We start from the raw sequence: 56,108 nt of genomic DNA, 5'->3' as shown, positions 1-56,108 counted from the left end.
ACGTGGGCTGGCGGACGGTGGTGAGGGGGATGGCGGCGGACTCGGCGGAGGTGATGTCGTCGTAGCCGACGATCATGACGTCCTCAGGCACCCGGACGCCGGCGCGCAGCAGGACGTGGAGGACGCCGACGGCGAGCAGGTCGTTGGCGCAGAAGATGGCGCGGGGCCGGCGCTTGCCCTGCACCAGTTTCTCGCCGGCGGCGCGGCCGGAGGCGGTGTTCATGGCGGGCACGACGAACTCGCGGAGGCCGGTCGCGGCGGGGATGCCGGCTGCGCGCAGGGCGGCCTTGACGCCGGCGCGGCGGTCGGCGCACTGGCGGATGGCGGCGGGACCGGTGACGAAGGTGATCTCGTCATGGCCGAGGCCCAACAGGTGTTCGGCGGCGAGGCGGCCGCCGGCGACGTTGTCGACGGCGACGGAGCACTGGTCCACGCCCTGTGCTGGCCGGTCGACCAGCACCACCGAGGTGCCGACGTCGCGGAGTTGGCGCAGGCGCGTCGAATCGTCGTGCACGGGCGTGATGAGGACGCCGGCGACCTGCTGCTCCTGGAGCACGCGAAGGTAGTTGGACTCCTTGTCGTCGGACTCGTCGGAGTTGCCGAGGATCACCACGTACCCGTTGACCTGCGCGACATCCTCGGCCCCACGGGCGATGTCGGTGTAGAACGGATTGGTCACGTCCATCACGACCAGGCCGAGCACCTTGCTGCGGCCGGCGCGCAGTGTGCCGGCGGCGCTGTTGCGCACGAAACCCAACTCGCCGATGGCCTGCTCGACCCGCTGCCGGGTGGTGGCGGCGACCACCTCGGGGCGGTTCAGCACGTGTGAGACGGTGCCGACCGACACCCCGGCCAGCCGGGCGACGTCCTTGATGCCCACGCGTCGCATGGCTGTCCACCTTCTCGCTTGAAACGTGTCAGAGCCGGCGCTCGTCACCATCGTACGCGGGCCAGAGAATTCCCAGGTAGATGGGTATCTATCTGGACGAAGACGGGGTGCTGGGCCATCCGGTGCACCCGTCTTGACGAGTCTTCGGCGTCGCTGTTTGAATCATTTCAATCGGACGGGCAGGCAGTGGGGGCTGTGATGCTGACATCCACCGACTCCACCTCGGCCCGCGCGCCCTTCGCCGCCGCGTGCGCGACCTGTGCGACAAGGTCGGCGCCGGCACCCCGATCGAGGCGGTGGCCTGGGCGGCCCGCCGCGAACTCATCTGACGGGAGCGTTCCATGACCGACGCACGCAGAAGCCGGCGCTGGCTGTTCCGGGCCGCGGGAGTGGGCGCCGCCGCGCTCGCCGCACCGACGGTGGCCGGCGCGACGCCGCGACCGGCGACTCCGGCCGTCACCCCGATGCAGCTGGGCAACGCGTGCAACTCGACGCCGCTGCTCGACGACCCGCGCTTCCCGATCGGCGTGTTCTGGCCGCCACCGCCGGACCAGTCCACCGCCGCCAACTACGCCGACATGGCGGGGGCCGGTTTCACCTTCCTCATCACCGGCAACTACCAGCTCGACTGGCAGAGCATCGACTACGCGCTGGGCCTGGCCGACCAGTACGGCATGAAGGCGCTGGTGGCGACCGATCCCGGCGTCAAGGCGGTCGGCGAGATGTTCACCATCGACGACAGCCGCTCGGACCCGCTGACGATCAGCACCGCCGGCGCGCGGACGCTGGTGCAGACGGCGACCGCGCGCTACTCGCGGCACCAGTCCTTCGCCGGCTTCAGCCTGTACGACGAACCGGACCTCGGCGGCTCCCGCAACGTCACACTGGGCCGCGCGACCCGGGTCGTGCACGAGATGGCGCCGAGCGCGATGGCGTACATCAACCTCTCCTACGCGGTGGGCCTCGACTACCCCAAGGTGCTGAAGGACTTCATCAGCCAGGTCGCGCCGCCGCTGCTGTCCTTCGACTACTACCCGCTGCGCACCACCGGCGAGGCTGAGGACTATTTCCTGTGCTGGTCGCAGATCCGCCAGGCCGGCCTGGACAGCGGCCTGCCGACCTGGACCTACGTCCAGACCCTGCCCAGCGGCATATTCCCGCAGCCCACGGCGGCCGACCTGGCCTGGCAGGTCAACGTCAGCCTCGCCTACGGCTGCAAGGGAATCCAGTACTTCACCTACTGGACGCCGGATCCGGCGCGCGGCGAGGGCTTCGGCCCGGCGCTGATCGACCTGAACGGCGCCAAGACCGATCGCTACGCGGCCAGCCAGGCGCTAAACCACACCTGGCTCGCGCCGGTCGGCAAGGAGCTGCTGCCGCTGGTGTCGGAATCGGTGGTGCACGCCAACGAGAACCCGCAGACGAACGGCACAAACCCCTTCACCCCGGACGGTTACCTCACCTCGGTGGCGGGAACCGTTGTGCTGGGCCGGTTCCGCAGCGCCGACTCGTCGGTCAAGGATCGGTGGGTGTTCGTGGCCAACCGGTCCAACACGGCGTCGGTCGACGTCATGCTGACCACCGATACCGCTGCTGTTCACGGGGTCGGCAGGTTCGACCCGTCCACGGGCGGCTACACGCCGCAGTCCGACGCCCCGTGCATAGCCGTTTCGTTGGACGCGGGGGCGGCCGCGCTGTACAAGCTGAGCGCGTCATGACCGGGAGGGGCATCGTGACTCGTCGCAAAGTCCTTGCGCCACTGGGGATTGTGGTCGCGGTGATCGCGGTGGTCCTCGGCGTGACGTTCGGGGTGCGCCACGACAGCCGGGCGGTGGCGCTCGCCGGCGCAACCGACGCGCAGTTGGTGGTGCGCGCCTCCAGCAACGACCTGATGCACACGATCCGGTCCAACGCCAACAGGACCTGGACCGAGGCGGGTGATCTGCTCAGCCAGACCGGCCGTCCGGCGGGCACGATCACGCACATCGCCAGCACGGTCATCAACGGCGAGCTGAACATCGTCGCCAGCGACTCCTACGGCGTGTATCTGGCGATTCGGCACACCGACGGCAATTGGGAGGGTCTGCAACGGATCGCCACCTGCGCCAACGTCACCTCGCTCGCGGCCGCCACGGTCAGTTCGGACCTCCAGATCGTGGTGGCGACCGACAACGGGGCCGGCCTGTACCACGCCGTGCGGCACAGCGACGGCACCTGGACCTCGTTCGGCGACGTCAAGGCCGTGGCGGGCGGGCTGACGGGGACGATCGGCCAGGTCGGGGCGGCCGGCGTGAACGGGCAGCTCCAGGTGGTCGCGCTGGCCGGCGGCAAGGTGATGAACGCGGTGCGGGACGCCGGCGGCAACTGGACGCCCTTCGCCGACGTGCTCGCCTCGAACGATCCGAACCACGTCGTGGGCACGCCGTCCGGGGTCGCGGTGGGCGCGGCGGGCAACGCGCTGCAACTGCTCGTGCAGGGCGGCAACGGAACCACGTTGTGGCACATGGTCCGCGACTCGGCCGGTAACTGGGGCGGCCCTGGCGATGCGATGAAGGCCATGGGCCACAAGGGAACCCTTGTATCGGTGGCGGTCGCCGGCGTCAACGGCGATCTCCAGGTGGCGATTGTGGACAACGGCGGCGCAGTGTGGCACACGATCCGGCACAGCGCCGACGGAACCTGGGATCAGGCGGGGCAGTTGACGCCGTCGATCGTGCCGGGCATGCCGTCGGACGTGGTGGAGGCGGCGATCGCCGGCAGCTAGCAGCCGCAAAGGACGCCCCCGGTGCGCCCTGCGTAGGGCCCGGGCCGTCCACGGCGGACGGCCCGGGTTCGCGTCAGCGGGTCGGCGTCGGCGTCAGGCCGTTGGAGTCGGCGCCGTTTCCGTTGACGGCGTTGGGATTCACCACCGGCTGGGTCGTCAACGCCGGCGTCGGCGCGCCGCTCGCGGCGGTACAGCTGATCGGGTTCTTCGCCGCCGACCGCACCGCGATGACGTCCAGCGTCGGCGGCGTGCCGGCGCCGGTCCGGCGGCCGAACACCAGCGTGGTGTCGGCGCCGATCTCGCCGGGCTTGATCGAGATCTTGTTGGGCGCGCCGGGCACCGGCCGCAGCGCGTCGGGCGGCAGCGGCGCCCGACCGGCCGGGTCGACCACGCAGTCCGCGGTGTCCTGCTGCATCTCGACCACCTTGGCCCGCACGCCGAACTCGCTCAGGTCGGCGTTGAGCCCCCACGATCCGCTGAAGTCGTTGATCGTGACGGTCAGCGTGCCGTCGGCGGCCCGTTCGACGGCGAACGCGGGTGGCGGACCACCGCCGCCGACGAACGGCTGGAGGCCGATGATGGTGGCGATCGCCGCCGCGGCCGCGGCAATCCCGGCCACCGCGAGCGGCCGGCCGACCCGGCGCGGGCGAGGCGTGGCGGTGATGCGCTCGAGCAGCATCAACCCGCCGGGGCTGCGGCTGGCGTCCTCGTAGGCGTCCGACGGCACGGGGTTGGCGTCGCGCAGCGACTGCAAGGCGTCGTTCATGTCGTTTGTCCCTTCACTATGTGCATCCGTGGGGTGGTCATCGACGCGGCGAGGCGTTGCCGTGCGCGATGCAGGCGGACCTTGAACGCAGACAAGGAGCAGCCGAGCACCTCGGCCGCGACCTGCGCGGACAGGCCGTCCCATTCGGTGAGGAGCAACACTTCCTGGTCGCCGGGGGAGAGTGCGGCGAGCGCCCGCAGCACGTCGGTGCGGGCGGCGACGCCGTCGGCGTGATCGGCGGTGACCGGCGGCGGGCCGGTCGCGCCGATCCGTTCGTCGAGTTGGTCGCGGCGCGCCTGCCCCCGCCGGTGATTGGCCAGCACGCGCCGCGCCGTCGCGTACAACCACGGCAGCGGGTTGTCCACCGGGACGGCGTCCGGCCGGCGCCAGGCGATCAGGAAGGTCTCGGCCACGACGTCGAGCGCCGCGTCGTGGTCGATCCTCCGCGCGCCGTAGCGCAGCAACGCGGCGTAGTGCGTGTGGTACAGCGCCTCGAACGCCTCGACATCCATACCTGGCTAGTGTCCGGCACCGGCCGTTCGGTTACAGCGCCACTTCCGGCGCTAGCTTTCCGGGATGTCGAGGCGGGCCAGCCGTTCCGGGTCCGCCAGGATGTTGATCTCCACGATCCGGCCGCCGCGCACCGTCGGACAGAACACCGAGCGAGGGCGCCCGTTGGGCATCGGGATGACGCCGGCCGCGCCGTTGATGACGACGTGCCGCGTCGATTCGGCGCCTCGCGAGAACAACATCGCCTGCTGCGCCACCGCCGCCGCGCCGCGGATGACTCCCGACGGACCCGAGGGCCCGAAGTCGACGCGCAACACGATGTCCGGGTCGAGCAGCGCGACCAGCGCGTCGAAATCGCCGCCCCGGGCCGCCGCCATGAAGGCGTCGATCACCTCGCGCTGCGCCGGCAGGTCGGCGTCCGGCTTCGGCGCGCCCCGCACCCGTCGGCGGGCGCGGCTGGCCAGCTGGGTGGCGGTGGCCGTGGAGCGCTTGACGATCGGGGCGATCTCCTCGAAGGAGACGCCGAACATGTCGTGCAGCACGAACGCCAGCCGCTCCGCCGGAGTCAGCGTCTCCAGCACCACCAGCAGCGCCAGCCCCACCGAGTCGGCGAGCACCGTCTCCTCCGCCGGGTCCGCCGCGACGATCGGGTCCGGCACGTGCACGTCGAGCGGCTCCTCGCGGCGCACCCTGCGGGCCCGCAGCATGTCCAGGCAGACCCGGCTGACCACCGTCGTCAGCCAGCCGCCCAGGTTGGCCACCTCGCTCGTGTCGGCGCGGGCCAGCCGCAGCCACGCCTCCTGCACCGCGTCCTCGGCCTCGGTCAGCGACCCCAGCATGCGATAGGCCACCGCGCCCAGGTGGTCGCGGTGCGCCTCGAACCGCTCGGCCAGAAACTCGTGCTCGTCCACTGTCGGCTCCCTCTCCGTCATTGCTATGACGGATCGGCGGCTTCAGACATGACAGCCCTACGTCTCCAGCCCGGCCCGGCGTATGACGTCGGAGGTAATTGCCGGTGGTGGGAGCCTGGTGGTTGTGACGGATTTGGCCGGGCGGGTGGCGATCGTGACCGGGGCGACGAGCGGTATCGGGACCGCCATCGCCGTGGAGTTCGCGCGGCGGGGAGCTCGCCTGGTGCTGACGGGGCGCCGTTCGATGGCGTCGGACCACGTGTACGTACGAGCCGACATCACCGCTTCGGATACGCCGGCACTGCTCGTGGCGGCGGCAGTGGACCACTACGGCCGCCTGGACTGCGTCGTCAACAACGCCGGCACTCCCGGGCATGCGGTCCGGATCGCCGACCTCGACCTGGCCGCCTTCGACCGTGCGATCGCCGTGCACGTCCGGGCTCCGCTCGCGCTGATCCAGCAGGCCGCCCCGCACCTGTCGCCGCGCGCCGGCAGCGTGATCAACATCGCCAGCGTCTCCGGCCTGCGCGCCGGTTTCTCCGGCCCGGACTACTCCATCGCCAAGGCCGCCATGCAGCACCTGACCCGCTGCGCCGCCGTCGACCTCGGCCAGTCCGGCGTTCGCGTCAACACCATCTCCCCGGGCCCCATCGCCACCGCCATGCACCCGGCCGACTCCGACGGCCTGCCGGCGTTCGCCCGTTTCCTACCCCGACACCAGCCCGATCCCCGCATCGGACGCCCCGAGGACGTCGCCGAGGTGGCCGCCTTCCTCGCCAGCGACGCCGCCCGCCACGTCAACGGCCAGGACATCGCCGTCGACGCCGCCCTCACCGCCGGCCGCCCCTGGTCCGTGGCCGCCGCCGAACGCGCCGCCATGTCGCCCTAGACGATCTCCTCCAACAGCCGCGCGAGCTCCTTGGGCCTGGTCACCATGGGCCAGTGACCGGAATCGATGTCGACGAGCTCGAGGTGCTTGGCCCGCGCCAGCTCCGGCACCTGCCCGCCGTCGATCCACTCCCGTGCCTGCGCCACGGAGAACTCGGGGCACACGACCGTGACCGGCACGTCGAAGCGGCGGTCGTCCCGGTACCGGACCACGCCCCGAGCCACGCCCTCCGGCACGGGAATGGCGGCGGCGGCCATCCGGCGGCGCGTGTCCGGGTCGAGGTCGGCGGCGTCGGGCCCCTCGAACACATGCCACCCGGGGAACGGCATGGCCCCGTCGACCACCTCGAAGAAGTCGGCGTACGGCTGGTCGCCACTGCCGGGGAAGCCGCCGATCAGGACCACCTTGGCCACCAGCTCGGGCCGCGCGTCGGCAGCCAGCCACGCCAGGGTGCAGGCGGCGGAATGGCCTACCACGACACATCTTCCGGCACGGTCCACGGCGGACAGCACGGCCTGAATCTGATCGTCCAAAGTGGCCGCAGAAGCGCCATCGCCCTGGCCCGGCAGCGTCAAGGGGACGGCGCGGGGGCCCCACGAAGCGGCAACGTCCCCCCAGACGGAGGCGTCGAGCCACAGGCCGGCGGCAAGCAGGATGTCCATGCCGGCGACCCTAGGACCAATTCCGGACGTTCTACTACCGGTATGCTCGGACCATGGAGCTGAGCCCTACCGCCCGGGCGCTGCGGACCCTGGAGATCCTCCAGAACCGCCCCGGCACGACGGCGGACGAGCTGGCGCGGCGGCTGGGGGTCACGGAGCGCGCGGCCCGCCGCTACGTGGGGATCCTGCGCGAGGCGGGTATCCCGGTGGAATCGATGCGCGGCCCGCACGGCGGCTACCGGCTGGGCCGCGGCACGCGGCTGCCGCCGATCGTGTTCAGCCAGGCGGAGGCGCTGATCCTGGTGATGGCGGTGCTGGACGCGCCGCCGGGCGACGAGCTGCTCGCGGGTGCGCTGGGCAAGGTCATCCGCGCGTTGCCGGAGGGCATCGGACGGCATGCGGCGGCGTTGCGGGAGCATGCGGCGGCGGCGTCGGATCCGCGGTCGGCACGGCCGGATCCGGGCACGGTGAGCACGTTGGTCGCGGCGGTGGCGGCCAGAAACGTCGCGCTGCTCACGTATCGAGGCGAGAACGGTACCGAGTGGACGTCCGAAGTGGACCCGTGGGCGGTGGTGGTCCGGCATGGCCGCTGGTACCTGCTGTGCCGTTCGCACCGCGCGGACGCGATCCGCACGTACCGGATCGACCGAATCCGCGCGGTCGAGCAGACGCACCAGCAGTGCGAGCCGCCGGAGGGGCTCGATCCGGTCGCGGTGCTGGAGGAAAACCTGGGCAAGGGCTGGGAATTTGCCACCCGGGTGGTGTTCGAGGCGCCGGTGGGCAAGGTGGCGCCGTGGATCCGGCCGCCGATGGGACGGCTGGAGCCGCTGGGTGACGGGTGCGTGCTGGTGGGCAGCACCCGCAACCCGGCGATGTACGCGGGGGAGTGGCTGGCCAACGTGCCGTTCGACTTCCGCGTCGAGAGCGGACCGGAACTGCGGGACGCCGTCGCGGAGGTAGCGGCGAGGCTCACGGCGGCGGTCAGCTGAACCTCACCCCACCCGGGGATCGCCCCACGGCAGCCACGGCTGCGGATCCTGGCTGGGATGCGTGCGGCGCAGGAATGCCGCCAGGAACTCCTCCCGCCGCGAGGCCGCCTCGGCGTCCGGCAGGCTCAGGGCGGTGGCGATGCGCGCCCAGTCCCAGCCGTTGCGCCGGGCCTGCGCGATGAACGCCTTCTCGGACCACAGCAGCGCGGCCCGGTGCCGGCTGAGCGTCATGTACCAACGCTCCAGCACCGGCTCCGGGCATGTGCTGGCGGCCCGCTCGGACGCGATGTGCAGGCCGAACAGCTGGTCCCCGCTCAGCGCAAGCTCGCTGATCTCCGAGCCGCGCAGCCACTCGTCGATGATCGGGTCACGATCGCTCATGACGTCGATGGTCCTCGCCGAGCGCCCCGCCCACGTCCGGGGAAAACCCTGATCCCTCAGTGGAACAACGAGTCGATCCGGACGCTGTGGGAGTTGCCGTCGGTCGTGGTGACCGTGACGGTGCCGGTGAAGTCGCTCGTCCCCGGCCACCAGACGGTCCACCGGCCGCCGTCCACGAGGGCGTCGGCGGTGCGGCTACCGTCGTGCACGCTGATCGACTTGACGTCGGCGCCGGCGAAGCCCTCCACGTAGCTGAACGCGCTGTCGCCGTCGCCGTGCGACCCGGCGGTGTCCAGCGTGATGTCCTTCGGCGCGATCTTGCCGATCGGGTCGACCGCCATGGTGAAGCCCTCGCCGTCGGTGCCGACCATGCACAGCGTGATGTCCTTGCCCCGGGTGAGGACCATCGACGTCACCTCGCCGCGCAGGTCGGCGTTCGACACGGTGAACGGACCGGTGGCATTGGGGTTGCCGGTCGCGTTCTTCTCGCAGAACTGCTGCGCGGTGGAATCCGTCGAGGAGGCGGCCAGCCGCACCGGATTGCCGGTCCAGCTGGAGATCGCCGTCGACGACAGCGGACCGCCGCCCCCCTTGATCATGTGGTACGCCACCGGCGCGACCACCACGGCCGCAGCCGCGCCGACGGCCAGCGCCCCGGCGAGGGCGATCCGGCGCACCGGCCGGCGGCGAACAACCCTCGCGTCGGCCAGCACCGACGAGAGCAGCTGCTCCTGACGGGCCTGCTCGTCGACGGTCAGGGCGCGCGGCGGCGCCGGGTCGAGCACGCCGAGCAGGGGAGAGATGTCGCGGTTCATGATGCTCCGTTCACATTCGCGGGGACGAGGGCGGTCGACAGCTCGACACCGGGGCCGGCACGCTTGGCCAGGCGGCGTTTCGCCCGCGACAGCCGCATGCTGTACGCGGCGCGGGAACACCCCAGCACCGTGGCCGCTTCCTTGTCGGTCAGCCCCTCCCAGACGTGCAGCGCCAGGATCTCCTGGTCCGAAGTGGACAGTCCCCGCCACGCGGCGAGCAGGTCCAGCCGGGCCTCCGCGGACAGCATCGGCTGGTACGCGTCGTCTCGGCCCTGCTCGGCCACGCGCAGCGCCACGGCCCGCTGCCGGTGCGCGCTGCGGCTGGCGTTGAGCATCAGGTTGCGGGCCGTGCGGAACAGCCAGGGCCTGGGGTCGTCCGGCAGGTCGCGTCGGCGGCGCCAGGCGGTCAGGAACGTCTCCCCGACCACGTCGTCGGCCTGTCCCGGGTGGGCCCGCCGCCGCACGAAGGCGAGCACGTCCGCGTAGTGCGCCCGGTACATGGCCGAGAACTCGGCGTCGGTCTCGAGTGCCATCGTTCTCCTTTGTGGGTTTCTCACCCACACATGTCCGGGCGCCCGCGCGATGCAACACCCCTATCCAAGCAAGGCTCGGACCTCCGCCGCCTCGGGCACCCCGAGCCGCTCCAGCAGCGCCAACGCCTGCGTCAGGCAGCGCACGCCGGCCGTGCGGTCACCGGCGGCCAGGTGCGCCTCGCCGAGCAGCCGGAGTGTGCTGCCCAGCTCCTGTCGGACGCCGTTGGCCTCGAAGACCGACGCCGCCTCGGTCAGCGCGTCCAGGGCGGCGGCGGTGTCCTTCTGCGCCAACAGGATCGCGCCCAGGCCGGTGCGCGACTTGGCCTCGAGGCCGGTGTCGTGGACCGTGCGGGCGAGATCGACGGACGCTTCGGCGGCCGCTCGGGCGGCGTCGAGGTCGTTGGCCGCGCGATACGTGTCGGCCAGGTCGTCCAGGGCGCTCACCTCCAGGCGGAGGTCGCCGATCTCCCGTGCGACCGCGATGGCGCCGCGGGCGGACTCGACCGCGTGGTCGGTCCGCCCCAGCTTGCGGTGGATCGCCGCCAGATTGGCCAGCACGTAGCCCTCGGCCCGCGGCCGGAAGCCCTGCGCCTCGATCCGCGCCTGCTCGTACAGCTCGGTCGCCTCGGCCAGCTCGCCGAGGCGGTGGTGGGTGCCGCCGAGGTTGATCAACGCGGTCGTCACGACGGTGCGGTCGGCGACGGCCCGCCCCAGTTCCAGCGCCTCCCGGTACAGCTCGATGGCCCGGCGCAGGTCGTGGTACCCGGCGCAGTCGGCCAGCGCGGTCGCGAGGTACGCCTCCGCCGCGACGTCGCCCAGCTGGTGGGCCGAGCGCCGGGCCAGCTCCAGGCTCCGCTCCCACTGCTCGTCGTACGAGTGCTCGACGAACATCCACTGCAGTGCCCGCGCCAGCGACACGCCCATCGCACTGGTGTCGGGGGTGGACAGCGCCTGCCGCACGATCGGCACGAGGTTGTCCCGTTCGGCATTTCCCCAGGCCACGGCGTCGGCCATGTCCGCCAAGGCCGCGCCGGTGCGTTCCGTGCGGGCATGGGCCTGCTGAGCCATGGTCACGTACCACTGCACGACCCGGTGGAACGCGTCGGCACGGACCTGGGCGTCGACGTCGGCTACCCGTTCCGCCGCGTACGCCCGCAGCAGGTCGTGCATCCGGTAGCGGTCCCCGGGCTCGATCAGGTGCACGCGAGCGAGGCGTTCCAGGGCCGCCGCCGCGTCCGAGCGGTCGGTGTCGAGCAGGGCCGCGGCGACGTCGTCGTCGAAGGTGGGGCCGTCCAGCAGGCCGAGCAGCCGGAACAGCAGCGCCGACCGGTCGTCGGCCTGTTCGAGGCTGAGCCCGAACGTGGCGGCGACCGACAGGTCGTCCAGCGCCAGTTCGGCGAGGTCGAGCCGGTCGGCCAGGCGGGTCGCCACGCCGGCGAGCCCGTCGCGCTCGGCCGCCTGCGCACCGGCGACGCGCAGGGCCAGCGGCAGGCCGCCACAGAGCCGGGCCAGCGCACCGGCGCTGGTCGCCTCGGCGGAGCCGGTCGCGACGCCGGCGGCCCGGCACAGCAGGTGGACCGCGTCGCCGTCGCCCAGCGGCTCCAGCGGGAACAGTCTCGTGCCGGCCAGGATGGTCATCCGGTGCCGGCTGGTGATCAGCACCGCGCAGCTCGACGAACCGGGCAGCAGCGGGCGGACCTGCGCCGGGTCGCGGGCGTTGTCCAGCACGACCAGCACCCGCCGGTCGGCCAGCAGGCTCCGGTACCGCGCGGCCCGTTCGGCTTCGGTGTCGGGCAGGTCGGTCCGGTCGACGCCGAACCCGCGCAGCATCTCGCCAAGCGCCTCGCCGGGCAGCGCCGGCACCGCGCTCGCCCCGCGCAGATCGACGTACAGCTGCCCGTCCGGGAACGTCGATCGCACCTGGTGGGCCACGTGCAGGGCCAGTGCGGTCTTGCCGATCCCGCCGGTGCCGGTGATCGCGCAGACCACCGGCGCCGGGCCTTGCGCCCCGAGCGCGGCGCGCAGTCGCTCGATGTCCGGTCGACGTCCCGTGAAATCGGCCGTGTCGGCCGGAAGCTGGGCCGGCACGGGCGCGGCGACCGTCGGCCGGCCGAGGATCTGCTGGCGTGCGGCGAGAAGCGCCTCGTCCGGTTCCACGCCCAGCTCGTCGGCCAGGTGCTGGCGCACCGCCTCGAAGTGCCGCACCGCGGCCGCCGTCTGGCCGGTTCCGGCCAGTGCCAACAGGAACTTGGCCTGCACATCGGTGTGCAGCGGCTCTGCGACCGCCGCGACCCGCAGGTGGGGGAGCGCGTCGGCGGCATCGGCGACGTCCGCGTACGCCAGCACGGCGGCGGTGCGCTCGATCCGGATCGCCGTGAGCTCCGGCAGGTTGTGCAGGTCCGCGAGATCGGCCAGGGGTTCGCCGGTGAACAACCGCAACGCCGGTTCCAGCGCGGCCGTCGCGACGAGCCGTCGGAACCGCAGCAGGTCGTGTTCGTCCACGTGCACCGCCAGCTGGTAGCGGGATCCGTCCGACACCACCAGTTCCCGCTTCACGCGGCGACCCGCCTCGGCCAGCGCCCGGCGCAGCCGGCTCACCGCGCCCGGCACCAGCCGCCGCGCCGCCTCGGCCGGCTGGTCCGCCCACAGCGCGTCGGCGATGGCATCGCGGTGCACGAAGGCGTTGGGGGACAAGGCAAGCAGCCCCAGCACCGCCCGCTGCCGCGGCGGGCCGACGTCGACCGGCACGCCGTTGAACGTCACTCGGAACGGCCCGAGCACCTGGAACCGCCAGGGTGTCGCCGGCGTCCGCGACTCCCGTTCCGCCAGCTGGCGGGCCAGGTCCTGGTCGGACAGCCCGACCACCGCGAACAGTTTGCGCAGCGCCTCCGGCCGCGGCCGCGCCGTGCGGCCCTGCTCGATGTCACGCACCGCGCCGACGCTCAGTCCCGCTCGCTCGGCCAGCTGCTTCTGCGTGATGCCCGCCGTTCTTCGCCGCGCCGAGATCAGGTCGCCGACGGTCGTGTCCATGTGCCCCCACCCCCAGAGAAGTCCCGTCCGCCCGTATTGAACCCGTACCGGGGGCGTGACCACAGCCCTGACCACGGAAGTTGCCGCTCCGTGACGGCGAACGCCCGCACACCGGGGCCGGGCAGGATGGGATCCGCAGTGGGGAAAGAGGGGAAAGACCGGCTGGGCCCGCGGCCCAGCCGGCCTTCTCACGTCCCGAAACCCCGCAGGAAGGTGCTGGTCAGCACGTCGGCGGCCTGCGCGGCGGACAGCTGCGGCAGGGAGTGCGCGGCCAGCTGCATGAGGTTGGCCAGCACGACGGCGTTCCAGCCCTCGGGCAGTCCGGCGCGCAGGAAGCCCTCGTCGGTGGCGCGCCGCAGCAGCGCGTCGACCTCGTCCATGAACTGCTTGCGGCGGGCCTGGATGGACGGCTCCGCGCGCATCCGCGTGAGCTCGACCGGCCAGGTGCGGTTGACCTCGATGATGCCCTCCACGTAGCGGTGCAGGGCGGCGGCGACGGGAGCGTCGCGCAGGCGCGCGGCCTCGATGACCCGCTCCACGGCGTCGAGGCGGGCCTCGTAGACGGCGGCGAGCAGCTCGTCGCGGGAGGCGAAGCGGCGGTAGACGGTGCGGCGGTCGACGCCGGCCTCGGTGGCGATGGCGGCGACGGTGGTGCCCGGGTCGGCGGCGAGCATGCGCGCGCCGGTGGTGAGGACGAGTTCCAGGTTTCGTGCCGCGTCTGCCCGCATACGGTCAAACGTACACCCAGGTGTGACGGTTCGAACAACTACTGTCTCATCAATGTGACAGTTAAGTGCTACAGTGGTGAGGCAGAAGGGAGCCGACATGATCACCTACGACAAGCTCTTCATCGGCGGGACCTGGGCCGAACCGAGCAACCCCGAATTGCTGGACGTCGCCTCGCCGCACGACCGGTCCGTGATCGGACGGGCCGCGCAGGCGCGGCCGGCGGACATCGACCGCGCGGTGGCGATCGCCCGCGACGCCTTCGACCACGGCCCGTGGCCGCGGACCGCGCCGGCCGAGCGGATCGCGGTCATCCGCCGCTACAACGCGCTGCGCGAGGCCCGCGCGGACGAGATCGCCGCGCTGATCACCGCCGAGAACGGCTCGGCGCTGTGGTTCACCCGCGCCGGCCAGTCGGGTCTGACCCGGCAGGCCGACGCCTTCCTCCGGGCGGCCGAGGAGTTCGGCTGGGAGGAGACGCTCCAGCCGGCCGGCCCGGTCCGCTCGATGGTGCGCCGCGAGCCGCTCGGCGTGGTCGCGGCGATCATCCCGTGGAACTCGCCGTTCTCCGCGGCCAACGCCAAGATCATCCCGGCGCTGCTGGCCGGCGATGCCGTGGTGCTGAAGGTGTCGCCGGAGAACTCGCTGAGCATGAACCTGCTGGCCGGGCTGATGGCCGAGGCCGGGCTGCCGGCGGGCGCGCTGAGCGTGCTGCCGGCCGACCGCGAGACCAGCGAGCACCTGGTCCGGCACCCGGACGTGGACAAGATCGCCTTCACCGGCTCCACCCGCGCCGGGCGCCGCATCGCGTCGCTGGCCGGCGAGCAGCTCAAGCGGGTCAGCCTGGAGCTGGGCGGCAAGTCCGCGGCGATCGTCCTGCCCGACGCCGACCTCGACGCCGTGGCGCAGGGCGTGAAGTTCGGGTCCCTGCTCAACAACGGCGAGTCCTGCATCGCGCAGACCCGGATCCTCGCGCCCCGCGGCCGTTACGACGAGATCGTCGCGGCGCTGGCCGAGATGGTGGCGTCGCTGCCGGTCGGCGACCCGAGCGACGACAAGACGTTCATCGGGCCGATGGTCCGCCCCGACCAGCAGCAGCGCGTCCGCGACTACATCGAGCTTGGCATCGCCGAGGGCGCGCGGGTGGTCACCGGCGGCCCGCAGGTGCCCGTCGGCCTGGAGCAGGGCAACTACGTCACCCCCACGCTGTTCGCCGACGTCGACAACTCCATGCGCATCGCCCGGGAGGAGATCTTCGGCCCGGTGCTCGTGGTCGTCCCCTACGACGACGAGGACGACGCCGTCCGCATCGCCAACGACTCGGACTACGGCCTGTCCGGTGGCGTCTGGTCGGCCGACCCGGAGCACGCGCTGGCGGTCGCCCGCCGGCTGCGCACCGGCACCGTGACGATCAACGGCGCGCCCATCGGATTCGACGGCCCGTTCGGCGGTTTCAAGGCCAGCGGCATCGGCCGCGAGTACGGCGCCGTCGGCCTGTCCGCCTACATCGAGTACAAGACCGTGACCGTGTCATGAAATCCTTGGGCTCGAGGAAACGGTTACTGGCCTTGAGCGCCTTGGCCTTGGCGGTGCTGCTGGCCTCGCTCGACCAGACCATCGTCTCCACCGCGTTACCCCGGATCGCCGCCGACCTCGACGGTTTCGACGACATCGCCTGGGTCAGCGCCGCCTACCTGCTCGCGTCCACCGCCGCGACCCCGTTGTGGGGCAAGCTCGGCGACATGCTCGGGCGCAAGCGCCTGTACCTGATCTCCACGGGCGCCTTCCTCGTCGCCTCCGCGCTGTGCGGCCTGGCCCGCAACCTGCCGGAGCTGGTCGGATCCCGTGTGCTGCAAGGGATCGCCGGCGGCGGCATGATCGTGCTGACCTTCGCGCTGGTCGGCGACATCGCCGAACCCGCGCAGCGCGGCCGGTACCAGGGCATGATCGGCTCCGTCTACGGCGTCGCCAGCATCGTCGGCCCGCTGCTCGGCGGCCTGTTCACCGACGTGCTGTCCTGGCGCTGGGCGTTCCTGATCAACGCCCCGATCGGCCTGGTGGCGCTGGCAATCGCTTTCCGGGCGCTGCCGGCAGGCCGCCGCGGCGAGACTGCCGGCGTCGACTACCTCGGGGCGACACTGTTGGCCGGCCTCGCCACGGCGCTGGTGCTCATCGCGTCGTTCGGGCAGCGGTGGGGCTGGGCGTCGCCGCCGATCCTCGGGCTGATCGTGGTGGCGCTGTTGCTGGCGGCTCTCGTTGTCCCCGTTGAACAACGGGCGGCGGCGCCGATCCTGCCGCTGTCGATGCTGACGTCCCGCACCGTCGTGCTGGCCTCGTTGATCGGCTTCATCGCCAACGTGGCGATGTTCAGCGTGCTCGTCTACCTGCCCACGTACCTCCAGATCGTCGACGGCGTGACGGCGACGTTGTCCGGCGTGTACATGCTGCCGCTGGTCGTCGGACTCGTCGCCAGCCAGTCCATCGCCGGCCGCTGGGCCGCGCGGCGGCAGCGTTTCGTGCTCGTCACGGGCATGGCGCTGAACGTGGTCGGCCTGGCGCTGCTGAGCACCCTTGCGCCGAACACCTCGGCCGTCGCGCTCGCCGGCTACTTCCTCGTGACCGGCGTGGGCATCGGCATGGTGCCGATGGTCGTGCTGACCGCCGTGCAGAACTCGGTGCGCCCCAACGATCTCGGCGCCGCCAGCGCCGTCGTGACCTTTGCCCGGTCCATCGGGGCGGCGCTCGGCGTGGCCGTCTTCGGCAGCGTGTTCACGAGCGACTTCGCCCGCCGGCTGCGCGTGCCCGGCGTCGACCCCACCCGCCCGGACGGCATCGCCACGCTGCCCGCCGACGTCCGCGAGGCCGTGCTGGACGTGTTCGCCCGCGCCATCGGCGAGACCTTCCTCTGGCTCACCCCTTTGGTGGTGGTGGGCGCGACGCTCGCCCTGTTGCTGCGGACTCGGCCCGTTCACGTGTGATGGTCATGCCCACCAGAAGTCGGCATTGTCACGCGGTGGGCGAAAACAGTACTAGTGGCGGGTTGTTGGGCCTGGCCCGCCCGGGGACGCTGGCGAGGGCTCCGACGGGCGGGGCCACGAAAGGAAAAGCCCATGACTCGCAGGGCGATCTCTGCCGCCCTCACGCTGGCGGCAAGCCTTTTCGGAGCAGCGCTGGTCGCCCCGGCGGCCCACGCCGCGGCCTGCGGCGACCAGGTGATCGGCAACGCCGACTTCGAATCCGGCACCGCGCCGTGGACCGGCTCGACGGCCGCGGTCGTCGCCGGCACGTCGGCCGAGCCGGCGCACGGCGGCAGCCGGCTGGCGCTGCTGGACGGCACCGGCCGCACCCACACCGACACCCTGTCGCAGTCGGTGACCCTGCCCGCCGGGTGCTCGTCGGCCACGCTGACGTTCTGGTCCCACATCGACACCCAGGAGACCACCACCAGCACCAAGTACGACACGCTGGCGGTGCAGATCGGCTCCGACACCGTCGCGAGCTACTCCAACCTGGACAAGAACACCGGCTACGTCCAGCGCAGCGTCGACGTGTCGCGCTACCTCGGCCAGACCGTGACGCTGACCGTGACCGGCAAGGAGGACTCCAGCCTCGCCACCAACTTCGCGCTGGACGACTTCGCGCTGACCACCGGCACCGGCAACCCGCCGCCGCCCCCGGACTCCACCCGCACGCCGATCAGCCCGGCGTACACGGTGAACCTGACGTCCAACAGCACCGGCGACACCTGGACCGGCCACCAGAGCGTCACCTTCACCAACGGCTCGGCGACCGCGCTGCCCGAGGTGTACCTGCGGCTGTGGGACAACTGGCACGGCTCCTGCCCGAGCACGCCGATCACCGTCACGAACGTCACCGGCGGCACCGCGTCGGCGCTGAGTGTGGACTGCACCGCCATGAAGGTGACGCTGCCGTCGCCGCTGGCGCAGAACCAGTCCGCCACCATCGGCTTCGACCTGAGCATCGCGGTGCCCGACGGCGCCGACCGGTTCGGCCGCGACGGGGCGTACAGCATGATCGGCAACGCGCTGCCGGTGCTGGCGATCCGGGACGGCTCCGGCTGGCACCTGGATCCCTACACCAACAACGGCGAGTCGTTCTACACGGTGGCCGGCGACTTCGACGTCACGCTGGTGCACCCGACCAGCCTGCTGACGCCGGCGACCGGCACGTCCACCGAGACCACCAGCGGCAGCACCACCACGACCCGCGCGACGGCGTCGAAGGTGCGCGACTTCGCCTGGGCCGCCGGGCCGTTCGCGAAGGTCAGCACGACCTCCCCCAAGGGCGTGCGGGTCAACGTCTACTCGGTCAGCGGCATCTCCTCCAGCAGCGCCAACTCCATGCTGAGCCTGGCCTCGGACGCCGTCGACGTGCACGCCGGGCGGTTCGGCGCGTACCCGTACGGTGAGCTGGATGCCGTGCTGGACAACAACTTCTGGTTCGGCGGCATGGAGTACCCGGGCTTCGTGCTCGACCTGGTGTCCAATGTCGCGCTGCCGCACGAGATCGCGCACCAGTGGTGGTACGGCATCGTCGGCGACGACGAGTACAACTCGCCGTGGCTGGACGAGAGTTTCGCCGACTACGCAACGGATCTGTACCGCGGCGTGACCGGCGCGGGCTGCGGCATCACCTGGGCGTCGGCCGACGAGAAGCTCACCAACTCGATGGCGTACTGGGACGCGCACTCCTCGCGGTACTCGACGGTCGTCTACGGCTACGGCAAGTGCACCCTGCACGACCTGCAGCGGCTGATCGGCGACACCGCGATGGCGAACCTGCTCAAGACCTACGCGCAGTCGCACTGGTACGGCGTGTCCACCACGGCCGAGTTCAAGGCGGCGGCGCAGGCCGCGGCCGGCTCGACCGACCTCACGTCGTTCTGGGCCTCCCACCGCGTGGTCGGCTGACCCTCTCCAACGCAGGGAAGGACGCCTTACCCTCGTTCAATGCGGGTAAGGCGTCCTTCCCTGCACCAGCTCCAGGTCTTTGACCTGGGGCTTTTCCCTGCGCGGTGTTCTATGTAGTATGTCATATTACCTAGAATGGAGGCCGGTGTGAGCCCGCGGCGGAGCGACAGTCGGGAGCGGATGGTGCGCAGCACCACCGAGCTGCTCCGTGCGTACGGGGTGGGCGCGACCAGCCTGGACCGCGTGCTCGCGCACAGCGGCGCCCCGCGCGGCTCGCTCTACCACCACTTCCCCGGCGGCCGGACCCAGCTGCTGGAGGAGGCCGTCGCGCTGGCCGGCGACGTCCTCGACCGCATGCTGGCCAAGGCGGCCGCCGGCGACCCCGTCGACGCGCTGTTCGGCCTGTGGCGGGACCAGCTGCTGGCCAGCGAGTTCCGCGCCGGCTGCCCGGTCGCCGCCGTGGTCGTGGACGCCGACGACGACACCCCGCAGCTGGCCCGGGCCGCCGCGGAGATCTTCCGCCGCTGGCAGGACGTCATGGCGGAGCTGCTGGTCGGGCGCGGTCTTCCCGAGGCGCGAGCCCGGCGGCTCGCCTCGTTCACCGTCAGCGCGGTCGAGGGCGCGCTGATCCTCTGCCGCGCCGAGCGGAGCACCGCGCCCCTCGACGACGCGGCCGCCGAGGTCCGCGAGCTGGTCGAGCACGCCCTGAGACAAGGAACGTAAATGTCCATTGCAGACGTCACCGGCCTGGAGACCCTGCGGCGGGTGCAGGCCGACCCGCCCGCCGACTTCCCGCCCATCCGGCAGCTCATCGGCATGACCTTCGACGTCGTCGAGCCCGGCCGGTTCGTCGCCTCGCTCACCACGCGGCCCGAGTACGCAAACCCGATGGGCACCGTGCACGGCGGCATCATCGCCACCTTGCTCGACACCGTCATGAGCTGTGCCGTGCACACCACACTGGCCGCCGGCGTCGGCTACACCACACTGGAACTCAAGGTGAACTACGTCCGGCCGGCGCAGACCGACGGGGAAACCCTTACCGGGGAAGGCGTTGTCATCCACACCGGGCGGCGCACCGCCACCGCCGAGGGGCGGGTCACCGACGCCTCGGGTCGCCTGATCGCGCACGCCACCACCACGTGCATGCTGTTCGAAGCCGCCGTGTAACGCGACTGCCGCGGTGGCCCAACCTCAAGGTGTGAAAGAACCGACCACGACACGCGCCTGGCCGGCGCCGCGCGGGCTGCTCGCCGAGTTCGAGGCCGTCTACCAGGCCGAGGTCGGCCGGATCGCGGCGTTCTTCGCGCGCCGCAGCGCCGATCCGTACACGGTCGCCGACCTGACGTCGGAGACCTTCGTGGAGGCGATGACGTCCTACCCGTCGTTCGACCCGGCGAAGGGCTCGGCGCGCGGCTGGCTGTTCGCCATCGCCCGCCGGGTGTTCGCGCGGCACTGCGAGCAGGCCACGCAGCGCCGGGCGACAGCACTGCGGGTCGCGGGGCGGCGGGAGTTGGGGGCGGACCAGATCGCCGAGCTGGTGGCCCGGATCGACGCCGAGCGGGACGGCCGCGAGCTGATCGACCGACTTGCCGAGCTGTCGGAGGTCGATCGGACGGCGGTCGAGCTGGTGGACCTCGCCGGGCTGACCCCGAAGGAGGCCGCGGCGGCGCTGGCGGTGTCGGCCGGCGCACTGCGCGTCCGGTTGTTCCGGGCGCGGACCCGACTGCGCAGGGAGGAGCGGCAAGATGGGTGAGTTCGAGAACCAGCTGTGGAGTGATCTGCTCGAGGCGCACGGGGAGCAGCTCGCGGCCGCGCACCGGCCGCCCCGCAGCCGGGTGCGTCCGGTCGCGTTGGCGGCCGGCGGCATCGGCGTGGCCGGCGCGGCCCTGGCCGTCACGCTGACGGTGACAACGGGCACGCCGGCATACGCGGTGACCCAGAACGCCGACGGCACGGTCACCGTGGCCATTCACGACATCAGCGGCGTCACGGGGGCGAACGCGCAGCTGGCCAAGCTCGGCGTGCGGGCGCACGCGGTGACGTACGACGCGCACTGCAAGGAGGAGCCGCACCCCGATCCCCGGCACCCCGAGCCGTACGGGTGGCTGATCGAGGAGGTCCCGCAGGATTCGACCGCCATCGACACGGTCACCATCAAGCCGCAGGCGATTCCGGCCGGCGACACCCTGATGCTGGCGACCCGCGTCCATCCCGACGGCAAGGTCGACGTCCAGCTGGGGGTGGTGCGCGACCCGGCGCCGTCCTGCCTGGGCTGGGGGTCGGATCCCGTGATCGAATCCAGCCCCGCGCCGACCCGGTGATCACGTGCGTGGCTCACTTCCCTTTGGGGAGCAGATGAGCCGCTCACGGGCGAGAGTCCGGCAAGCTGGCGGGCATGCGTGTGCTGGTGCTGGGCGGGACCAGGTTCGTGGGGCGGGCGGCGGTGGCGGACGCGGTCCGGCGCGGCTGGCAGGTGACGGTGTTCAACCGGGACCTGACGGGTCCGGCGCCGGACGGTGTGGAGGCGGTGCGCGGCGACCGCACGGCCGGCATCGCCGAGTTGACCGGCCACTGGGACGCGGTGATCGACACCTGGAGCGGCGCGCCCGAGGCCGTGGCCGACGCGGCGCGGCAGTTGGAAAGCCGTGTCGGCCACTACCTGTACGTGTCGAGCGGCGCGGTGTACCGGCAACCGTTGAGGACCGGGATGACGGAGCAGGCGCCGGTGGTCGAGGCCGGGGACGGCGACTACAGCGCGGCGAAGGTCGGCAGCGAGCTCGTGGTCACGCGGCACTTCGGCGACGACCGGGCGCTGCTGGCCCGCGCGGGGCTGATTCTCGGCCCGCACGAGCACGTCGGCCGCCTGCCCTGGTGGTTGGCGAGGGCGGCTCGGGGCGGCGAGATGCCGGCGCCGGGGCCGAGGGATCTGGCGACGCAGTGGGTGGACGCCCGCGACCTGGCGGCATGGCTGCTGGACGCGGCAGAGAAACGCGTGGCCGGGACGTTCAACGCGGCGAGCCCGCCGGGGCACACGACGATGGCGGCACTGCTGGAGACGTGCGTCCGAGTGACCGGCGACCGCGCGGAGCTGCGGTGGATCGACCCGGAGGCGATCACCGCCGCCGGGATCAGGCCGTGGAGCCAGCTGCCGATCTGGGTGCCGCCGAACCATCCGAACCGGCCGGTGCAGGAGCGCGACACGAGTCGCGCTCACGCCGCCGGCCTGCGCTGTCGGCCGATGGCGCAAACGGTTGCCGACACGTGGCGCTGGATGTGCGCCGAGGGCCGGACCCGAATCGCCGACTGGTTCGGTCCGAAGGTGGGGCTGAGCCCGGCCGCGGAGGCCGAGCTGCTCAGGCGGCCGGCGGGCCCTGCTCGATCCGACGGAGCACGGGCGTGAGCCGGTGGAAGTCGTCGCCGCTCATCGGGAACCGCTCGTCCCACCAGGTCGCGCCGAGCTCGGCCAGCGGCGCCACCTGCTCGTGCGAGGTGGTCTGCCCGCCGAGGACGATCTCGAACGGTCCGTCGCCGCGGTGGCGTCGGAGGTAGGAGATCAGGTCGCGGGCCTGGTCGACGGGCGGGATCTGGCCGTGGCGGGCGGTTTCGAACAGCGGCACCGCGCCGTCCCAGCGTGCGGCGCGCCGCATCGGCGGCCGGGCCGGCCAGAAGCCGCCGATCCAGATCGGCGGACGGGGCTGCTGCACGGTGGCGGGCAGCAGGGTGACGTCGTCGACCCGGTAGTGGATCCCGTTGTGGGAGACGGATTCGCCGGTCCAGTAGCGGGCCAGCAGCGCCAGCCCCTCGTCCAGCCGCGCGGCCAGCAGCACCGGATCGGTGGGCTCGCCGAAGCTGCCGAACTCGTCCCCGATCGGGCCGCCGAGGCCGGCGCCGAAGACCACCCGCCCGCCGCTGAGGCCGTCCAGGGTCGCGACCTGGCGGGCGAGCTGCTCCGGCCGCCGGCGGGCCACCGGGGTGACCAGCGTGCCGAGCCGGATCCGGGTGGTGGCAAGCGCGGCCGCGGTCAGCAGCAGCCACGGGTCGCCGAACGGCTGGCCGGCCCGCATCCGCTTGTCGTGCACGACGTGGTCCCACACGAACAGGCCGTCCCAGCCCGCCTCCTCGGCCGCCACGGCCACCCGGGCCACGTTCCTGGCGTCGGCGAAGTCGCCGAAGTTGGGGATGTTGATCGAGTAGCGCACCCTGGCATGCTCGTGGCGCGTGGCCGGCGCCGCAACCGGATATCAGCCACTCATGTTCAGTCGGCGACAAGTAGGTTCGCCGTCGGTCGCTGGGGGTCGGCGCCGCGCTCCCGCTGACGGCGCACGAGCCACCGCCCGCGGGCGACGCCGGCGCCGCCGTGCTCGGGATGCACCAGGTAGGCCGGTGCGGTGTTCTCGAACACCGCGATGCCCAGACCGGTGCGGTCCCAGCCGGTGTAGTTCGTCCACCAGCACGTCCCGTCGTCGGCGACGAGCGTGTGCGGGTTGTTGCCGTCCTCGCCGCGGACGAGTTCGACGCCGGTGCGGGTCACCGGCCGCCAGTGCCGCTCGCGCCGCAGCTCGGTCATGCCGAGCATGCCCAGCGGCACGACGATCAGGTCGCCCTGGGCCTGCAATCCGTCCACCACCGGCACGGCGACCTCACGAGAGAGGTGGTCGAGCACGTCGAGGCCGGACAGGTCGAGGAGTTCCGCGAGTTTCATGGTGATCACCTTGGGGGAGTCGGGGTTCAGGTGCGGCGTTGCAGCCGCGCGTACTGGGCGCCGGTCAGGCCGTAGGACCAGCCGGCGGCCTCGACCGGGTCGGTGAACCACGGCGGCACCCGCAGCCCGTACCAGCGGCGCGTGCCGTCGCGTTCGACGGAACCGTTGACCGCCAACAGAAGCCGTACCTTCAACGGCGACTTGTCGTCGTACAGGCGCAGTTCGCGGCCGGGATTGCCGGGATCCGGTGCGCGGCCCAGCAACCGCAGGCCCGCCCGCTCGATGTAGTTGGGCCAGCCCAGGTGTTCGATCGCGCAGCGGCGCACCTCGATGTTGCGCTCGGCGGTGATCCGTTCGACGGTCGGGTCCGCCACCACCCACTCCGGCACGCGCGCGCCGTGCCAGCAGTGCACCGCCCAGCCGTCCGGGAACAGGATGGCGGGCCCGTCCTCGTGGTGCAGCCGCCGCTGGCTGTCCAGCCTGATCGCCAGCGGCCGCTCGGCCATCACACAGCGGCCCTCACGTGGCCACCACCAGCCGCAGGACCGGACCGTGGCCGCCCACAACTCCAGCTGCTCGGCGTCCCCCGGATCGAGCTCGATGCCCAGAACCTGCTGGCACGCCTGGTAGAACGCCACCCACTCGGCCTCCTGCTGGCCGTACCAGTAGAGGCCGTAGTGCTTGTTCACCTCGGCCCGTATCCGGTCGGCCACCGCCACCCGCAACGACTCGCGCAGCGGCTGCCGCACCTCGCTGTCCACAACGGATAGATTGTGCGGCTTGAGGTGCTCGTCGAGCCGTTGGCGCAGCGCGGACAGGAGATTGGCCAGCCGGCTGACCAGCGGCAGATCGCCGTACGAGCGCAGCACGGTGGCGGACGGTTCGAGCACGGTGCCGACGGCCCCGGGCGAGCCGATCCAGACGAACTCGGGCGGCGGCTGCCCCAATAGGGAATACAGCCTGGTCACGGCCTCTTCCGCTGCCGGACGGTCGGCGGAGGAGGTGCTCAGCCCGTGGTCGAGCCACTCCGTGCGCGATCGCGCGAGCTGGGGCCGGAACTCGGAAACCTCGACGCGGCGGAACTCACGCCGCGGTCGGCGCGTCATCGCGCCAGGGCGGACACGCCCTTTCTCTCGGTCATGCCCAGATCATGGCAGCGCGACCGCCGGTCGCGCAACCACGATCTTTTCCACGGGAAGTGGGGCCGGCCGGCATCGCGGCTGACATGCGGGACGGCCCCACCCTCCACTGTGGTCAGATGCCGGGCGTCGTCGGCACCTTGGACAGGCCCTTGCCGCCGGTGCTCTTGTTCGAGGCGCCGACGATGTTCGGCGACTTCGAGGACGTGCACTGGCTCTGGTCGGTCACGTTGATGCCGTAGCCGTCGGCGCTGGTCACGGTCAGCGTGTTCTTGCTGAACGTGTTGCCGCACCCCGTCTTCTGCCAGACGTTGTGCACCTGGAAGGTGTCCAGGAAGGCGTTTTTCGCGGTGTTGCCGGTGATCGTGTACTTGTCGCCCTTGACGTCGATCACCGAGTCGCCGGAGTTCTCGTTCTTCTCCCCGGTCCCGTCGAAGGTGTTGCCCGAGATCAGGCCGTCGTGCGTGCCCTCCTTGATGTCGACACCCTCGGCGGCCACGTTCGGCCCGATCTTGTTGTTCAGCACCTGGACGAAGTTGCCGCCGTCGGGCGACTTGCCGCCGTTCGCGCCGTAACAGGCCCAGTTGCTGTTGGCGGAGCCCAGGTACACCCCCTCGCCGAAGCCCGGCTGCTCCAGGCCGGTGTTGTAGACGGTGGAGTTCTTGATCACGCCGTAGGCGCTGCTCTTGCGGAAGTGCAAGCCCTCGTACCCGATGTCGTGCACGGTGACGCCGTCGATCGTGACGTGCTGGGCGCCGTCCATGACGATGCCCTTCTTGGAACTGGTGACGGTGAAGCCCTTGAGATTCCAGTAACTCGCGCCCTGGAGCCACATGCCGTAGCCGACCTGCCCGGTCGGGCAGTCGGTGTCGCCCGGGTTGAACAGCGGGTCGTGCAGCACCGCCTTCGCGCTGCCCACCAACGTGATCGGCGCGGCCGCGGTGCCGGGCGTGGCGGCGATGAACTGGTGTTCATGCGAAGCTCCGTTCGAGGTACTGGGCGAAGGTCGTCGTGCCCTGGGTGTACGGCTCGTGCGGCAGCAGCGCGCCGCCGGCCATGCCGCGGCCGACCCGGCCCGGCAGCCGCACCGGGACGACGACCTTGCGCAGACCCTTGGCCCGCACCAACTGCCGGGCCATGTCCGGCATCCGCATCGTCTCCGGGCCGGCGATCGGCGGCAGATACTTGGCCGGTTCCTGCCCGACCTGCGCGACCAGCGCGCGGGCGACCTCCGCCGCGGCGACCGGTTGCGACAGCGAGCTCGGCACGATCACGAACGGCCCGCGGGTGTCGTCGATGAGGGTCTCGGGGAACTGGTGGAACTGGGTGGCGCGCAGGATGCTCCACGGCAGCGGGCCGTTGCGCACGACCTCCTCCTGGGTGCGCTTGCCGGCGTAGTAGCCGAGGTCCACGTCGTCGATGCCGACGATGGACAGCGTGATCACCTGCCGCACGCCGGCCTCGGCGCCCGCGGTGACCAGGTTGTGCGCCGTCGCGGCGAAGAAGCCGATCGCCTGCCGGCGCCGCAGGGTGACGATGTTCGTGACGTCGACGATCTCCGCGCAGCCGGCCAGCCGTCCGGGCAGGCCGTCCCCGCTGACCAGATCGACGCCGGTCGACCGGGCCAGCACCACCGGTTCGTGCCCGGCGGCGTCCAGCTCGGCCACCACCAGCTTGCCCACTAGGCCGGTCCCGCCGGCCACCGCCACTCGCATCGGTCTCTCCTCACGCTCGGTTCGCCCCCTCGACCACGCGGCGCGCCGAAACGTGACGGCGTCACGGCGGGTCGGGGTCCGGCGGCGGCTCCGGCTCGTCGTCCCGGCCCAGGTAGATGCGCACGACCTGGGCCGCGAACCGGTGAATTCGCGCCGCCACGGAAACGGGGTCCCGCGGCGCGCGGGACTCGTCCGCCGAATTGCTGTCGGGCTCGATCACTGGTGTCCTTCCGCCGGGAGCACCCGCTACGACCGGGCAGCGGCGCCGGACGTGACAGCGCGGCGTGTCACGAAACGGGCGGCCGCGCGGTCGAGGGGGCGAACCGACGAAGGAGGAAGGATGGTCGTGGGCGGCGCCGAAGCCCTGGCCCAGTTCGACGAGGTGCGGCCGAGCCTGTTCGGCATCGCGTACCGGATGCTCGGCAGCGTCGCCGACGCCGAGGACGTGCTGCAGGAGGCGTGGCTGCGCTGGGCCCGCACCGACCTCGACGACGTGCGCAATCCGGCGGCCTTCCTCACCACGGTCACCACCCGGCTGGCGATCACCGCCGTCACCTCGGCCCGCGCCCGCCGCGAGGTCTACGTCGGCCCGTGGCTGCCCGAACCCGTGTCCACCGCGGACGACCCCACCCTCGGCGCGGAGCGGGCCGAGGCCCTCGACCTGGCGGTTCTGCTGCTCCTGGAACGCCTGCCGGCCCGCGAGCGCGCCGCCTACGTGCTGCGGGAGGCGTTCGACTACTCGTTCCGGGACATCGCCGAGGTGCTGGAGACCACCGAGGCCAACGCCCGGCAGCTGGCGCGGCGGGCCCGGGTGCACCTGGCCGACGAGCGGCACGCCCCCGTCGCGCCGGCCGAGCGCAGCCGGCTGCTCGGCGCGTTTCTGGCCGCCGCCACCAGCGGCGACCTCGCCGCGCTGGAGAAGCTGCTGACCGAGGACGCCGTGTCGTACTCCGATGGTGGCGGCGTGGTGTCAGCCGCGCGGATGCCGGTCGTGGGCCGGGAACGGGTCGCCCGGTTCATCGCCGGCATGGCGACGAAGTTCGGCACCGGCCTTCAGGCGTCGATCGTCGACGCCAACGGCGGTCAGGCCGTGCTCATGACCCGGGACGGCGAGCCGGTCGCCTTGATCGGCATCGACGCCGCCGCGGACGGGGTTCGGCGGTCCCTGATGGTGGTGAACCCCGCCAAGCTCGCCGGGCTGGTGGCGTGACGTCGCGGGCGCCGCCGCCGGCGGCGCCCGCACCCGTCAGAGCTTGATGACCCGCACCCAGGTCCGGAAGAAGCGGCGGTCGTCCGTGGTCGGCGCCGGCACCGGGCCGGTGAGCGCGTCACGGCTCGCCTGCCGCTTGAGCTTGCCCTCGGCCAGCGGCGCCGTGCCGGCTCCGGGGATGGAGACGTTGCTGTAGCCCTCCCAGTTCTCGTCCAGCAGCTCGTCGATGAGGTCGGCGCGCAGGCGCGCGTCCGTGAGGGCGAGCCGGTTGATCACGGCGTTCGGCGTCTCGGCGAGTTCCATCAGGTTGAACCACATGACCTGGTCCACCTGAATCACCTTGAGGTACTGGGAGAACGGCTTGGGCGACTTGTGCAGGGCCCGGACCATCCCCTTGATGGTCGACGGCGCCGAACGGAACGCCTTGCGCGCGGCCTTGGCATCCTGCACGTGTTTCTCGCTGTAGGTCTTGCCCAGGAAGGTGAGGAGCTGGTTGCTGGTGACCGTCCGGCCGCCCAGCTGCGGGCTCATGTGGTGGATCGCCTCGTCCACGAACGCCACGAACTGCTTCGGCTTGACCGTCGCGATACTGATCTCGGTGGGTCGGCCCAGCTGGCCACGGACCCACCGCAGGTCGTCCATGAACTTCTCCGGCAGCGTCAGCACGATCTGCGCCTCGTGCTCGTCGACCACCGCCGGGTTCAGGATGTACTCCGGCCCCGGGATGTCCACTTCCGTGTCGTAGTTCAGGTTGACGAACAGCGTCTGCCCGTAGGTGTCCTTGTGCAGAATGTCCTTCACCACGGTCTGGCGCCTGCGGTAGTAGTGGATCTCGACGACGACCTTCCAGCCCTTCCCGACGAACCCGCTGCGGCGCAGGTAGTCCAGCTGGCGGGCCGCGTTCATCGTGAGCAGGCTGAAGCGGACCAGTTGGCCCTGGATGCCGATCGCCTCGACCAGCTCGAACCCGTTCAGGTTGCCGGGCAGCGAATGGGCGAGGGTCCCGTCCGCCTCGAAGTTCGACGGCAGGTCCACCAGCTTGATCTGGTCGAAGTCCTGCTGGCTGGCCGGGATGACGGGAAGCTCGAACGCGCCGACGAACATCACGTGCTTGTCGTGGGAGGTGTCCTTCTTGATGCCCCCTTCCAGCGCCTCCACCATCGCCTTCTGGAGAGCCAGGTCCGGGCAGTCCCCGACGAACGGCCGGGCCATCTCCCTGAGAAGTCTGGCCGATTCCCCGGTTTCCATAGCTGTCATGGGTTTCACCGCATTCTGTGGGCGCACCAGTGTGCGGTCAAGCGTAGTAGCGGGAGGCGGCCGTGGAGGTTGATCTCAAAGGGGGGATCTGATCCCTGATCGGAGCAGGGGTAGGGATGGCAGCGGTCACTTGGCGTTGGGAGCATGTCTATTGTGGAGGGTGACCGGCTCCGTCACTCGGGCAGTCCAGTCGTGCGGCGTTGAGGGTTCGCCGTTCTCGGTCACCCTTTCCTCTGTCTCACTTCCGCCGGGGTGGAATTTCGTTGCTGCACGGGATTTCAGGCCATGGCGCGTCGAGGATGCCGGCCCCGCTCGCCATGACGCTAGAATGCTAGCATCCTAGACGTGGATGGCGGCGGGCCGAGGGCCGCGGCCAGGCCGAAGACGAGACGGGGGCGGCGATGCGTGGCGATCGGGAAGCGGGCGGGTCGGTGACAACCGGCAGGCGGCGCACGTTGGGGATGCTGGTGGTGATGATCGGGGTGCTCATCGCGGCGGTGGACGGCACGATCGTGGTGCTGGCGCTGCCGGCGATCGAGCACGACCTGGGCGTCTCGCTGTCGGCGGTGACCTGGGTGGTGATCGGCTACCTGCTGGTCGTCACGGTGCTGGCAACGCAGCTGGGACGGCTGGGGGACATGTTCGGCCGGGTGCGGATGTACCGGGCCGGGTTCGCGGTGTTCGTGCTGGGGTCGGTGCTGTGCGCGGTGGCGTGGAACGCGGTGGCGATCATCGGATTCCGGGTCCTGCAAGGGATCGGCGCCGCCCTGATCGCGGCCAACAGCGGCGCGATCATCTCCGAGCTGTACCCGCCGGCCGAGCGGGGCCGCGCGTACGGCTTCAACGCGCTCGGCTACTCGGTGGGCTCGGTGCTGGGCGTCCTGCTCGGTGGCGTGATCGTCACCTACGTGTCCTGGCGCTGGATCTTCTGGATCAACCTGCCGATCGGCGTGATCGCGCTGGTCCTGGCGGCGAGGGTCCTGCACGACGCCGGCCCGCGCACCCGCCGGCGGCTCGACCTGCCGGGCGCGATCACGCTGGGCCTTGGCCTGTTCGGGGTGGCCTGGGCGATGACCGAACTGGCCTCGGAACCGTTGAGCGCCAAGGTGATCGGCTACCTGATCGGCGGCCTGGCGCTGCTGGCGGTCTTCGTGCTCATCGAGAAACGGCAGCAGGAGCCGACCCTGGACCTGTTCCTGTTCCGCATCCCCACGGTGACGCCGTCGCTGCTGGCCGCGCTCCTCCAGGGCCTGGGCAGCTTCGCGGTGCTGTTCCTGGTGATCATGTACCTGCAGGGTCCGCGTGGCCTGAGCCCGATCGACGCGTCCCTGCTGATGCTGCCCGGCTACGTGATCGGCGCGGCGGTGGGCCCCTACGCGGGGCGGCTGGCCGACCGGCTGGGTCCGGTGATCCCGGCAACCGTCGGACTGGCGATTTCCGTTGTGGCGCTGGTGATTTTCGCGCAGATGACGACGACCAGCGGCCTCTGGCTGGCCGCGCTCGGCAACGCGGTGATCATGATCGGCGGCAGCCTGTTCTACCCGGCCAACAGCTCGGCGGTGATGAAGGCCGTTCCGCCGCAACGGCTGGGCATCGCCTCCGGTCTGCTGAGGACGTTCGCCAGCATCGGCATGGTGTTCTCCTTCACCACGGCCATTCTCGTCGCCGCGAACGCCATCCCGCGCGGCACGGCGTTCGCGATCTTCGTCGGAACCACGAGCCTGCACGGGGAACTCGCCACCGTCTTCACCGACGGCCTCGGCACGGCCTTCTACACGCTGACCGGTGTCATGGTGCTGGCCGCGGTCCTGTCGGCGATGCGCGGAAAGGCCGCGTCGATCGCCGACCCGGCCGGCCGCTGACCACGTCAGAACCTGCCGGCGGCCACGTCGGCCAGCGTGACGCGGGAGATCTCGTAGTTGGTGCCGCCGCCGGTGTCCTTCTTGCCGATGTAGCCGTGGAACCGGACCGGCACGCCCGTGTCGGCGGTGACGACCAGGATCTGGGTGAAGGCGGGCATGGACCTGATGCCGGCCTCGACGGCCGGCTCGTTGTCCGTGAGGGTGAGGGTGGGCTTGCCGTTGGTCACGGTCGGTTCGACGGTGACGTGCGGCAGCGTGGAGATCAGCCGCATCACGCCCTCGCGCACGGCCGGGTTGCCGGCGCCGACCTTGAGCGCGTTCACGCTGTTGGTCCAGATCCAGTCGTCGACCTCGTATTTCGGGTTCGCCGGATGGGTGTCGCGACCGAAGGCGTCGTAGGCCATCCGCTCGCGGGCGCGGTCCAGGTCTGCCTTGGCGGCGTATTCCGCCGCCGCGACGTCCTGGACGAACGCGGGCTCCCGCACGCTGTTGTGGCCGGCGACCAGCGTCGGCAGGCGATCCCGGTCCAGGCTGACGTAGCCCGTGCCGTCGTCGCCCCACAGTTCCCAGCCGACGGACCGTTTGCCCGAGTCCTCGGCCTCGTCGGACTTGATCAGGGTCGCGTCGCCGGGGACCTTCGGGGCCGTCGCGATCTTGTCGGCGAGCAGCAGCAGCGGTGGCTCGGCCACGTCGGGCCGGCCTCGGGGGCCCACGGAGGTGCCGATCGCGACTGCCGCCACCGTGACGGCGACACCGGCACCGGCGAACCGGATGGTCGCTCGGCGCCGCAGGCGGCGGCCGCGGCGCTCGATGGCCACCAGGTCCGGCTCGAAGGGCTGCTCGGCGACGATGTCGTGCAGCGCGGTGCTCAGGAGTTGTTCCTGCGACGTCATAGCGGCAGTTCCTCTCGGTTCAGAACGGTTCGCAGTGCGGCCAGCGCCCGCGACGCCTGGCTCTTCACGGTGCCCTCGCTGCATTTCAGGACGGCGGCGGTCTCCCGCTCGCTCAGGCCCTCCAGGTAGCGCAGGACGACGGTCGCCCGCTGGCGCACCGGCAGCGACAGCAAGGCGTGCAGCAGCTCGTCGCGCTCGACGAGGCGGGTCGCGGGATCCGGCGCCGACGCCTCCGCCGCGACGATGTCCGTCGGCGGCGCCGCCCGGCGCTGCCAGTGGCGATTGGCCTCGTTGACGAGGATTCGCTTCACGTAGGCGTCCGGGTTGTCGGCCCGCCGCACCTTCCGCCAGTGGCGGAAGGCCTTGGCCAGGGCCTCCTGGACCAGGTCGTCGGCCAGGTGCCAGTCGCCGCACAGCAGATACGCGGTGCGGTGCAGCGGTGCGGCCCGGCTCCGGACGAAATCCCGGTACGCCTCGTCCGTGCGGGTTTCGGTCGTCACACAGAACCAGACACGGCTTCGCCGTGAAAAGTTGTCATCGACGGGCGAACACGAACGCCTGCGGCACCGCCGCGTCCGGCTCGCACAGCCACTGGGCCTCGATCGCGAACCCGGCGTCCCGCAGCCAGGACGCCACCGTGTCCGGCCGGCGGCGGTGCACGTGGACCTTCATCGGGTGGCCGCCGTAGCCGGCGGTCTTCAACCGCGACTCGTCGCCGACGTGGAATCCGAGCTGGAGCGGCCCTCCCGGGCACAGCACCCGGTGGAAGTGCGCGAACACGGTCGGCACCTCGTCGTCGGGGATGTGGATCAGCGACCACCAGGCGATCAGGCCGCCCACCGAGGCGTCGGGCAGGCGCAGGTCGGTCATCGAGCCGACCTCGAACCGCAGGCCGGGGTGGTCGCGCCGGGCCATGTCGATCATGCCGGGGGAGAGGTCGATGCCGAACGCGTCGACGCCGAGCCGGTTCAGGTGCGCGGTGACGTGCCCGGGGCCGCAGCCGACGTCGGCCACCGGCCCGGACTGCACCTGCTCGGCGAACACCGCCAGCGCGGCGCGCAGGTGCGGATCGCCGGCGATGGCGTCGCGCATCTTGTCGGCGTAGCTGACGGCGACGGTGTCGTACGAGGTGCGGGTGTCGGCCAACCAGTCGTCCACGACTGGATCATCACAGGTTCGGTGGCAGCCCGCCGAGGGTTTCCTGAAGCCGCGTGGCGGTTTGCCTGACCGCCGCCACGAGGTCGACGGCGTCCGGAGGGCCATCCGCCAGCATCCTCCGACCCGTCGGCGACACAGCGTCCTACGTGTCCGGTGTGCCGGCGCGGGATGCCTTGAGCGCCAACCAGAGGTCGACCCGATCGGGGGTGGAGTCGAGCCGTTTCCGGGTCAGCTGCTCGACGCGGCCGAGCCGGTGCCGCAGGGTGTTCACGTGGATGTGCAGCAGCTCCGCGGTGTCCTGCCAGCGGCCGCCGGTCTCCAGGAAGGTGGTCAGCGTCAGCTCGAGGTCGGCGTGGTGCTCGGCGTCGTACGCCGCGAGCGGCGCCAGCAGCGACTCGCGGAACGTGTCGAGCACGTCCTGGTCCTGGAGCGCGAGCAGCAGGTTGTGATCGCCGCTCAGGTCGTGCGAGACGACCACGCCGCCGCCGCGCCGGCGGCCCAGCTCGCACGCGTGGCGGGCCTGGACCAGGCTGCGCCGCAGATCCGACACGCGGGCGACCACCGGTCCGGTGCCCGTGGCGATCGCGCCGAGGCGGGCGGCGAGGTCGCGCGCCAGGTCGCGGATCGCAGCGTCGTCCAGCTGCTGTGCGGTCAGGACGAACATCAACTCGTTGCCGCGCAGGGCGACGACGCCGGACCGGTCGAGCTCAGTCAGCCACCGCTCGGCGGCGCGCAGGGCCGCCTCGCGGTCGGCCACCGAGCTGACCATCGCCACCAGCGGACCGAGCGGATCCAGGTCGTAGTACGGCATGCGGGCCGCGGCGGTGTCGAACTGGCGGCCGAGAATGAGCGAGATGACCTCGCCGGCCAGCCGGCGCTCGCTCTCGCGAACCGCCCGCTCCTTGGCCAGGATGAGGCCGACGACCGGGCTGGCGGCGTCGAGCCGGGGCCGCACCTCCACGTCCACCGTGGCGGCCCGCACCGCGATCACCGCGTCGTGCCGGATCCCGATCGGGAAGGCGGTCCAGCCCGGCACGCCCTCCCGTACGTCACCCGAGGGCACCTGGGCGCCCGCCCGCGCCAGCTCGCGGCCGTCCCCGTCACAGATCCAGACGTCGAGGCCGGTGGAGCGGCAGACCAGACGTGCGACCTGGGCCAGGGCGCTGCGCGGCTCGTCCAGCTCGGCCGCGGCCAGCAGGTCCGCGCTGAGCTTGAGGGCGTCGTGCAGGCTGCGTTCGCGCTTGTCCGCCAGCCGATCGACGAACCACTGGGTGATGGCGATGAACGGGGTGCTGATCGGCACCAGGAACAGCGGGACGCCGCGCTCCCGACAGGCCCTGACCACCGCCGTCGGCACCAGTTCGTCGCCTTCGAGCAGGCCGTAGCCGATGCCGGCCACGTCCCGGCGGCGCAGGGCCGCGACGAACGCCGCCGCCGAGTGCCGCCGGCCGCGCCAGATGCCGGCGGTCAGCACCAGCTCGCCGCCGACGAGGTACGGCGAGGCGTCGGCGAGTTCCGTGACGTGGACCCACCGGATCTCCCGGTCGAGGTCGCCGCCCACCAGCAGATCGAGCCGCAGCGCCGGTTCCGCCAGCAGATCGCGGAGCGTCGTCACTGGAGGATCCTACGACGCTTCGGCACGAATTCGCCATGTTCGCCCAATGCGTCGCGGGCCCGGCATGAGTCACGCTTCCCACCTCGAAACGCCAGCAGGAGGCACCCGTGACCGAGTCGTCCGCCATCGAGAAGCGCTCCATCGACTGGGTGCCCGACACCGAACGGCACGGCAAGCTGTGGACGCAGGGCCCGTTCTGGTTCATGGGCAACTTCCAGCCGTTCACCGTCGGCATCGGCCTGCTCGGCCCGACGGCGTTCGGCCTGACCGTGGGGCAGACCGCGCTCGCCGGCGTGCTCGGCATCCTGCTCGGCACCGGGTTCATGGCCTTCCACGCCTCGCAGGGGCCGAACTTCGGGCTGCCGCAGATGATCCAGTCCCGCGCCCAGTTCGGGTACCGCGGCGTGATCCTCGCGCTGGTCGCGACCGCCTTCACCTTCGTCATGTTCAACGTCGTCGACGTCGTCATCCTCAAGCGGGGGCTGAGCGGGATCTTCGGCTGGGACCCCGCCGTCGTCGCGATCGGCTGCACCGTGCTGGCCGCGGTGATCGCCATCTACGGCCACGACTGGCTGCACCGGGCGTTCCAGATCCTGTTCTGGGCGTCGCTGCCGCTGTGGCTGGTGCTCACCGTCGCCATCGCGACCGGCAACGGAGGCGGAGGGGGCGGCGATGCCGGGGCCTTCACCTGGGCCGGCTTCCTCGGCATGTTCGCCGTTGGCGCTTCCTACAACCTCACGTACGCGCCGTACGTTTCGGACTACTCGCGCTACCTGCCCCGCGACACCAAGCCCGCCTCCATCGTGGTCTCCGTCTTCGTCGGCGCCTCCGCCTCGCCGATCTGGCTCATCCCGGTCGGCGCGTGGCTGGGCGCGAAGCTGGGCGTCAGCGACGCCCTGGCCGGCATCTACGCCTCCGGCAACCACGTCGTGGCCGGCTTGGGCGGCGTGCTCACGGTGCTTTCGGTGCTGGTCCTCGTTGTCACCATGGGGTTGAACGCGTACAGCGGCATGCTCACCGTGGTCACCGCCGCCGACTCGCTGCGCCCCGTCAACCCCACCCGCCGGCTGCGCGTCGTCGTGATCCTCGTCCTCGCCGTCGTGTGGTGGATCCTCGGCAGCGTCCTCGAGAACGCCAGCGCCGCCCTCAGCGACAGCCTGCTGGTCATGCTCTACCTGCTCGCGCCGTGGACCGCCATCAACCTCACGGACTACTTCTTCGTCCGAAGAGGACACTACGCGATCACCGATCTGTTCACCCCCAAGGGAATCTACGGCGCGTGGAACGGCAAGGGCATCCTCTGCCTGCTGCTCGGCGTGCTGGTGGAGATCCCGTTCGTCGTCGTCGGCACCGACTACGTCGGCTTCCTCGCCGAGGACTACCTGCACGGCGTCGACATCTCGTGGATCATCTCGATGGCCGTCGCCGGGGGCCTGTACTTCCTGCTCACCCGCGGCCTGGACCCGGGCAGCGAGGCCGACGCCATCCAGGAGAGCGAGCGGCTCCTCACCGACACCGGCGTGGCCCGCTGACTGGACAGGTCGCCTCGGACGGTCCATAGTTGGACCGTCTAATTTTGGAACGTAGAGGGGACCTCCGGTGAACTACGTCCGCGGCTTCGCGCCCTGGCTGTGTTACGCGCTGCTCAGCGCCTTCGACTGGCGCCTCGGGCTGAGCGCCGCCGCCGTGGCCTCCCTGCTGCTGCTCGTCGCGCAGCTGCGGGACCGCAACGTCGACCTGCTCGGCGCCGCCACCACCGTGTTCTTCATCGTCATGGCGGTCATCGCCATCGTCGACCCGACGTCCGGACTGGGCCGGTGGATCACCGTCCTGGCCAACGGCACCCTCGCCGTCACCGCCCTCGCGTCGCTGGCCGTGCGCCGGCCGTTCACCCTGTCGATCTCCCGCAAGCAGGTCCCCCGGGAGCTGTGGCACGCGCCGCGCTTCATCCACGTCAACGTCGTGCTGACCAGCATCTGGGCCGCCGCCTTCGTCGGCGGCGCGGTCGCCGCGGCCCTGATCATCGCCCTCGACAACGCCGCCACCGTGCCGCTGATCGCCGTGCAGGTCCTCGCGTTCGTGATCCCGCTCGTGGCGTCCGGCCGCTACGCGGCCCGCGCCCAGGCCAAGGCGAGCCGCGTCCTCGCCGAGCGCGCCGTGGCGGAGCCCCAGGTCTGACCGGTCGACACCTTCGGTATCAACCGAACCTGAACTCGCGGTGGCGCCGACCGACGCGTTGTCGGCGCAACCCGCGTCACATCCGGTCGATCGCCGCCAGCGCCCGCCCGAGTGTCCATTTGGGACAGACGCCCGCGCAGCCCATCCGAGCGGAGCCAGTCGCGAACCGGCCGCGCCGGGTTGTCCGGATACCACCACAGCGACGGCTCGTGCCCTTCGCCGATGTCCTGAGCCCAGTGCTCCACCAGGGCCGCGATGCCCGCATCCGCCTCGGCCCCCGTCAACAAGTCGAGATGTCTCAGCCATGGCGTCAGATCCTGCTCGATGTGACCCGCCGCGCAGATCAACTTCTCGACGTCGTCCGGCCTCCGTCTGCCCGTGACCGCTCGTTCGAGAATCCGGCCCACGGCCTCCCACAGCGCGATCCGCTCCTCCTCTGGCCGTCGATCGGTCCCAGTCCCAACGCCGCGCAGCGCATTGAGCCCGTCGATCCAGACGGCGTTGCGCTCCGCGATCCGTTGCAGGCCGATCGGACTTTGGGCCACGTGTAGGTAGGTGGTGCCGAGGGATTCCGCGACCGTCGGCGCCGTCACCAGCAGCTGATTGCCCCCGACGACCACATCGCAGTCCGCCGCCGCGTTTCGCAGCGTCGCGAACTGGTTGGCCACGATCGCCGGCACGATTCTTTCCGGGTCTCGCAGCGCTTTCTCCCACCCCACCGGGCCGATCCTCGCGAACTCCAGCCCGTGGAACTCCACCAGGCCATGGAACTCCGGCGATGCGCACAACCGGACCCGCCGCCCCATGCGCTTCAGCCGGACGCCGAGCACCAGCAGCGGCTCGACCTTGCCGCGACCTCCGATCGTGGACAGCGGAACTCGCATCCCGGCACTGCTCGCCCTCGCGCGAACCCTCGCACGATGCGGGCGGCCATGACCGGTCTCACGCCCTCTACCCGGCGCACACCAGGGGTTTCCCTCACGGGCCGCCGGCCCTCAGCCCTTTCCGGCAGCGATGCGCCGAACCACCTCCGGCAGCAGCTGATGCTCAACCGCCAGCACCCTCGCCGCCAGGCCCTCCGCCGTGTCCCCGGCCATTACCGGCACTTCGCGCCGTGCGATCACCTCGCCGGCGTCGTATTCCGCCGTGACGTGGTGCACCGACGCCCCCGTTACCTCATCGCCCGTCGCGAGCACCGCCTCGTGGACCGCCATCCCGTACATTCCCGGGCCGCCGTGCCTGGGCAGCAGCGACGGGTGGATGTTGATGATCCGGTTCTCGTACGCCGCCAGCGTGCGTGGGCCGAGCTTCTTCATGTAGCCCGCCGTCACCACCAGGTCGACGCCTCGCGTCACCAGCTCGTCCAGCAGCGCTGCGTCCAACTCCTCCGGCGTCCCATGCGTGCGCACCGACATGTGCCGGCTCGGAATCCCTTGCTCGCGCGCGTACTCCAGCGCCCGCGCGCCGCTGTTGTTGCTCACCACCAGGCAGATCCCGAACCCGGCATCGTCCCTCAGCGACGCCTCGTGCAGCGCCCGAGAGTTCGACCCCGTGTGGGACACCAGAACCGCCACTTTCAGCTGCGCCACAACCAATCTCCACACCTTCGGGCGATCCTCGACGGCCGGCGCCGCCGCCACGCCATCGCCGTCAGATCTTGGCACAACGCAACAAGCCGCCGGTGGAGATCACCGACGGCCTGTTTGACCAGTACATACAACTGGTGGGCGATACTGGGAATGAACCAGTGACCCCTACCGTGTCAACTATGGACGGTACATTTCGCTGACCAGCGGAAATGCGCTTTCGCAGGTTGGCGCAGGTCCGTTCAGAGTCGTTGAATGCAGTTCAGAGCCGTTGAACGCGTCTGTCTGCTCCCCATTTGCTCCCCAACGCTCCCATCGCCCCACCGATGACACCCGGACCGGTCGGCCACTCGTTCTTCAACAGGTGTCGACGGCCGGCCAAGAACGCTCGGTCGGTGGCATGAGTGGACCTCAGGCCGAGACCCCGACCGACGGCCGGCGGCGTTTCACCCGACACCTCCGAACATTCGTAGTCAGAGCTGAAGCGACTGGGTGCCGAGGACGGCGGCGAGGGCCAGGCGGTCGGCGTCCTCGGTGCCGGGCTCGGCGGTGTAGACGCTGATGCGCAGGTCGTCGAGGGCGACGAGCAGTGTGTCGCAGTCGAGGGTGATCGGGCCGACCGCCGGGTGGTCGATGGTCTTGCGCCGGGACGGGTCGGCCAGAGACGGCGGGGCCTCGGCGTCCCAGAGCTCGGCAAATCGCGGGCTGCCGGCGGCCAGGTCGGCGACCAGCCGCCGCAGCGCGCGGTCGGCGGGGTAGCGCGACGCGGTAAGGCGCAGGTCGGCAACGAGCCGGGCTTCGTGTTCGGCCTGTTCCTGCGGAGTGTGCACGACCCGCGAGGGCAGCCGGGTGACGTTGCGCCAGACGGCGTTGCGTTCCAGCCCCCGCCAGGTGGTCGTGTCGCCCATGAGCGCGTGGTAGGGCGCGTTGGCCAGCACGAGCGTCCAGGTGGCGTCGTAGACGACCACCGGCGTGTGCGAGAGCCGGTCGAGCAGCCGCTGCACGCTTGGGGTGACCCGCGAGGGCACGACGTCCGGGCCGGGCGCGGCGTGCCCGGCCAACCGGTAGAGCAGGTCGCGTTCGGTGTTGGCCAGGCGCAGTGCGCGGGCCAGCGACTCCACGACCTGCGTCGACGGTGCCGTCGCGCGGCCCTGCTCGAGGCGGGTCAGGTAGTCGGCCGAGATGCCGGCGAGCGCGGCCAGTTCTTCGCGGCGCAACCCGCTGGCCCGGCGCCGCCGGCCCGCCGGGACGCCGACGGCCTCGGGCGCCACCCGGTCGCGCCAGCGGCGCACCGTCCGGCCGAACTCCCACGCCTCCACGTGGTCCATTCTGGACGAGCCTGCACCAGTTGTCCTGGTACCGGCAGTCCTACGAAAACCGGACGGCTGCCTGTGCCACGGACGCACTCGCAGGCTGGAGCCATGACCGAGCCCGGAACCGTCCTCATCACCGGCCCCACGCGCAACCTGGGCCGCCACGCCGTGCTGGCCATGGCCGGCCGCCCGGACGGGCAACGACCCGACCTGCTGCTCGTCGGCCGCGCCGGGCGTGACCTGACCGCGGTCGCCGACGAGGCTCGTGCCCTCGGGGCGCGTGTCCACGAGATCGGCTGCGACCTGGCGAGCCTGGCCGACGTCCGCGAGGCCGCAGCCACCGCCCGCGGCCTACTCGCTGACGGCGCCGTCCGTCCGCTGCGAGCGCTGGTCGCCAACGCCGGCACCATGTCGGCCGACACCCGGCGGGCCTCGGCCGACGGCTACGAGCTGACCTTCGCCGTTAACCACCTAGCCCACGCGCAACTCATCGGCGACCTGCTCACCTCGTTCACGGCCCCGGCACGGGTCGTGCTGGTCGGCTCGAACACTTACCACGCCAACTTCTGGCGCAAGCTGCTGCACGTGGCCGAGGCCGAGTGGGCCGACCCCGTCGAGCTCGCTCGCCCGGCCGGTGGCGACCAAACCCCGGACATGACGGCCGCCGGCGTCGCTTACTCAAACGCCAAGCTCGCGATCCTCTACTACGCTCACGAACTGCAGCGTCAGGCCGGCCCGGGGATCAACGTGTCCGTGTTCGAGCCGGGCTGGATGCCCGGCACCGCGCTGGGCCGCGGCGCCCCCGCGGCGTTCCAGGCGATGAGCCGCGCCCTGGGCAGGATTCCCGGCGTCTCGACGCCGCAGCGCTCGGGGCCGTTGCTGGCCGCGATGGCCTTCGACGACCAGTGGGCGCACCTGCGTGACGGCGCGTTCGTGGTGAAGACCAAAGTGACCGAGGTGCAGCCAGTCGCACACGACCGCGACCGGGAGCGGCGGCTGTGGGAGGCGACCGCCGAGCTTTTGCACCGTGCACACGCGCCGCGTACCCCGGACACAGCGACATGACGGGACACCCGGCACACGACCAGCGGCTACTTGTTGAATGGCGGTACGACCGATGCCCGGCCAGGCTAGGTCGAGGTGCTCGGCGGGTGGCTCCCTTAGCGGCTGCCCACCCTGCTGTTCGGTGTGGCTCTCTCATGGCGTGTCCCCGTCGAGCACCGTGGCGGGGTGTGGCTCAAGAGGGGTCTGCCCAGCTCGAAGTAGCGCTGCCCACCTCGCCCGATACAACCCCTGCACGGCGAGGAGAGTGAACGTGGGACCAGTGATCATCGGTATGGACCCCCACAAACGATTGGCCACCATCGAGATCATCGACCCGCACGAGACTGCTGTGCCTCCACGCCAGAACGATCGGGACGAGTGTCGCGAGGTAGACGAGGGCTGGGACAGCGACCCAGCCCGATATGTGTTGCGCTGCCTTGGCCAACATGAGTGGCCCGGCGGACGACATCATCACCCGGATCAGCGACACCATCAGCCTCAACGCCCGGCTGGGACCCAGTGCGCAGTGGCGCCAGTTCACCGTGGCCTGTCGGTGCCAGGCCGGCGCGCTGTGGGGCGGAGGCGGTTACGGGCGGGCCGGGCCGGCGCAGGTCCCGTCGGGGGTGCACACCGCGCCCTCCTCTAGGTCGTCGACCACGCGCTTCTGCCAGGCGGCGTTCAGCGCGTTACGGAAGGCGCTGAGGGGCTGCGCCCCGGACAGGGCCTCGTGACCGTCGAAGACGAAGAACGGTACGCCCTGGGCACCGCTGGCGGCGGCGGCGCGCTCGTCCTGACGGACGGCGTCCAGGTAGGCGTCCGGGTTGGCCAGGACACCGCGAGCCTGCTCAGGGTCCAGGCCGGCGCTGCCGGCCAGGTCGGCGAGCGCCTGCTGGGTGAAGATGGTTTCGGCCTTGGCGAAGTTGGCCTCGAACAGCACGCTCATCAGCTGCTGCTGGCGGCCCTGGGCCTTGGCCCAGTGCAGGAGCCGATGGGCGTCCAGCGTGCTGCCGACCTGGCGGTCGGTGCGGTAGTCCAGCCCCTCACGGCGGGCGCGGCTGGCGACCTGCTCGTCCATGGCCGGGCCCTGCTCGCCGAAACGGCGTTGCAAGAACACCTGGACCGGCTCGACGTGGGTGCCGTCGTGGCCCGGGTCTAGCTCGAAGGAGCGGTGGACGACCTCGACCTGGTCGCGGTGGGGGAACTCGGCCAGGGCCTTGGTGAAGCGGGCCTCGGCTATGTAGCACCAGGGGCAGACTACGTCGCTCCAGATCTCGATACGCATGGGTGTGTGTCTCCGTTCCGGCGGATGTGTCTTCGGCAGGGGGGTTGCCAGCGTCAGGCTTTGGTGGACGGCTTGTACAGCGGTGTCATCACCGCCGAGCAGGCCAGGGTCCAGGCGGCCGGCTGGCCGCACAGGCCCGACAGCCCGTGAGGGAAGCCCGCCCACGGGCCGTCGGGTCCGTGTCCTGGTTCGGGTGGCTCAGCTCATCGCGGCGCGGACGGTGGCGGAGTCGACGATCTGCTCCATCCGCACGATGCGTCCACTGCGGACGATGAAAGAGTGCGCGACGCGGGCCTGCATCGCCTTGCCGGTGGCCTTGTTGCGAGCGCTGTAACGGGCCAGGACCACGACGCGTTCGCCGTCGGCAACATAGCTGTCGTCGTGAGTGGTCCAGTCATCCCACTGTTCGGCGAGCTTGGCGAAGACGCCGTCGATCGTGCCGTCGGGGGTGCGGTAGGTACCGGCCAGCGGGAAGCCCGCGGACTCGGTCCACTCCAGGTCCTCCGCCACCACCGACCGCCACAGGTCCATGTCGCCGGTCGCCGAGGCCAGGTACTGCAGCCGCACGGTCTCCGCAGGGGTGCGGCCGGGTTCGGCCGTGGTCATCAGAACATGCCGTTGTCGTTGGCGGACTTCTTCGGGACCTCCTGGATGACGTCCCAGTGCTCGACGACCTTGCCGTTCTCCAGGCGGAAGAAGTCCGCCAACGCGCGGCCGGGGTTGTCCGGGTTGCCCGGCTCCAGGTCCAGGTGAGAGTGAGTGGCGACCAAGTTGCCCTCAGCGATGACGCGTTTGATGTTCAGCTGCACGTTCGGGTACTCGCCGCGCAGCCAGCGCACGAAACCGATGAAGGCCTCGGGGCCGTCCTGGGCGTCTGGGTTGTGCTGGGTGTAGGTCGGGCCGAAGTGGTCGGCGATCGCCTTCTCCGGGTCGCCGTCGAAGGCGGTCTGGTAGTAGTCGACGACGACCTGCTTGTTGCGCTCGAGGTCGGACATGAGGTGCTCCACTCCGTAGGGTCTGAACGCGGCGGGAAGACCCTCGCCGCAAACTTGGCATCGTTCCAAGTTTATCGTAACGCTCGCTTCTGGAAGGCCTGGCTACTGTGTCCGCTATGTCACCTCAGCAGGTGAACTGGACCGCGCGACGTCACGCCGCGGCAGACGACGCCTGGCCGGCCGGCCGGCGGGAGCAACGCAAGCGCGCCACGCGCGAGCTGTTGATCGACACCGCGACGCGGATGTCCCTGGAGCATGGCTTCGACGAGATCACGGTCGCCGAGATCGCCCGCGCGTGCGGTGTGGCGACGGCGACCGTGTACAACTATTTCCCGTCGAAGGAGTCGATGATCTTCGACGTGCCCGAGACGCTGCTGGACAAGCTCCGGGCGGAGTTGACCAACCCGACCAGTACGGCAGTCGAGGCCATGCTGGCGATCCTGGACGGTGTGCTCGACGACCTGGTCACCTGGCTCGCGGAGCAAGACGAACAAACCCGGGCGGCCGACACGGCGCTCCGAATCGAGGCCATGGTCCGAGACACCCCGGCCCTTCAGGTGCACTCGCTCCGGCTACTCAGCCGCATGACGGACGCGGCCAGGGAAGCCCTCGCCTCAAGGACTGGCAAGCCCTCGCACGATCCCGAACTCCGCATCGCCGCCGCCGCATTGGCGGGGCTCTGGCCTGTCCAGGCCGACGCCTCCTGTAGGCACCTGGAACACACCACCTCGCCGGAGGACTTGCGGAAAGCGGTTGCCGCGGACGTGCGACGCGCGGCGCGTGTCCTGGAACACGGACTGGCGACCTCGATCTGACGGGTCCGGGATGGCACGTTGAAGGCGGGAGCCCGACCAATTCATTGGTGGGGTGCCGGCGCGGTCGATTCACGTTTCACGAGTGACACGGTGATCGTCACGGGCTCGCTGGGGCGTGCGCCATTTTCGATGGAGTCGATGAGCATGCGCACGGCGGTGGCGGCCTTGGCGGTGATGTCCTGGGACACGGTCGTCAGCCGCGGCACCGCGTACTCGCACAGGTCGAGGTCGTCGAACCCGACCACGGACACGTCGTCGGGCACGCGGACGCCGGATTCGGCCAGGCCACGCATGATGCCGATGGCCAGGACGTCGGCGGTGGCGAACACGGCGGTCGCCTCGGGATGCCGGTCGAGCAGACCGAGCCCCAACTCTCGGCCGTCGGCGTGGGTGGTGTTGACGGTCTCGATGAACTGGCCGTCCCAGGTGGCGCCGACGTCGGCATGCGCCTGACGGTAGCCCTCGAAACGCTCGTGCACGACGCCGACGCCGGTGAACGCCGGCCCGGCGAACACGATCCGGCGGTGGCCGAGGTCGAGCAGGTGCCGGGTGGCCAGCCGGGCGCCGGTGAAGTCGTCGGAGCGTGGACCGATGGTCAGGGGATTGGTCGAGTAGCTGTCGATGGCCAGCACGTGCACACTGCCGACGGTCTTGGCGGTGAGCCCGTCGACCTGCTCGTCGAGGAAACCGAGCAGGATCGCCCCGTCCAGGCTCCACGACTGTAACGCCTCAGTGACCTCGCGCTGGTTGGCGATCCCGCGCAGCAGTAGGTGGTAGCCGAGCCGGCGCAGTTCGCGCTCGATCTGGCCGACCATGGCCACGTTGTGCGGGCTGATCATGAGGCTGTCCTCGTCGGCGGCGGGCACGAGCAGTCCGATCAGCCGGGACGAGCGGGCGGACAGGCTGCGTGCCGAGGCGCTGGGCACGTAGCCGAGCTCGGCGGCGATGCGCTGGACCCGCTCGATGGTCTCCGGGGACACCCGTGCGCGGTTGCCGTTGATCACGTTCGACACGGTCATGATGCTCACGCCCGCCCGCTCGGCGACGTCGCGCAACGTAACCCGCACGCCAGACCCCCTTCGTCGATGCCCCAGATTATGCAGCCCGGTGACCGTTGACAGCAGCGGGCACCGAGATTACCTTCATCCGAAGTATAGCGCTAAACCTTAATGGCGGCGCGCCTCGCGCTTCTGTGTTTCCCCTGCCCGGAATCCGACGACGGGAGCCCCGTGAGCAGCAGTGTCTCCATCGCGACCGACCCGCGGTCCGCCCGGTCGACGGACCAGTGGTGGCGGACCGCGGTGATCTACCAGGTCTATCCGCGCAGCTTCGCCGACGGCAACGGCGACGGCACCGGTGACCTCGCCGGTGTCCGCTCCCGGCTGCCCTACCTCAAGGCCCTGGGCGTGGACGCCATCTGGTTCACGCCGTGGTACATCTCGCCGCTGGCCGACGGTGGCTACGACGTCGCCGACTACCGCGCGATCGACCCCGCCTTCGGCACGCTCGCCGAGGCGGAGGCGCTCATCGCCGAGGCGGCCGACCTCGGCATCCGCACCATTGTGGACATCGTGCCCAACCACGTGTCCGACCAGCACGAGTGGTTCCGGGCCGCGCTCGCCGCCGCGCCGGGATCGCCCGAGCGCCAACGGTTCTGGTTCCGTCCGGGCCGCGGCGAGCGCGGCGAGCTGCCGCCGACTGACTGGGTGTCTCCGTTCTCCGGCGGAACCTGGACCCGCACGACAGACCCGGACGGCAGGCCCGGGGAGTGGTACCTGCATCTGTTCGCGCCACAGCAGCCCGACCTGAACTGGAACCACCCCGACGTGCGGCGCGAACACGAGGACGTGCTGCGGTTCTGGTTCGACCGCGGCGTGGCGGGTATCCGTATCGACTCCGCGACGATGCCGGTCAAGGACGCCACCTTCCCCGAGCTGGTCCACTCCCACGGGCCTGGCGAGCACCCGTACGTCGACCGGGACGGCCTGCACGACATCTACCGGTCCTGGCGTGCGGTCGCGGACTCCTATGCCGAGCCCCGAGTCCTGGTCGGCGAGATCTGGCTGGCCGACCAGCACCGGTTCGCCCGCTACCTGCGCCGGGACGAGATGCACACGGCGTTCAACTTCGACTTCATGATGCGCCCCTGGGAGATCGCCGGCCTGCGCGAGTCCATCCAGTCCACACTGGACGCACATGGTCTCGTCGATGCGCCGCCGACCTGGGTGCTGTCCAACCACGACGTCACGCGCCCGGCGACCCGCTACGGCCGCCAGGACAGCTCGTTCGGCTTCGCGGCGCGGCGCTTCGGCACGCCGACCGACCTCGTGCTTGGCCGGCGCAGGGCCCGCGCTGCCGCGCTGATGTCGGCGGCGCTGCCCGGTTCGCTCTACGTCTACCAGGGTGATGAGTTGGGGTTGCCTGAGGTCGAGGACCTGCCCGACGAGGCCCGTCAGGACCCGATGTATTTCCGGTCCGACGGTCAGGATCCTGGCCGTGATGGTTGCCGTGTGCCTCTGCCGTGGACCGCTTTGGGTCCGTCGTTCGGGTTCGGTGAGGGCGGGAGGGCCTGGCTGCCTCAGCCGCAGTGGTGGGGTCGGTACGCGGTCGACGCGCAGGCCGGCGACCCGGACTCGATGCTCACGCTCTACCGCGTCGCGATCCGGCTGCGTCGTACCGAACCCGCCTTGCGGGGCGAGACGTTCGCCTGGGTCGACGGGTTGCCGGACCACGTCCTGGCGTTCCGACGGGGTGAGCAGTTCGTGTGCCTGGTCAACTTCGGCGACGCGGTGCCGCTGCCACCGCACGACACGGTCCTGCTCGCCAGCGGCGAGCTCGACGGCACCCGGGTCCCCACCGACACAGCCGTCTGGCTGCGAGTCTGATTCACCGCACAGGAGGGACGACGATGTCCTGGAAGCTCCTCACCACCGGTGCCGCGCTCGCGGTCGCCGCCACCGCACTGGCCGGCTGCGCCGGCGGCGACACCTCGGCCAACGGCCACACCACGCTCACCGTGTCCATCGACCCCGGCCTGGACAAAGGCGCCGTGGCGGCGTTCACCACCAGGGTCAAGCAGTTCGAGACCGCCAACCCGGGCATCGATGTGCGGACCCAGGAGTTCAAGTGGGACGCCACGACGTTCACCGCGAAGCTGGCCGGCGGCACGCTGCCGGACGTGTTCACGATGCCGTTCACCGACGGGCGCGGGCTCATCCAGCGCAGACAGATCGCCGACATCAGCGGACTGGTCAAGGCGTTCCCGTACTTCGACAAGTTCTCGCCACAGATCGCCAAGGCCGGTGAGGCCGACGACGGCGGGATGTGGGCGGTACCGATCTCCGCCTACGGGCAGGCCCTGCACTACAACCGCACCCTGTTCACCCAGGCCGGACTGAACCCGGACGACCCGCCGATCACGTGGGACCAAGTGCGGGCCGACGCGCGACAGATCGCCCAGCGCACCGGGCAGGCCGGCTACGCCGAGATGACCACCGACAACACCGGCGGCTGGATCCTGACGACTCTGGACTACGCCTTCGGCGGCCGCACCGAGCAGCTCGGCGGCGACCACGCAAAGTCCACACTGGACACACCTCAGATGACCGCCGCGCTCCAGGAGCTCCACGCCATGCGCTGGGACGACAACAGCATGGGCTCGAACTTCCTGTACGACTGGAACGGCATCAACCAGGACTTCGCCGCCGGCCGCGTCGGCATGTACGTCTCCGGCGGCGCCAACTACGGCTCGCTCAAGGCCCAGAACGCCATCAAGCCCGCCGACTACGGTGTCACCGCTCTGCCGCTGACCGGTAAGGACGCCGGCGTGCTCGGCGGCGGCACGCTGGCCGCGGTCAGCGCCACGGCATCGGACAGCGTCAAAGCCGCCGCGGTGAAGTGGATCGACTTCTACTACATGCAGAAGCAGACGAACCAGGACGCCGCGGTCGCCGACGCCAAGGCCACGGCCGACTCCGGCGAGGTGGTCGGCGCGCCGGAGCTGCCGGTCTTCGACAAGGCCCAGTACGACCAGCGGATGACCTGGATCGCCCGCTACGTCAACGTGCCGGTCAAGCAGATGGCCCCCTACACGGACAAGATGTTCGACCAGCCGCTGGTCCCTGAGCCCACCAAGTCCACGCAGCAGGTGTACGCGCTGCTGGACACAGTGGTGCAGAAGGTGCTCACCGACCGCAACGCCAGCATCCCGGCGATGCTCGCGGACGCGCAGCTGCAGGCGCAAGCGTTGCTGGACAAGTCGTGACCATCACCGCGGAGAAGCCGACGACCGCCGCGACCGGGCGGCCGCCGGTCCGGCGGCGGCGCCGCTCGCTGGTCACGTGGGTGCGCGGCGGCGGGCTCGGCGCACTGCTGTTCCTGTTGCCGATGCTGGTGGTGTTCACGGCGTTCTCCTGGTACCCGATCGCCGAGTCCGTCGTGATGAGCTTCCAGCAGACCAACCTGGTCACTGCGCCGGTGTTCGTCGGCCTGGACAACTTCCGCACCGTGCTCACCGATCCGCTGCTGTGGACGGCGGTGCGCAACACACTGTGGTTCGCGCTGCTGGCCCTGCTGCTCGGCTACCCGGTGCCACTGGTGGCCGCGGTGCTGATGAGCGAGGTCCGCCGATTCCGCGGGCTCTACAGCGCCCTTGCCTACCTGCCCGTGGTGATCCCACCGGTGGTTGCCGTGCTGCTGTGGAAGTTCTTCTACGACGCCGGGCCCACCGGGGTGTTCAACACCGTGCTGCGCGCGGTCGGGCTCGGACCGCTGCCGTGGCTGCAGGACTCGTCAACGGCGATGGCGTCGCTGGTCATGGAGGCGACCTGGGCGGCGGCCGGCGGCACGGTCATCATCTACCTCGCCGCGCTGACCAGCGTGTCACCTGACCTGTACGAGGCCGCCGAGATCGACGGCGCCTCGGTCTGGCGCAAGATCTGGCACGTGACGCTGCCGCAGCTGCGCGGCGTCCTGCTGATCACGTTCATCCTCCAGATCATCGGCACCGCCCAGGTCTTCCTCGAACCGTTCCTGTTCACCAGCGGCGGTCCCGCGCACGCCACCACCACGATCCTGCTGCTGATCTACGACTACGCGTTCGCCGGCACCCTGGGCGGCGACTACGGTTCGGCGACGGCGCTCAGCGTACTACTCGCCCTGGTACTGGCGGTGTTCTCCGCGGTGTACTTCCGTCTCACCCGCAGCTGGGGCACCTTGTGAACCGCGGGCTGCTCTCGTCCTATGACTGGCGCCGGCCGGTGGTGCGGCGCACGGCACGCACCGTGCACGCTGTACTGCTCGTGTTGTTGTTCCTGGTCGGGCTTGGTCCCGTGCTGTGGCTGGCGAAGTCGGCGATCACCCCCACCCAGGACACCCTGCGCGACCCGCTGGCACTCTGGCCGCACGGCGTGGACCTCAGCACGATCGCCACGGCATGGACCCGGGTCCAGATCGACCGGTACTTCCTCAACACCGTGCTGCTGGCCGCCGGCTCGTGGCTGGTGCAGCTCGTCGTCGCGACCACCGCCGGCTTCGTGCTGTCGGTGCTGCGACCGCGCTACCGGCATGCGGTCTCCGGCGTCGTGCTGGCCACGATGTTCGTGCCGTCGATCGTGCTGTTGGTGCCGATGTACCTGACGATGGTGCATCTATCGCTGATCAACACGTTCTGGGCGGTGTGGCTGCCCTCCGGCGCCAGCGCGTTCAACGTCCTGATCGTGCAACGGTTCTTCGCCAACCTGCCCCGCGAGGTCTTCGAGGCCGCGCGCGTCGACGGCGCCGGCGCCGGGCGGCTGTTCTGGTCGCTGGTGCTGCCGATGTCCAAACCGATCATCGGTGTGGTCTCGGTGTTCGCCGTCATCGCGTCCTGGAAGGACTTCCTGTGGCCCATGCTCGTGCTGCCTGATCCGTCGGTGCAGCCGTTGTCGGTCCGGCTACCGGCGTTGCAGCCGTTCGTCGAGCTGGACGTGTTCCTGGCCGCGCTGGCCATTGCCACCGTCATCCCGGTGGCGCTGTTCCTCGTGTTCCAACGGCTGTTCCTGCGCAACGACGCGCTCAGCGGTGCGGTGAAGGGATGACCCGCCTGCGGAATGGAGTAAGAACCATGTCCCTGCACCGATTGTTTCCCCTGATCCTGGTCGTGGCGCTGCTGCCGTTCGGCAGCGCCCACGCGGCGACCAGTATCCGGCTCGAAGCCGAGAACGCCGCGCTGTCCGGCGGTGCGGTTGTCGCCAGCGATCACTCCGGTTACAGCGGCACCGGGTTCGTCGCCGGCTACACCGACGGCAACAAGGCAACCGCGAAGACGACCTTCACGGTCAGCACTGCCAGCACCGGCTCGTATTCGCTGACCCTCGGCTACGCCAACGGCACCGGGTCCGCCAAGACGCTCACGCTGACCGTCGACTCCGGCTCACCGCAGCAGATCACGCTGCCCGCGACCGCCAACTGGGACAGCTGGGCCACCATCAACAGCGTCGTGTCGCTCGGCGCCGGCTCCCACAGCGTCTCCTACTCCTTCGGCACCGCCGACAGCGGCAACCTCAACCTCGACTACCTCGACGTGGCCCAGGCCATGGCGGCGGCCGGCACATACGAAGCGGAGAACGCCGCGCTGTCCGGCGGTGTCGTCGTTGCCGGCGATCACTCCGGTTACAGCGGTACCGGGTTCGTCGCTGGCTACACCGACGGCAACAAGGGCATCGCCGCCACCGCGTTCACCGTCACCACCACCGCGGCAGGCAGCACACCAGTCACCCTCCGCTACGCCAACGGGACCGGCGCGACGATGACGTTGTCGGTCTATACCAACGGATCCAAGACACTGCAAACCGTCCTCGCCGCCACCGCCGACTGGAACACCTGGGCCACCAAGACCGAGAACCTGCCACTCGATGCCGGCACCAACACGATCACCTACGAGTTCGACACCACCGACACAGGCAACGTCAACCTCGACGACATCACGGTCGGCACACCCCTGCCCACCCCGTCCGGCCAGGTTTATCCCGCCGCCAGCGCCTTCGCCGCCGGCGGCCCCACGATGGCCACCGCGCTGTCGGGCTACTACGGTCCCGGTTACCTGACCGGCTTCACCACACAGGGCGCGTTGGCAGACTTCACGGTGAACGCGCCGACAACCGGCACCTATCCGGTGACGGTGGCCTACGCGAACTCCACCGGTTCCAGCCAGACCGTCTCGCTGTACCTCAACGGGATCAAGAACGGGCAGCTCAGTGCCGCGTCGGGCAGCGGCTGGCTGACGCTGACCGCCAACGTCAGCCTGCGCGCCGGCGTGAACGTGGTCGGCCTCAAGACCGACTCGGGCGACAGCGGCAACCTCGCGGTTAACTACATCGCCGTGGCCGGCGGCCAGCCGTTGGCAGGCCGGGGCGCGACCACCCCGTACACCGAATACCCGGCCGCAGCGGCACAGACCAACGGCACCGTGCTGCCAGCGAGCACCACCTACCCGAGCCTGCAGGCGGAGTCGACCGGCCGCCGGGCCGTCCAGCTGACGTCGACCGGCCAGTACGTGCAGTTCACGCTGACCAAGGCGGCCAACGCGATTGTGGTCCGCTACTCCATCCCCGACAACTCCGACGGGTCGACCGCGACCGCGCCGCTGGCGGTCTACGCGAGCGGCAACCACATCACCGACCTCGCCCTGACCACCAAATACTCCTGGCTCTACGGCGGTGGCTACACCGACACCCACGACCCGTCCAACGGACCGGCGCACCATTTCTACGACGAGACCCGAGCGCTGATCGGCAGCCAGCCGGCCGGCACCGTGATCAAGCTCCAGAAGGACAGCGCCGACACCGCCGCCTCCTACACGATCGATGTCCTCGACGCCGAGCAAGTCGACCCGGCCTACACGATGCCGGCGAACTTCAAGTCGATCACCGACTTCGGGGTCACACCGAACAGCGGGGCCGACGACACCTCAGCGATCAACCGTGCGCTGTCGTCGCTGTCCGGCACGGGGACCGGCCTGTGGTTCCCCACCGGCACATACAACATCTCCGGCCAGATCAGCATGGCGAACGTCGCCCTGCGCGGTGCGGGTCAGTGGTACGCCACGCTCCAGTCCACCGCCGTCAACGGTGCCGGCGGTCTGTTCGCCACCAGCGGCGTCAACCAGATCGCCGACCTGACCGTCGCTGGCGACCAGACCGACCGCAACAACAACGCAGGTGCCGCCGGCGTCGAAGGGAACTTCTCAGCGGGCTCGCTCATCTTCGACGTGTGGATCGAGCACACCAAGGTCGGCATCTGGACCGACGCGGGCAACGGCCTGGACGTGGTGAACGCCAGGGTCCGCGACGTGTTCGCCGACGGCGTGCACTTCAACGGCGGCACCACCAACTCACGTGTGGCCCAGTCCGTCGTGCGCAACGCCGGCGACGACGAACTCGCCCTGGACACCGAGAACGGCAACGTCACCGGCTGCGTGCTGGCCAACAACACCGTGCAGAGCCCGATCCAGGCCAATGGCATCGGTGTCTACGGCGGCGGGAACAACCTCGTCGCCGACAACCTGGTCGCCGACACCGTGGCGTTCGGCTCCGGCATCACCGTCAGCACCGCGTTCGGCGGAGGCTTCACCGGCCCCACCACCGTGCAGGACAACACCCTGACCCGCGCCGGATCGTTCAACTCCAACTGGGGCTCGGCCCTCGGCGCTCTGTGGATCTACGCCAACCAGCTCGACATCACCCAGCCGGTCCTGGTCGCCGGCACCGCCATCGACAACAGCACCTACCAGGCGGTGCTGCTCAGCTACGCCAAGCAGATCAGCAATCTCGGCCTCACCCAGGACACCATTTCCGGCGCCGGCACCTACGGCATCGACATCGAGGACGTGACCGGCAGCATGGCCGCCGAGGGGGTCACCGTCAGCGGCGCCCAGTCCGGCGGCCTGAACAACCCGAACGGCTACACCATCAACCGCGGCGCCGGTGACAGCGGCTTCTGAGAGGACCTTCTTGCATCATGACGCAGCAGCACTCGGAGTACCGGGACGGTTTCCGGTCGTTGTTCGAGCAGTCCGGCATGTGCATGGCCGACCTGGACTCCGAGTTGCTGCTGCATGAGTCCACTGTGGACGTCCTCAATCAGTTCGACCGCCGGCCGCCGGACAGCTACGGCCATCCCTTCCTCGCCCTACTGCACCCGAGCGTGCGGGAACGCGCCGGCCGCGAGCTCACCCAGCTGATCGGACGGTTGCTCCACGTCTCTACACCCCGCATCGGTTGGAGCCCATAGGTGCTGGTGCACCCAGCCGCTGAGGGCAATGCTGTGGCGGTCGCCACCTGGCCCAAACAGACGCGGAACCAACCTGCGGGGGACAGGACGCGTGGCTGGCCTGGCCAGTCATGAAGCCAACGAGGGGCGGTCGTCGGCGGGCTCGAGCACGCCGAGCGGGATCTGTCGCCGGGTGTAGGTGGCATAGGTCGCGTAAGGCTGATACATCGCGACCATCCATTCCATTCCCACAGCGCCGTCCGTTCGTCTCCGTCGGCAACGCGCGGTCGGACCCGGCGGCGGTGCCCTCCTGGACGTTCGACCTCAGCGGACTCCATGGCCATCAGGCCGTGAAACCACGCCGGGTGGGCGTCCGTGTCGCTCTTCGACGCGACGATGACCAGGCGGGTGCGTCGTCGAAACAGATCAGCGGGCTGGTGCGGGCATGATCGGACTTGCGGCCCACGTGGTCGAGCAGCAACACCAGCGTTGAGGAAACTGCCGGTCGTTCGCGGGGTCTGTCAGGCCCGCAGGCTGCATCTCGGCCTGGCAGGCGAGGGCCATGGGGCGGGATCCTCGGTCCACTACCCGCCGGAGCGGCGGTTGTCAGGCGGGTGGCCAGTTCCGCAGGGCTGCGTCGGCCACCTGCTGGAGTTCATCGCGGCTGGCGCCGCCGGAGGCTTGGACGGCGATGCCGTTCGCCACGGTCATGATGTACCGGGCGAGCAGTCCCGGATCGGCGTCCGGGGGCAGGTCTCCTTCGTCGACGGCTCGCTGGAACCGGTCGCAGAGGCGCGAACGACCCTCCTCACGCCAGGCGGTCAGGGCGTCGCGGACGGTCCGCCCCACCTCACCGGCCGCCAGAGACGCCTGAACGCCCAGGCACCCGGCGGGACAGCCGGGGCGGGTACTAGCCTCGACCGAGCCGGCGAGGAACGCCGTGGCCACCTCTCGGGCGGTCGGTTGCTCCAGCGCGCGAGCCGCGTAGGCGGCCGGACCTTCGGCGTAGCGCTCCAAGGCTTTGCCGAACAGGTCCTCTTTGTTGCCGAAGGCCGCGTACATGCTCGTCTTCGTGATGCCCATGGCACTGGTCAGGTCGGTCAGGGTGGCGCCCTCGTAGCCCTGCTCCCAGAAGACCACCATGGCCCGCTCAAGGGCCTCGTCGGCGTCGAATCCTCGCGGTCGGCCGATCGACGTCTTCCCGGTGACGTTCACAGTGTCGATCGTACCCCTTCGGTACCGGTCGGTCTGGAAGTGCTACGGTCTCGTTCTGTACCGATCGGTGCTTAAGTGTGTGGAGGTCAAGGATGGGAAAGCTGGAAGGGAAGACCGCCGTCGTGACCGGCGGCGGCACGCGCGGGATCGGCCGCGCCACCGCCGCACGACTGGCCGCCGAGGGAGCGCACGTATTCATCACCGGCCGACGCAAGGCCGAGTTGGACGAGGCTGTCGAGCACATCGGTCCGGCGGCCACCGCGGTGCCGGGTGACATCACGGACCCAGCCGACCTGGACAAGCTCTACGACGCGGTCCGCGCCCGCGGCCACGGCCTGGATGTGCTGTTCGCCAACGCGGCCACCGCCTCCTTCGCGACTCTGGAGCAGAGCACCGTGGAGGACTACGACCAGATCTTTGGCGTCAACGTCAAGGGCACGCTCCTCACCGTCCAGAAGGCGCTGCCACTGCTCAACGACGGCGCCTCGGTGATCCTGAACGCCTCCACCGCCGCCGACAACGGCACGCAGGCGTTCGGCCTGTTCGCGGCGTCCAAGGCGGCCATCCGGTCTTTCGCGCGCACCTGGGCTAACGAACTCGCGGGCCGGGGCGTCCGTGTCAACGCGATCTCGCCGGGGCCGATCGACACCTCCGGGATCACCGAACTCGTCGGCGAGGAGAACTCGGCCGCTTTCAAGGCGAATCTGGGGGCTGGGGTCGCGATGGGCCGGATCGGGCGCCCGGAGGAGGTCGCCGCCGCCGTGGCCTTCCTCGCCTCCGCGGACAGCAGCTACATCATCGGCACCAACCTCTACGTCGACGGCGGCGAGAACCAGATCTGAAACCGGACCGCGGTGGCGTGTCGGTCAGGCTGTCACGCCACCACAATCCGGCGTCGGCGATGCTCCTCCGGATCGTCCCAAGTGGAGTCGCAGAGCTGGGTGGCGTGTATCGGCGGTCTCAGACTATGTTCCTGCCGGCTGCGGCTCCGACAGGTGTTGGTTGGGCGAGAGAACAGGGAACCCGTAGTTCGAGAAAGCCTTGAGCCGTAGGAAGATTGTGTCGGCCAGCTCGCCGGTGATGCCGTTGCGCGCCATCCCGTCATACAGGCGGACCTTGAGTCGTTCCATCTTCTCCGAGGAGCGTTTCGCGCCCATCGCGCGACGCAGCTGGTCGGCCTCGGCCGGGGTGAAGTCTGCGACGTCCACTGCCATCTGCATCAGCTGCTCTTGAAACAACGGCACACCAAGCGTTTTACTCAGGGCGTTCTCCAGCAGCGGGTGCCCGCAGTCCGGTTCCTCGTCCCCGTTGCGACGCCGAATGTAGGGGTGTACCGATCCGCCTTGGATCGGCCCGGGCCGGATGAGGGCGACCTCGACGACCAGGTCGTAGAACTCACGCGGCTTCAACCGCGGCAACGTCGCCATCTGCGCACGGGACTCGACCTGGAACACGCCGACCGTGTCGGCGGCCTGGAGCATCCCGTACACCTGTGGATCGGCGAGGTCGAGCTGCGCGAGATCCTGTCCTGGTCGAAAACCTGGTCGCTAGCCTTGACTTGCTGCTTGTGGTGTTCGTTGATCGGTGGTCCGTGACTGTTCGGCTGTTGTACGAGATCTTGGTCCAGGTGTTGTCCTGGCTGACGCTGCTGGCCCGCAGCTCAGCGTCCAAGGACGCGGAGATACTCGCGCTGCGCCACGAGGTCGCCGTGCTCCGCCGCACCAGCCCTCGGCCACAACTGGACTGGACCGACCGTGCGGTGCTCGCGGCCCTATCCCGGCTCCTGCCGAAACCCCTGCGAGCCTGCCGCATCGTCACGCCCGCGACAGTGCTGCGGTGGCATCGCCGGCTCGTGGCCGAGAACTGGCGCCAGCCGAAACCGCCGGGCCGTCCGCCACTCAGCGACGAGATCACAGCGCTGATCGCGCGCTTGGCGAGAGAGAACCGGACGTGGGGCGTGGTCCGCATCCAAGGCGAGCTGCGTCCGCTCGGACACCGCGTCGCCGCCTCCACCATCCGCCGGATCCTGCGCAGCCACCGGATCCCGCCACCGTCCCGTCGCGGCGACACGTGGCGCACGT

55 protein-coding genes and 1 pseudogene (1 of these 56 running past the window's edge) are annotated in these 56,108 nt (G+C 70.6%); 26 read left to right on the top strand and 30 right to left on the bottom strand.

Annotated elements, in window-relative coordinates:
- Positions 1-889 carry the 5' portion of a LacI family DNA-binding transcriptional regulator gene (locus BCF44_RS52035; protein ID WP_116182033.1) on the bottom strand. 134 nt of this gene lie to the left of the window's left edge, so 889 of the gene's 1,023 nt are visible here — the first part of the coding sequence; it begins with the start codon at positions 887-889; the stop codon falls past the left edge of the window.
- A 341-nt stretch (positions 890-1,230) separates the two neighbouring features.
- Between BCF44_RS52035 and BCF44_RS52030 the strand changes: the two genes are divergently transcribed.
- A complete protein-coding gene (locus BCF44_RS52030; RefSeq protein WP_116182032.1) occupies positions 1,231-2,607 on the top strand; it encodes a hypothetical protein in 1,377 nt (458 codons plus the stop codon).
- A 14-nt stretch (positions 2,608-2,621) separates the two neighbouring features.
- Complete coding sequence (locus BCF44_RS52025; protein ID WP_147329016.1) at positions 2,622-3,653, top strand: hypothetical protein; 1,032 nt, start codon at positions 2,622-2,624, stop codon at positions 3,651-3,653.
- Positions 3,654-3,726: 73 nt separating this feature from the next.
- Here BCF44_RS52025 and BCF44_RS52020 read toward each other — a convergent pair whose 3' ends face one another.
- Genes BCF44_RS52020 through BCF44_RS52010 form a run of 3 tightly spaced genes read right to left on the bottom strand, consistent with a single transcriptional unit; the run spans position 3,727 to position 5,840 of the window.
- The gene (locus BCF44_RS52020; protein WP_116182030.1) at positions 3,727-4,419 is read right to left on the bottom strand and encodes a hypothetical protein; all 693 of its coding nucleotides are present in this window, start codon (positions 4,417-4,419) and stop codon (positions 3,727-3,729) included.
- Positions 4,416-4,931, bottom strand: coding sequence for an RNA polymerase sigma factor (locus BCF44_RS52015; RefSeq protein WP_116182029.1), 516 nt, complete (start codon positions 4,929-4,931; stop codon positions 4,416-4,418). The genes BCF44_RS52020 and BCF44_RS52015 overlap by 4 nt, the downstream gene beginning before the upstream one ends.
- Positions 4,932-4,982: 51 nt before the next feature.
- Entirely contained in the window at positions 4,983-5,840 is an 858-nt protein-coding gene (locus tag BCF44_RS52010; RefSeq protein ID WP_211353660.1) for a sigma-70 family RNA polymerase sigma factor, read from the bottom strand.
- 124 nt (positions 5,841-5,964) lie between these two features.
- On the opposite strand from BCF44_RS52010, the gene BCF44_RS52005 reads away from it, so the two are divergent.
- Positions 5,965-6,729 carry an SDR family NAD(P)-dependent oxidoreductase gene (locus tag BCF44_RS52005; RefSeq protein WP_170218225.1) on the top strand — a complete coding sequence of 255 codons (765 nt, stop codon included), beginning with the start codon at positions 5,965-5,967 and terminating at the stop codon, positions 6,727-6,729.
- Here BCF44_RS52005 and BCF44_RS52000 read toward each other — a convergent pair.
- Positions 6,726-7,391: an alpha/beta fold hydrolase gene (locus BCF44_RS52000; RefSeq protein WP_116182026.1), complete on the bottom strand. Its 666-nt coding sequence runs from the start codon at positions 7,389-7,391 to the stop codon at positions 6,726-6,728. The two genes, BCF44_RS52005 and BCF44_RS52000, sit on opposite strands and share 4 nt — an antisense overlap.
- Before the next feature lie 53 nt (positions 7,392-7,444).
- Between BCF44_RS52000 and BCF44_RS51995 the strand changes: the two genes are divergently transcribed.
- Entirely contained in the window at positions 7,445-8,380 is a 936-nt protein-coding gene (locus tag BCF44_RS51995) for a helix-turn-helix transcriptional regulator (protein ID WP_116182025.1), read from the top strand.
- Positions 8,381-8,383: 3 nt separating this feature from the next.
- Here BCF44_RS51995 and BCF44_RS51990 read toward each other — a convergent pair whose 3' ends face one another.
- From BCF44_RS51990 to BCF44_RS51970, 5 genes are all read right to left on the bottom strand, one after another.
- Positions 8,384-8,761, bottom strand: a complete 378-nt coding sequence (locus tag BCF44_RS51990; protein ID WP_116182024.1) for a hypothetical protein — start codon at positions 8,759-8,761, stop codon at positions 8,384-8,386.
- 56 nt (positions 8,762-8,817) lie between these two features.
- Positions 8,818-9,576, bottom strand: a complete 759-nt coding sequence (locus BCF44_RS51985) for a hypothetical protein (protein ID WP_116182023.1) — start codon at positions 9,574-9,576, stop codon at positions 8,818-8,820.
- Positions 9,573-10,109 (bottom strand): RNA polymerase sigma factor, encoded by a 537-nt coding sequence (locus tag BCF44_RS51980; RefSeq protein WP_116182022.1) that lies wholly within the window; start codon positions 10,107-10,109, stop codon positions 9,573-9,575. Before BCF44_RS51980 ends, BCF44_RS51985 begins: the two co-directional genes overlap by 4 nt.
- 60 nt (positions 10,110-10,169) lie before the next feature.
- The gene (locus BCF44_RS51975; RefSeq protein WP_116182021.1) at positions 10,170-13,139 is read right to left on the bottom strand and encodes a tetratricopeptide repeat protein; all 2,970 of its coding nucleotides are present in this window, start codon (positions 13,137-13,139) and stop codon (positions 10,170-10,172) included.
- 188 nt (positions 13,140-13,327) lie between these two features.
- Entirely contained in the window at positions 13,328-13,867 is a 540-nt protein-coding gene (locus BCF44_RS51970; protein WP_116182020.1) for a TetR/AcrR family transcriptional regulator, read from the bottom strand.
- Between the two features lie 97 nt (positions 13,868-13,964).
- Between BCF44_RS51970 and BCF44_RS51965 the strand changes: the two genes are divergently transcribed.
- From BCF44_RS51965 to BCF44_RS51935, 8 genes are all read left to right on the top strand, one after another.
- Positions 13,965-15,401, top strand: coding sequence for an aldehyde dehydrogenase (locus tag BCF44_RS51965; protein WP_116182019.1), 1,437 nt, complete (start codon positions 13,965-13,967; stop codon positions 15,399-15,401).
- Positions 15,402-15,433: 32 nt separating this feature from the next.
- Positions 15,434-16,843 carry an MDR family MFS transporter gene (locus BCF44_RS51960; RefSeq protein ID WP_246016307.1) on the top strand — a complete coding sequence of 470 codons (1,410 nt, stop codon included), beginning with the start codon at positions 15,434-15,436 and terminating at the stop codon, positions 16,841-16,843.
- A gap of 132 nt (positions 16,844-16,975) precedes the next feature.
- The gene (locus BCF44_RS51955; RefSeq protein WP_116182017.1) at positions 16,976-18,796 is read left to right on the top strand and encodes a M1 family metallopeptidase; all 1,821 of its coding nucleotides are present in this window, start codon (positions 16,976-16,978) and stop codon (positions 18,794-18,796) included.
- A 147-nt stretch (positions 18,797-18,943) separates the two neighbouring features.
- Positions 18,944-19,519: a TetR/AcrR family transcriptional regulator gene (locus BCF44_RS57160; RefSeq protein WP_246016306.1), complete on the top strand. Its 576-nt coding sequence runs from the start codon at positions 18,944-18,946 to the stop codon at positions 19,517-19,519.
- Positions 19,520-19,966, top strand: coding sequence for a PaaI family thioesterase (locus BCF44_RS57155; protein ID WP_211353658.1), 447 nt, complete (start codon positions 19,520-19,522; stop codon positions 19,964-19,966).
- Between the two features lie 31 nt (positions 19,967-19,997).
- The gene (locus BCF44_RS51945) at positions 19,998-20,552 is read left to right on the top strand and encodes an RNA polymerase sigma factor (RefSeq protein ID WP_170218224.1); all 555 of its coding nucleotides are present in this window, start codon (positions 19,998-20,000) and stop codon (positions 20,550-20,552) included.
- Entirely contained in the window at positions 20,545-21,120 is a 576-nt protein-coding gene (locus tag BCF44_RS51940) for a hypothetical protein (RefSeq protein ID WP_116182015.1), read from the top strand. The genes BCF44_RS51945 and BCF44_RS51940 overlap by 8 nt, the downstream gene beginning before the upstream one ends.
- A gap of 74 nt (positions 21,121-21,194) precedes the next feature.
- Positions 21,195-22,199, top strand: a complete 1,005-nt coding sequence (locus BCF44_RS51935; protein ID WP_116182014.1) for an NAD-dependent epimerase/dehydratase family protein — start codon at positions 21,195-21,197, stop codon at positions 22,197-22,199.
- Here the strand turns inward: BCF44_RS51935 and BCF44_RS51930 are convergent.
- The 6 genes from BCF44_RS51930 to BCF44_RS56310 all read right to left on the bottom strand — a co-directional run bounded on the left by BCF44_RS51930 (position 22,153) and on the right by BCF44_RS56310 (position 26,575).
- Positions 22,153-22,998, bottom strand: coding sequence for an LLM class flavin-dependent oxidoreductase (locus BCF44_RS51930; RefSeq protein WP_116182013.1), 846 nt, complete (start codon positions 22,996-22,998; stop codon positions 22,153-22,155). The genes BCF44_RS51935 and BCF44_RS51930 overlap by 47 nt on opposite strands.
- A 56-nt stretch (positions 22,999-23,054) precedes the next feature.
- The gene (locus BCF44_RS51925; RefSeq protein WP_116182051.1) at positions 23,055-23,501 is read right to left on the bottom strand and encodes a hypothetical protein; all 447 of its coding nucleotides are present in this window, start codon (positions 23,499-23,501) and stop codon (positions 23,055-23,057) included.
- 26 nt (positions 23,502-23,527) lie between these two features.
- Positions 23,528-24,607: a DUF6745 domain-containing protein gene (locus BCF44_RS51920; RefSeq protein ID WP_116182012.1), complete on the bottom strand. Its 1,080-nt coding sequence runs from the start codon at positions 24,605-24,607 to the stop codon at positions 23,528-23,530.
- Positions 24,608-24,755: 148 nt separating this feature from the next.
- Positions 24,756-25,559 carry a right-handed parallel beta-helix repeat-containing protein gene (locus tag BCF44_RS51915; RefSeq protein WP_116182011.1) on the bottom strand — a complete coding sequence of 268 codons (804 nt, stop codon included), beginning with the start codon at positions 25,557-25,559 and terminating at the stop codon, positions 24,756-24,758.
- Positions 25,560-25,611: 52 nt separating this feature from the next.
- A complete protein-coding gene (locus tag BCF44_RS51910; protein WP_116182010.1) occupies positions 25,612-26,355 on the bottom strand; it encodes an SDR family oxidoreductase in 744 nt (247 codons plus the stop codon).
- A 61-nt stretch (positions 26,356-26,416) separates the two neighbouring features.
- Positions 26,417-26,575 (bottom strand): hypothetical protein, encoded by a 159-nt coding sequence (locus BCF44_RS56310; protein ID WP_170218223.1) that lies wholly within the window; start codon positions 26,573-26,575, stop codon positions 26,417-26,419.
- 120 nt (positions 26,576-26,695) lie between these two features.
- Between BCF44_RS56310 and BCF44_RS51905 the strand changes: the two genes are divergently transcribed.
- Complete coding sequence (locus BCF44_RS51905; RefSeq protein ID WP_116182009.1) at positions 26,696-27,565, top strand: RNA polymerase sigma-70 factor; 870 nt, start codon at positions 26,696-26,698, stop codon at positions 27,563-27,565.
- Between the two features lie 36 nt (positions 27,566-27,601).
- Here the strand turns inward: BCF44_RS51905 and BCF44_RS51900 are convergent, their stop codons facing one another.
- A complete protein-coding gene (locus tag BCF44_RS51900; RefSeq protein ID WP_147329015.1) occupies positions 27,602-28,822 on the bottom strand; it encodes a hypothetical protein in 1,221 nt (406 codons plus the stop codon).
- 431 nt (positions 28,823-29,253) lie between these two features.
- Between BCF44_RS51900 and BCF44_RS51895 the strand changes: the two genes are divergently transcribed.
- Positions 29,254-30,684, top strand: a complete 1,431-nt coding sequence (locus tag BCF44_RS51895; RefSeq protein ID WP_211353657.1) for an MFS transporter — start codon at positions 29,254-29,256, stop codon at positions 30,682-30,684.
- Between the two features lie 5 nt (positions 30,685-30,689).
- Here BCF44_RS51895 and BCF44_RS51890 read toward each other — a convergent pair whose 3' ends face one another.
- The 4 genes from BCF44_RS51890 to BCF44_RS51875 form a co-directional block, all read right to left on the bottom strand.
- A complete protein-coding gene (locus BCF44_RS51890; RefSeq protein ID WP_116182006.1) occupies positions 30,690-31,577 on the bottom strand; it encodes a hypothetical protein in 888 nt (295 codons plus the stop codon).
- Entirely contained in the window at positions 31,574-32,077 is a 504-nt protein-coding gene (locus BCF44_RS51885) for a SigE family RNA polymerase sigma factor (RefSeq protein ID WP_116182005.1), read from the bottom strand. Before BCF44_RS51885 ends, BCF44_RS51890 begins: the two co-directional genes overlap by 4 nt.
- A 34-nt stretch (positions 32,078-32,111) precedes the next feature.
- Positions 32,112-32,735 carry a class I SAM-dependent methyltransferase gene (locus tag BCF44_RS51880; RefSeq protein ID WP_246016305.1) on the bottom strand — a complete coding sequence of 208 codons (624 nt, stop codon included), beginning with the start codon at positions 32,733-32,735 and terminating at the stop codon, positions 32,112-32,114.
- 142 nt (positions 32,736-32,877) lie between these two features.
- Positions 32,878-34,350 (bottom strand): PucR family transcriptional regulator, encoded by a 1,473-nt coding sequence (locus BCF44_RS51875; protein WP_116182003.1) that lies wholly within the window; start codon positions 34,348-34,350, stop codon positions 32,878-32,880.
- A 107-nt stretch (positions 34,351-34,457) separates the two neighbouring features.
- Between BCF44_RS51875 and BCF44_RS51870 the strand changes: the two genes are divergently transcribed.
- Positions 34,458-35,882, top strand: a complete 1,425-nt coding sequence (locus BCF44_RS51870) for a purine-cytosine permease family protein (RefSeq protein WP_116182002.1) — start codon at positions 34,458-34,460, stop codon at positions 35,880-35,882.
- 67 nt (positions 35,883-35,949) lie between these two features.
- Positions 35,950-36,528 carry a hypothetical protein gene (locus BCF44_RS51865; RefSeq protein WP_116182001.1) on the top strand — a complete coding sequence of 193 codons (579 nt, stop codon included), beginning with the start codon at positions 35,950-35,952 and terminating at the stop codon, positions 36,526-36,528.
- Here the strand turns inward: BCF44_RS51865 and BCF44_RS51860 are convergent.
- The 3 genes from BCF44_RS51860 to BCF44_RS51850 form a co-directional block, all read right to left on the bottom strand.
- Entirely contained in the window at positions 36,456-37,412 is a 957-nt protein-coding gene (locus tag BCF44_RS51860) for a glycosyltransferase (protein WP_116182000.1), read from the bottom strand. The two genes, BCF44_RS51865 and BCF44_RS51860, sit on opposite strands and share 73 nt — an antisense overlap.
- Positions 37,413-37,523: 111 nt before the next feature.
- Positions 37,524-38,168 carry a phosphoribosylglycinamide formyltransferase gene (purN, locus tag BCF44_RS51855; protein WP_211353656.1) on the bottom strand — a complete coding sequence of 215 codons (645 nt, stop codon included), beginning with the start codon at positions 38,166-38,168 and terminating at the stop codon, positions 37,524-37,526.
- Between the two features lie 419 nt (positions 38,169-38,587).
- Positions 38,588-39,442 carry a helix-turn-helix transcriptional regulator gene (locus BCF44_RS51850; RefSeq protein WP_211353655.1) on the bottom strand — a complete coding sequence of 285 codons (855 nt, stop codon included), beginning with the start codon at positions 39,440-39,442 and terminating at the stop codon, positions 38,588-38,590.
- A gap of 93 nt (positions 39,443-39,535) precedes the next feature.
- On the opposite strand from BCF44_RS51850, the gene BCF44_RS51845 reads away from it, so the two are divergent.
- Positions 39,536-40,492: an SDR family NAD(P)-dependent oxidoreductase gene (locus BCF44_RS51845; RefSeq protein WP_116181998.1), complete on the top strand. Its 957-nt coding sequence runs from the start codon at positions 39,536-39,538 to the stop codon at positions 40,490-40,492.
- A 565-nt stretch (positions 40,493-41,057) separates the two neighbouring features.
- Here the strand turns inward: BCF44_RS51845 and BCF44_RS51840 are convergent.
- The 3 genes from BCF44_RS51840 to BCF44_RS51830 form a co-directional block, all read right to left on the bottom strand.
- Positions 41,058-41,753 carry a DsbA family oxidoreductase gene (locus BCF44_RS51840; protein ID WP_116181997.1) on the bottom strand — a complete coding sequence of 232 codons (696 nt, stop codon included), beginning with the start codon at positions 41,751-41,753 and terminating at the stop codon, positions 41,058-41,060.
- A 198-nt stretch (positions 41,754-41,951) separates the two neighbouring features.
- Positions 41,952-42,359 carry a nuclear transport factor 2 family protein gene (locus tag BCF44_RS51835; protein ID WP_116181996.1) on the bottom strand — a complete coding sequence of 136 codons (408 nt, stop codon included), beginning with the start codon at positions 42,357-42,359 and terminating at the stop codon, positions 41,952-41,954.
- Positions 42,359-42,748 (bottom strand): nuclear transport factor 2 family protein, encoded by a 390-nt coding sequence (locus BCF44_RS51830; RefSeq protein ID WP_116181995.1) that lies wholly within the window; start codon positions 42,746-42,748, stop codon positions 42,359-42,361. Before BCF44_RS51830 ends, BCF44_RS51835 begins: the two co-directional genes overlap by 1 nt.
- A 131-nt stretch (positions 42,749-42,879) precedes the next feature.
- Here BCF44_RS51830 and BCF44_RS51825 point away from each other — a divergent pair, with 131 nt between their 5' ends.
- On the top strand, positions 42,880-43,563 hold the full coding sequence (locus tag BCF44_RS51825) for a TetR/AcrR family transcriptional regulator (protein ID WP_170218222.1): 684 nt from the start codon (positions 42,880-42,882) through the stop codon (positions 43,561-43,563).
- 41 nt (positions 43,564-43,604) lie between these two features.
- Here the strand turns inward: BCF44_RS51825 and BCF44_RS51820 are convergent, their stop codons facing one another.
- Positions 43,605-44,630, bottom strand: a complete 1,026-nt coding sequence (locus BCF44_RS51820; protein ID WP_116181993.1) for a LacI family DNA-binding transcriptional regulator — start codon at positions 44,628-44,630, stop codon at positions 43,605-43,607.
- Positions 44,631-44,792: 162 nt separating this feature from the next.
- Between BCF44_RS51820 and BCF44_RS51815 the strand changes: the two genes are divergently transcribed.
- Genes BCF44_RS51815 through BCF44_RS51790 form a run of 6 tightly spaced genes read left to right on the top strand, consistent with a single transcriptional unit; the run spans position 44,793 to position 52,833 of the window.
- Entirely contained in the window at positions 44,793-46,448 is a 1,656-nt protein-coding gene (locus tag BCF44_RS51815; protein WP_246016304.1) for a glycoside hydrolase family 13 protein, read from the top strand.
- Positions 46,449-46,471: 23 nt separating this feature from the next.
- Positions 46,472-47,827, top strand: a complete 1,356-nt coding sequence (locus BCF44_RS51810) for an ABC transporter substrate-binding protein (RefSeq protein WP_116181991.1) — start codon at positions 46,472-46,474, stop codon at positions 47,825-47,827.
- Entirely contained in the window at positions 47,824-48,783 is a 960-nt protein-coding gene (locus BCF44_RS51805) for a carbohydrate ABC transporter permease (protein ID WP_211353654.1), read from the top strand. The genes BCF44_RS51810 and BCF44_RS51805 overlap by 4 nt, the downstream gene beginning before the upstream one ends.
- The gene (locus BCF44_RS51800; RefSeq protein ID WP_116181990.1) at positions 48,780-49,640 is read left to right on the top strand and encodes a carbohydrate ABC transporter permease; all 861 of its coding nucleotides are present in this window, start codon (positions 48,780-48,782) and stop codon (positions 49,638-49,640) included. Before BCF44_RS51805 ends, BCF44_RS51800 begins: the two co-directional genes overlap by 4 nt.
- A 26-nt stretch (positions 49,641-49,666) precedes the next feature.
- On the top strand, positions 49,667-52,543 hold the full coding sequence (locus tag BCF44_RS51795) for a carbohydrate-binding protein (protein WP_211353653.1): 2,877 nt from the start codon (positions 49,667-49,669) through the stop codon (positions 52,541-52,543).
- A 17-nt stretch (positions 52,544-52,560) separates the two neighbouring features.
- The gene (locus BCF44_RS51790) at positions 52,561-52,833 is read left to right on the top strand and encodes a hypothetical protein (protein WP_116181988.1); all 273 of its coding nucleotides are present in this window, start codon (positions 52,561-52,563) and stop codon (positions 52,831-52,833) included.
- Between the two features lie 585 nt (positions 52,834-53,418).
- On the opposite strand, the gene BCF44_RS51785 is transcribed toward BCF44_RS51790, so the two are convergent.
- Complete coding sequence (locus BCF44_RS51785; RefSeq protein ID WP_246016303.1) at positions 53,419-54,027, bottom strand: TetR/AcrR family transcriptional regulator; 609 nt, start codon at positions 54,025-54,027, stop codon at positions 53,419-53,421.
- Positions 54,028-54,119: 92 nt separating this feature from the next.
- Here BCF44_RS51785 and BCF44_RS51780 point away from each other — a divergent pair, with 92 nt between their 5' ends.
- Positions 54,120-54,869, top strand: coding sequence for an SDR family NAD(P)-dependent oxidoreductase (locus BCF44_RS51780; RefSeq protein WP_116181987.1), 750 nt, complete (start codon positions 54,120-54,122; stop codon positions 54,867-54,869).
- Between the two features lie 174 nt (positions 54,870-55,043).
- Here the strand turns inward: BCF44_RS51780 and BCF44_RS51775 are convergent.
- Positions 55,044-55,550, bottom strand: a pseudogene (locus tag BCF44_RS51775) (error-prone DNA polymerase); the annotation flags it as partial.
- A gap of 83 nt (positions 55,551-55,633) precedes the next feature.
- Between BCF44_RS51775 and BCF44_RS51770 the strand changes: the two are divergent.
- A partial coding sequence (locus BCF44_RS51770; RefSeq protein WP_246016302.1) for a helix-turn-helix domain-containing protein occupies positions 55,634-56,108 on the top strand: 475 nt, incomplete at its 3' end.

The organism is Kutzneria buriramensis, from assembly GCF_003387475.1.
Taxonomy (GTDB): Bacteria; Actinomycetota; Actinomycetes; order Mycobacteriales; family Pseudonocardiaceae; genus Kutzneria; species Kutzneria buriramensis.
The sequence above is the reverse complement of the archived record's forward strand: the minus strand, read 5'-3'. Positions and strand labels throughout refer to the sequence as shown.

Excerpts from the sequence above, each read along its gene's own strand:
- BCF44_RS52030 (WP_116182032.1), top strand. The coding sequence starts at position 1,231 with ATGACCGACGCACGCAGAAGCCGGCGCTGGCTGTTCCGGGCCGCGGGA.
- BCF44_RS52020 (WP_116182030.1), bottom strand. The coding sequence starts at position 4,419 with ATGAACGACGCCTTGCAGTCGCTGCGCGACGCCAACCCCGTGCCGTCG.
- BCF44_RS52015 (WP_116182029.1), bottom strand. The coding sequence starts at position 4,931 with ATGGATGTCGAGGCGTTCGAGGCGCTGTACCACACGCACTACGCCGCG.
- BCF44_RS52000 (WP_116182026.1), bottom strand. The coding sequence starts at position 7,391 with ATGGACATCCTGCTTGCCGCCGGCCTGTGGCTCGACGCCTCCGTCTGG.
- BCF44_RS51995 (WP_116182025.1), top strand. The coding sequence starts at position 7,445 with ATGGAGCTGAGCCCTACCGCCCGGGCGCTGCGGACCCTGGAGATCCTC.
- BCF44_RS51990 (WP_116182024.1), bottom strand. The coding sequence starts at position 8,761 with ATGAGCGATCGTGACCCGATCATCGACGAGTGGCTGCGCGGCTCGGAG.
- BCF44_RS51985 (WP_116182023.1), bottom strand. The coding sequence starts at position 9,576 with ATGAACCGCGACATCTCTCCCCTGCTCGGCGTGCTCGACCCGGCGCCG.
- BCF44_RS51980 (WP_116182022.1), bottom strand. The coding sequence starts at position 10,109 with ATGGCACTCGAGACCGACGCCGAGTTCTCGGCCATGTACCGGGCGCAC.
- BCF44_RS51975 (WP_116182021.1), bottom strand. The coding sequence starts at position 13,139 with ATGGACACGACCGTCGGCGACCTGATCTCGGCGCGGCGAAGAACGGCG.
- BCF44_RS51970 (WP_116182020.1), bottom strand. The coding sequence starts at position 13,867 with ATGCGGGCAGACGCGGCACGAAACCTGGAACTCGTCCTCACCACCGGC.
- BCF44_RS51965 (WP_116182019.1), top strand. The coding sequence starts at position 13,965 with ATGATCACCTACGACAAGCTCTTCATCGGCGGGACCTGGGCCGAACCG.
- BCF44_RS51955 (WP_116182017.1), top strand. The coding sequence starts at position 16,976 with ATGACTCGCAGGGCGATCTCTGCCGCCCTCACGCTGGCGGCAAGCCTT.
- BCF44_RS57155 (WP_211353658.1), top strand. The coding sequence starts at position 19,520 with ATGTCCATTGCAGACGTCACCGGCCTGGAGACCCTGCGGCGGGTGCAG.
- BCF44_RS51940 (WP_116182015.1), top strand. The coding sequence starts at position 20,545 with ATGGGTGAGTTCGAGAACCAGCTGTGGAGTGATCTGCTCGAGGCGCAC.
- BCF44_RS51935 (WP_116182014.1), top strand. The coding sequence starts at position 21,195 with ATGCGTGTGCTGGTGCTGGGCGGGACCAGGTTCGTGGGGCGGGCGGCG.
- BCF44_RS51925 (WP_116182051.1), bottom strand. The coding sequence starts at position 23,501 with ATGAAACTCGCGGAACTCCTCGACCTGTCCGGCCTCGACGTGCTCGAC.
- BCF44_RS51920 (WP_116182012.1), bottom strand. The coding sequence starts at position 24,607 with ATGACGCGCCGACCGCGGCGTGAGTTCCGCCGCGTCGAGGTTTCCGAG.
- BCF44_RS51910 (WP_116182010.1), bottom strand. The coding sequence starts at position 26,355 with ATGCGAGTGGCGGTGGCCGGCGGGACCGGCCTAGTGGGCAAGCTGGTG.
- BCF44_RS51905 (WP_116182009.1), top strand. The coding sequence starts at position 26,696 with ATGGTCGTGGGCGGCGCCGAAGCCCTGGCCCAGTTCGACGAGGTGCGG.
- BCF44_RS51900 (WP_147329015.1), bottom strand. The coding sequence starts at position 28,822 with ATGACAGCTATGGAAACCGGGGAATCGGCCAGACTTCTCAGGGAGATG.
- BCF44_RS51890 (WP_116182006.1), bottom strand. The coding sequence starts at position 31,577 with ATGACGTCGCAGGAACAACTCCTGAGCACCGCGCTGCACGACATCGTC.
- BCF44_RS51860 (WP_116182000.1), bottom strand. The coding sequence starts at position 37,412 with ATGCGAGTTCCGCTGTCCACGATCGGAGGTCGCGGCAAGGTCGAGCCG.
- BCF44_RS51850 (WP_211353655.1), bottom strand. The coding sequence starts at position 39,442 with ATGGACCACGTGGAGGCGTGGGAGTTCGGCCGGACGGTGCGCCGCTGG.
- BCF44_RS51845 (WP_116181998.1), top strand. The coding sequence starts at position 39,536 with ATGACCGAGCCCGGAACCGTCCTCATCACCGGCCCCACGCGCAACCTG.
- BCF44_RS51840 (WP_116181997.1), bottom strand. The coding sequence starts at position 41,753 with ATGCGTATCGAGATCTGGAGCGACGTAGTCTGCCCCTGGTGCTACATA.
- BCF44_RS51835 (WP_116181996.1), bottom strand. The coding sequence starts at position 42,359 with ATGACCACGGCCGAACCCGGCCGCACCCCTGCGGAGACCGTGCGGCTG.
- BCF44_RS51830 (WP_116181995.1), bottom strand. The coding sequence starts at position 42,748 with ATGTCCGACCTCGAGCGCAACAAGCAGGTCGTCGTCGACTACTACCAG.
- BCF44_RS51810 (WP_116181991.1), top strand. The coding sequence starts at position 46,472 with ATGTCCTGGAAGCTCCTCACCACCGGTGCCGCGCTCGCGGTCGCCGCC.
- BCF44_RS51795 (WP_211353653.1), top strand. The coding sequence starts at position 49,667 with ATGTCCCTGCACCGATTGTTTCCCCTGATCCTGGTCGTGGCGCTGCTG.
- BCF44_RS51790 (WP_116181988.1), top strand. The coding sequence starts at position 52,561 with ATGACGCAGCAGCACTCGGAGTACCGGGACGGTTTCCGGTCGTTGTTC.
- BCF44_RS51780 (WP_116181987.1), top strand. The coding sequence starts at position 54,120 with ATGGGAAAGCTGGAAGGGAAGACCGCCGTCGTGACCGGCGGCGGCACG.